The following is a 57178-nucleotide window of genomic DNA, read 5'->3' as shown; positions in this document are numbered from 1 at the left end:
AGCACCCGCGTGGTGTCCGCGATCGACTCACGCACCCCCACCTGTGCCAGGTTGCCGTCGACCAGGAGGGGGTAGCCCCCCAGCTCGGCCACGCCCGTGGTGAACGAGACCTGCGTGCGCAGCGTCGGCTTGTCGGTCAGGATCGCCACCGCCCGAGGGCCCGTGAGCGGCTGGCGCACGTGCCGGTCGTCCCGGAACGCCATCGCCAGCTCCAGGACCTCCTTCTGCTCGGCCGGCGTCAGGTCGTCGTCGCGCAGGAAGTGGCGGGGCATCAGGCGTTCTCCTCAGGGCTGGGCGCGGGGCTGGACTCAGAACTGGACTCGGCGGGGCTGCTGGTCGCGGGGGTCTGCGTGGTGGTCGTGGGGACGGCGTCCTCGCCCGCGGGGTCGTCGACCCGCACGGTGGCGAAGAACCGCGCCGCCTCGCGCGCCTGCTCGGACGTGAGGATCAGCGGCGGGGCGAGCCGCACGACGTCGGGCGCCACCGCGTTGACGATGACCCCCGCCCCGAGGGCGGCGGCGGCCACCTGCGCCGCGACCGGCCGGTGCAGCACGACGGCGAGCAGGAGCCCGCGCCCCCGCACCTCGCGTACCAGCGGGGAGCCCGCGGCCTCGATCTCGGTGCGCAGCAGACGACCCACGGTCTCGACGTTCTCCAGGACGCCGTCGCGCTCGATGACGCCGATCGTGGCCAGCGCGGCCGCGGCGGCGACAGGGTTGCCGCCGAAGGTGGTGCCGTGCTGCCCCCGGCCGAGCAGGGTGGCCGCGCGTTCCCCGTAGGCGATGACCGCACCGACGGGGAACCCTCCGCCGAGGCCCTTGGCGAGCGTGACGACGTCGGGCTGGACGCCCCCGCCGATCTCGGGGTGCTGGTGGGCGAACCAGGCGCCTGTCCGCCCCATGCCCGTCTGCACCTCGTCCAGCACCAGCAGCGCACCGGCCTCGGACGTCAGCCGACGCGCGTGAGCCAGGTAGCCAGCGGGCAGCGGGCGCACGCCCGCCTCCCCCTGGACCGGCTCGACGACGAGTGCCGAGACCGGCCCGCGCTCGGCCACCGCCGCCGCGGAGAACGCCTCGTCCAGAGCCGCCGTGTCACCGAACGGCACGTGCTCCACACCGCCCGGCAGCGGCTCGAACGGCTCCCGGTAGGCGGCCTTGTGCGTGAGCGCCAGCGCCCCCATGGAACGGCCGTGGAAGGCACCCTCCAGCGCCAGCACCCTGCCCCCGGGCTGCACCCGCCGCGTCATCTTGAACGCCGCCTCCAGCGCCTCGGTGCCCGAGCTCGTGAAGAACACCCGCGAGCCCTCCGGCGCCCGTGCCAGGTGCAGCAGCCGCTCCGCGAGGGCCACCTGGGTGGGGGTGGCGAAGAAGTTCGACACGTGGCCGAGCGTCCCGAGCTGGGCGCTGACGGCCGCCGTCAGGGTGGGGTGCGCGTGACCGAGCGCGTTGACCGCGATCCCCGCGAGCAGGTCGAGGTACCGCCTGCCGTCGGCGTCCCACACGTACGCACCCTCGCCGCGCACCAGGACGCGCTGCGGCGGGCCGAACGTGTCCATCACGGCACGGGTGTAGCGCTCGGTCCAGCCGGCGACCGTCAGGTCGCCCGCACCGTGCCCGCCGCCGTCGGGCAGCAGGTCCGAGGGCTCGGTCACAGGACCGCTCCTTCCGTCGTCGTGGTGGCCGTGCTCACGGGCCCGGGAACCGCCGACCCGGCAGCCTCGCCCGGCACGACCATCGTGCCGTTGCCCCGCGTGGTGAAGACCTCGAGCAGCACCGAGTGCGGCTGACGCCCGTCGATCACGGTGGCGGCCGGCACGCCGCCCTCGACGGCGCGCAGGCACGCCTCCATCTTCGGGACCATGCCCGCCTCGAGGGACGGCAGCAGCGCCGCCAGGTCGCCGGCGGTGATCTGCTCCACCAGCGACGACCGGTCGGGCCACGAGGTGTACAGCCCTTCGACGTCGGTCAGCACGATGAGCTTCTTGGCGCCGAGCGCGACCGCGAGCGCCGAGGCCGCGGTGTCGGCGTTGACGTTGAGCACCTGCGTGGGGTCCTCGACGTCGGGCGCGATCGTGGAGACGACGGGGATGCGGCCGGCGTCGAGGATGTCCTGCACCGCGGACGGGTTGACGCCGGTGACGTCACCGACCAGGCCGACGTCGACGGGCTCGCCGTCGACGACGGCCGTGCGCCGGGTGGCACGGAAGAGGCCGCCGTCCTCCCCGGACAGGCCCACGGCGAGCGGGCCGTGGGCGTTGACCAGGCCCACCAGCTCGCGGCCCACCTGGCCGGTGAGCACCATCCGGACGACCTCCATCGCCTCGGGCGTGGTGACGCGCAGGCCGCCGCGGAACTCGCTGGGGATGCCGAGGCGGGCGAGCATCGCGTTGATCTGGGGGCCCCCGCCGTGCACGACGACGGGGCGCAGGCCCACCTGGCGCAGGAACACCATGTCCTGCGCGAAGGCGGCCTTGAGCGCGTCGTCGACCATCGCGTTGCCGCCGTACTTGACGACGACGAGCGCGCCGGAGAACTCCTGCAGCCAGGGCAGGGCCTCGACGAGCACCTCGGCCTTCTGGTCGGGGCGCAGGTCGGTGCGGGTGTCGAACGCGTCGGCGGCGGCGTCCAGCACGCCGTTGTGGTCCGTGCTCATGAGGAGTAGGCGCTGTTCTCGTGGACGTAGTCGTGCGTGAGGTCGTTGGTCCAGAGGGTGACCTGGGCGTCGCCGGCGTGGAGGTCGACGTCGACGGCGACCTCGCGGGCAGAGGCGAGGTCGACGAGCTCGCGGGGCTCGCCCACGCCACCCGCGCGGCAGACCTGGACGCCGTTGATCGTGACGTCCAGCGTGAGCGGGTCGAACGGTGCGACGTCCTCGGGCACCGTGCCGACGGCGGACAGCACCCGGCCCCAGTTGGGGTCGTTGCCGAAGATCGCAGCCTTGAAGAGGTTGGAGCGGGAGACGGCCCGGGCGACCGCGAGGGCGGCGTCCTCGGTGGTGGCGCCCCGCACGGTGACGGCGATGTCGTGGCTGGCGCCCTCGGCGTCGGCGACGAGCTGGCGGGCCAGGTCCGCGCAGGCCGCGGTGACGGCCTCCGTCAGCTCCTCCGGCGTGGGTGTCACCCCCGACGCCCCGCTCGCCATGAGCACGACGGTGTCGTTGGTGGACATGCACCCGTCGGAGTCGACCCGGTCGAACGTCACCGCGGTGGCGGCGCGCAGCACGGCGTCGGCCGTGGCGGCGTCGATCGCGGCGTCGGTGGTGAGGACGCAGAGCATGGTGGCCAGGCCCGGGGCGAGCATGCCTGCTCCCTTGGCCATGCCGCCCACGCTCCAGCCGTCCCCCTCCTGGAGGGTCTGCTTGGCGACGGTGTCGGTGGTCATGATGGCGTGCGCCGCCGCGTCCCCGCCCGTGGCGCTGAGCGCCGCGGTGGCGGCGTCGACCCCGGACAGGAGGGCCGGCATCGGCAGGCGGACGCCGATGAGGCCGGTGCTGCACACCAGGACGTCGCCCGCGCCGACGCCGTCGTCGGCACCCACGCCGGCCGCGGTGAGCGCCGCGGCGACGTGCTCGGCCGTGGCGTGGGTGTCGGCGAAGCCCTCGGGGCCGGTGCAGGCGTTCGCGCCGCCGGAGTTGAGGACGACGGCGCGCGCGACGCCGTCCTTGACCGCCTGCCGCGTCCAGGCGACCGGAGCGGCGTGCACGCGGTTGGAGGTCAGCACGGCGGCGGCCACGTGCTGCGGGCCGTCGTTGACGACGAGCGCGACGTCGGGCCGGCCGGAGGTCTTGAGGCCGGCGGCGACGCCCGCGGCGCGGAAGCCGCGCGGGGTGGTGATCGTGCCGGCGGGCGTGGCGGCACGAGCATCTGCCGGCACAGCCTGCACGGCAGGGCTCGGGGCGTGGTCCGTCACGGGGCGACTCCTTCGGTGGGCAGGCCGGTGGTCTCGTCGAGGCCGAGAGCGAGGTTCATGGACTGGATCGCCCCGCCGGCGGTGCCCTTGACGAGGTTGTCGATCGCGGTGACCGTCACGACGCGGCCCGCGGCGGCGTCGACGACGACCTGGACGAGAGCCGCGTTGGCGCCGAGCGTCATCGCCGTCGACGGCCACTGCCCTTCGGGCAGCAGGTGCACGAACGGCTCGTCGGCGTAGGCGGTCTCCCACGCGGGGCGGACCTCGTCGGGGGCGACACCCGGGGCCAGCCGGGCGGTCACGGTGGCGAGGATGCCGCGCGACATGGGCACGAGCGTGGGCGTGAAGCTGATGGTCGCGTCGCCGCCTCCGGCCACGCCCAGGTTCTGCTGGATCTCGGGGACGTGCCGGTGGGTGCCGCCGACGGCGTACGGGGCGGCCGCTCCCAGCCCCTCGCTCGCCAGCAGGTGCGGCTTGAGCGCGCGCCCGGCGCCGGAGTACCCGTTGGCGAGCACCGCGACGACGTCGGTGGGCTCGACCACGCCGGCGGCGACCCCGGGCTGCAGGCCCAGGGTCACGGCCGTGACGTTGCAGCCGGGTACGGCGATGCGGCTCGCGCCCGCGAGGAGGTCCCGCTGGCGGCCGGTCACGCTCCCGGCGCCGTCGCCGTGGAGGAGCTCGGGCAGCCCGTAGGGCCAGGTGCCGGCGTGCGCGGAGCCGTAGAACCGCTCCCAGGCGTCGGGGCTGACGAGCCGGTGGTCCGCGCCCAGGTCGAGCACCAGGACGTCGTCGGGGAGCTGTGCCGCGATCTCGGCGGAGGCGCCGTGCGGCAGCGCGAGGACGACGACGTCGTGGCCCGCGAGCGCCTCGGGGGTGGTGGGCTCCAGCAGGCGGTGGGCCAGGGAGCGCAGGTGCGGGTGCACGCTGCCGAGCGTGGCGCCGGCGTTGCTGTGCGCCGTGAGCGTGCCGACCTCGAGCCGGGGGTGGCGGGCGGCGAGGCGCAGGAGCTCGCCCCCGGCGTAGCCGGAGGCGCCCGCGACGGCGACGCGGAACGGCTTCGTGCTGGACATATGCATGACTATACATACCCATGCATAGTGACTGCTACGCCGCGCCGCAGGACGAGAGGGTCGGCGCAGCACCACCCAGGCACAGCCTCTAGGACTGCTCCCCCACCAGGTCGAGGTACATCACGCGCAGCCCGACGTACCCGTGCGACGGCGAGCGGAACGCCCCGGGCACGATCCCCACGGTACGGAAGCCCAGCGAGCGCCACAGGTGCACCGCCGCCGCGTTGGTCTCCACCACGGCGTTGAACTGGATGCCGCGATACCCCCGCTCCCGGTGCCACGCCACCACGTGCTCCCCCAGGGCGCGGGCCACGCCGCGGCCGCGCGCCTGCGGGGCCACCATGAACGACGCGGTGCCCACGTGGGCGCCGTTGCCCGGGCGGTTCGGGCCCATCTTCGCCGTCCCGAGCACCTCACCGCCGGCCTCGGCCAGCACCGTCGCACCCGGCGGCCGCTCGAGCCACAGCTCCCGGGCGGCCTCGCTCGTCAGGTCGATCGGGTAGGTGTACGTCTCCCCTTCCCGCACCACCGCCTCGACGATCGGCCACAGGGCCGGCCAGTCGGCCTCGGTCGCGGGGCGGACCGTCAGCGCAGGGGCGCCCGGACGCCGGGCTCCGCCGTCGCCGTCGGGCGTGGTACGGGTGCTGCTGTCGGTGCTCACGCCCGCAGGGTATGCAAGCAGCAGCCGGGACCGCCACGACGCCCGGCGACCGGGATCACCTCCGGACCGCCGCGCGGCTAGTCTCGAGAGCATGCGCGCAGTCCAGGCCCGCACCGCGGGCGGCCCCGACGTCCTGGAGCTCACCGACCTGCCCGACCCCGCCCCCGGGCCGGGCGAGCTGCTGGTGCGGGTGGCCGCCGCCGGCGTGAACTTCATCGACACCTACCGACGCAGCGGCGTCTACCCCGTGGACCATCCGCACGTGGTCGGCGTGGAGGGCGCGGGCGTCGTCGAGGCGCTGGGCGACGGCGTCGAAGGGTTCGCCCCGGGCGACCGGGTCGCCTGGAACGAGGCGCCGGGCAGCTACGCCGAGCTGGCGCTCGTCCCCGCGCACAACGCTGTGCACGTACCCGACGGCCTCGACCTGACCACCGCGGCCGCGCTCCCCCTCCAAGGGATGACCGCGCACTACCTGGTCACCTCCACGTTCGCCGTCGCACCCGGGCACGACGTGCTGCTGACCGCCGGGGCGGGCGGCGTCGGCCTGCTGGCCACCCAGCTCGCCACGGCCCGTGGCGGACGCGTGCTGACCACGGTCTCCACGGCCGAGAAGGCCGCGCTCTCCCGCGCCGCGGGCGCCGCGCACACCATCGACTACTCCGCCATGGACGACCTCGCCACGCAGCTGCCCGCCGTCGTCCGCGACCTGACCGACGGGGCCGGCGTCCACGTGGTGTACGACGGCGTCGGCAGGGCCACGTTCGACGCCTCGCTCGCCAGCCTGCGGCCCCGCGGGACGCTCGTGCTGTTCGGCGGGGCGTCCGGCCAGGTACCGCCGTTCGACCCCCAGCGGCTCAACTCGGGCGGCTCCCTGTACCTGACCCGCCCCACCCTCGCGCACCATACGGCCACCCGGACCGAGCTCGAGCGGCGGGCAGGAGAGATCATGGCGGCCGCCGCCTCCGGCGACCTGGACGTGCGGATCGGTGCGACGTACCCGCTCGCGGAGGCCGCCGAGGCCCACCGGGCCCTGGAGGGCCGAGCGACCACCGGCAAGGTGCTCCTGCTCCCGTGAACACGACCCCGTGAGCTCCGCCCCCGGGTCCGGCGCCGCCGCGGGCGGCTCAGACCGTCGGGCTGGGCCAGGTCGGCCGGGTGACGCCCTGGTCGAAGAACAGGAACTCGTGCACCGAGGACAGCTCGAAGGCACGCAGCATCCTGGCGCGCTCCGCGGGTGACGCCCAGCGCGCCGCCTCGTCGACGAGGGCGCGCGCCCGGGCCGCCGACTCCTGGAACCCCGGGTCGGCGTAGGTGCCGATCCAGGCCCCGTAGGGGTGGGCGGCCAGCCCCTGCGGCCCCACCGCCGCCTGGTCCAGGAGCACCTCGCCCACGTGGGCGTACAGCCAGTAGCAGGGCAGGAGCGCCGCGACCGCCTCGCCGTAGGAGCCGGACGCCGCCTGGTGCAGGTGCCCGGTGTAGGCGGCCGTGACGGGCGAGGGCTCGACGTCGGCCTCCTGGCCGCGGGAGCCCAGCCAGTCGCGGTGCAGCTGGGTCTCGACCTCGACGGCCTGGAGCGCGGAGCGCGCGAAGAACGACTGGGCCGCCGTGTCCGGCGCCAGCTGGGCCGCCCGGGACAGGACGCGCGAGTACTCCCGCAGGTAGGCGGCGTCCTGGGCGAGGTAGAACGTGAAGCTCTCCGCCGGCAGGCTCCCGTCGGCCAGCGCGACGATGAACGGCATGCGCTCGACGGCGTCGCGCCAGGGGGCCACGAGGTCCCAGGCTTCCGTGCAGAAGGTGGTGGTGGGCGTGACGACAGCGCTCATGGCGACATCCCTTCGCGAGTACGAGCTCGAGCAGGTTCGACGGGTCTGATCTCAGCCCTCGGTGCGGGGCACCCCGTGTCGCGCCCGACGCTAGCAGAGGCCAGCGCCACGGTGCGGTCGCTGACGGCAGCGCCGCGAGCATGTATCTTGACGTCGAGATACTCGACATCAAGACAGGAGTTCCCGTGCCCGACTGGTCCCCCACCGCCTACCTGCAGTTCACGGACGAGCGCTCCCGGCCCTTCCACGACCTGCTCTCCCGGGTCCGCACAGAGCCCGCCACGATCGTCGACCTCGGCTGCGGCCCAGGCCACCTCACCACCGTGCTGCGCACCCGGTGGCCCGCCGCTACCGTCGTCGGCCTCGACTCCTCCCCCGCCATGATCGAGCGGGCCCGGGCGCACGAGCCCCAGGACGGCGTCCGCTACGAGCTGGCCGACCTGCGCGACGTCGCCCACCGCCGAGGCCCCGTCACCGGCGCCGACCTCGTCGTCAGCAACGCCGCGCTCCAGTGGGCCCCCGACCACCGCGAGCTCCTCGCGCCCCTGGCCGCCACCGCCGCCCAGACGTTCGCCTTCCAGGTGCCGGGCAACCACGACGCGCCCAGTCACCTCCTGCTCCGCGAGGTCGCCGCACGCAGCCCCTACACCGACGTCGTCGGCCCCGTCCCGCGCCGTGCCACCGCCGACCCCGCCGAGTACCTCGACCTGCTGGCAGCCCCCGGCTGGCAGGTCGACGCCTGGGAGACGACCTACACCCACGTGCTGCACGGTCCCGACCCCGTGCTCCGATGGATCTCCGCCACCGGCGCCCAGCCCGTGCTCCACGCGCTCCAGGCCCACGACCCGGCGTTGCGCGCCCGGTTCGAGGCCGAGTACGGAGCCGCCCTGCGCGAGGCGTACCCCGAACACCCGTGGGGCACCCCCCTGCAGTTCCGGCGCGTCTTCGTCGTCGCGACGCGCACCTGAGCCCGGCGCCGCCGCACGGGGGCAGCAGGCACGGGGCACAGGACACAGGACACAGGGCACGGGGCACGGGGCACGGGGTACGGGGCACGGGGTACGGCCGAGACGCACGAGGGGCCGGGCGCGGCTCGTGCCGCACCCGGCCCCTCCAGGCCTTCTGGCCCGCCCGACCTCATGGGCCGGACGAGCCGCAGCCTCAGCGACCCGTGAGGTCTGCCGCCAGCGGGTCGCCCTCACCGGCGGGCAGCACGCGCAGCCGGCGCGCCGTCGCGGGCGCCCCGCCCGACGACCCACCCGCCCCGGCGGCCAGCTCGCGCAGCGACTGCGGGGTGTCGTGCGTGACACGCACGAACCAGCCAGAGCACGCGTCGAGCTCCCCGCGGGCCACCGCCACCACGACGTCCACGGTGCGCTCCACCGGCGTCCAGTCCGTCCGGCCCTCGTGCATCGCCATCGAAGCCGTCATGTCGGTGGCGACGACACCCGGGGCCACCTCGAACGTCCGCAGCCCCCGGTCGAACCCGGTCGCGTGCAGGTGAGCTCCCAGACGCGCCAGCGCCGTCTTGCTCGCGTTGTAGGCGCTCGCCACCCGCATGTCGTGGCTCGAGGCCCCTGAGGCCAGGTCGACCACCCGGCCGCCACCGCGCGCGAGCATGCCCGGCACCACCGCGTGGGCCAGCAGGAACGGGCCGCGCACGTTGACCTCCATCGTGCGCCACCACTGCTCCGGGTCCGCCTCCCAGGCCGGCACCTCGGCGTCGACGACACCGGCGGCGTTGACCAGCAGGTCCACCCCGCCCAGCTCCGCCTCCGCCTCCGCGACCGCCGCCCGGACCTGGCCCGCGTCGGTGACCTCGGCCGGCAGCACGACCGCCCGCCGGCCGGCGTCGCGCACCCCCGCCGCGACGGCGTCGAGCGCCGTACGGTCCCGCGCCACCAGCGCGACGTCGAGACCCGCCTCGGCGAGCCCCAGGGCCAGCGACCGCCCGATGCCCCGGGAGGCACCCGTGACCAGCGCGGTGCGCGCCGGCGCCACCTCGACCACCTCAGCCACGGAGCACCGCCCCGACGCGCTCCGCCGCCGCGACGACGCCCTCGCGCACGCCGCGGACGTCGTCGGCCGTCAGCGTCCGGTCCGCGGCGCGCAGTCGGACCGAGCACGCCAGCGACTTCTTGCCCTCGCCGACCTGCTCGCCCGTGAAGACGTCGAACAGCGCCACGTCCTCCAGCAGCTCGCCCGCCCCGGCAGCGACCGCCGCGACGACGTCGGCGGCCGGCACACCGGCGTCCACCACGAACGCGAAGTCCTCCTTCGCCGCCGGGAACGCCGAGACCGCGGTGGCCTGCACGGGCTCGCCGCTCGCGGCGGCCACGAGCGCGGACAGGTCCACCTCGAACGCCACGGCACGGGCCGGCAGCCCCAGCCGCTCGACCACCTTGGGGTGCAGCTCGCCGGCGTGACCCACCACCGTGCCGCCCGGGACCACCAGGCGGGCGCACCGGCCCGGGTGCCACGGCATCGTCTCGGTGTCCGCCTCGACCGACACCGCCACTCCCGCGCGCTCGGCCACGAGCCGGGCGACCTCGATCGCGTCGGCCCAGTCGGCGGTGCGGCCAGCGCCCCACCAACCCGCGTGGTCGCGGCGGCCCGTGAGCACGCCCGCCACGTGCCGCGGCTGGGCTGGGACGGCCGCCTCGAGCGCCGCCAGCTCCTCCGCCGAGGGGCGACGGCCCACCGGCAGCTGGGGCGCCACGGGCGCGTCCTCGCCCGGCAGCGTGACCAGGCCCGTCTCGAAGACCGCGACGTCGGGCAGGCCGCGCGCCACGTTGCGGCGCGCGGTCTCCAGCAGCGTCACGAGCAACGAGGTCCGCATGAGCGGGCGGTCGTCCGCCAACGGGTTGGCCAGCCGCACCGCACGGCGGCGCGGATCGCTCTCGGGCAGGCCGAGCGCGTCCAGCTCCGCCTCTCCCACGAACGGGTACGACAAGGTCTCGACCAGACCCGCCTCGGCGAGAGCCCGGGCCACGGAGCGGCGCGTGCGCTGCTCCGCCGTCAGGCCTCGTCCCCCCGGCGCGGCCGGCACCGTCGACGGGATGCGGTCGTAGCCGGCGATCCGCACGACCTCCTCGACCAGCGCCACCCCCTCGGTCAGGTCGGGCCGCCACGTGGGCGGGATGACGAGCACGGAGTCGGCGTCCGGCCCCGGCGAGACACCGGCACCGATCTGCTCCAGGATCTCGACGACCTGCTCGCGCGGGTACTCGACACCGGCCGTGCGCGACGGCAGGCCCAGCGGGAACGTGATCGGGGCCGGACCCTTGGTGGTGTCCAGGTCCCCCACCGCCGGGTCCGCGGTGCCACCGCCGTGCTCCACCAGCAGGTCCACCACACGCTGGGCCGCGACGGCGGGCAGGCGCGGGTCCACGCCGCGCTCGAAACGCTTGGCGGCCTCCGAGGGCAGCTTGTGCCGGCGCGCGGTGCGCGCCACCGTGACGGGGTCGAAGTGCGCCGCCTCCACCAGCACGTCCGTGGTCGCCTCGGTGACCTCGGACGACGCACCACCCATCACGCCGGCCAGGCCGAGCACGCGCGAGCCGCGAGCACCCCCCGGGGAGTCGGTGATGAGCAGGTCCTCCGGGTCGAGCGTGCGCGCGACGTCGTCGAGGGTGGTGAGCCTCTCCCCCGGTGCGGCACGACGCACCACGATCGGCGCGACGACCTGGCCCAGGTCGTAGGCGTGCAGCGGCTGCCCCAGGTCCAGCATCACGTAGTTCGTGACGTCGACGGCGAGCGAGATCGACCGCACGCCCGACCCCTCCAGCCGGCGCTTCATCCACGCCGGCGTCGGTGCGGACGGGTCGATGCCCCGCACGATCCGGGTGACGAACCGGTCGCAGCCGGTCACGCCGTGGATCGGTGCGGCGTCGTCGACCTCCACGGGGAACCCGGCGTCGTTCGGCGACGGCGGCGGGGTGGGCAGGCTCGCGACCAGGCCCGGGTCCGTGAACCGCGCACCGGTGGCGTGCGCGTACTCGCGGGCGACGCCGCGGTAGCTGAACGCGTAGCCGCGGTCGGGCGTCACGTTGATCTCGAGCACCTCGTCGCCCAGGCCCAGGAGCGCGACGGCGTCCTGTCCCGGCGCGAGGTCCGCCTCGGCGAACCCGAGGCGCGGCAGCACGATGATCCCGTCGTGGTCCTCACCCAGGCCCAGCTCCCGCTGGGAGCAGATCATGCCGTCGGACACGTGGCCGTACGTCTTGCGGCTCGCGATCGGGAACGGGCCGGGCAGCACCGCGCCGGGCAGCGCGACGACGACGAGGTCGCCGACGTCGAAGTTCTGCGCGCCGCACACGATGCCCCGCGGCGTGCCGCCCTCGGACGCCGGGACGCCGTCGACGTTGTGCGCGCCGACGTCGACCTGGCACCAGTTGATCGTCTTGCCGTTCTTCTGCGGCTCCGGGACGCGCTCGAGCACCCGGCCCACCACGAGGGGGCCGGTGACGGCGGCACCGTGCACCGCCTCCTCCTCCAGGCCCACGCGCACCAGGTCGGCCGCGAGCTGCTCGGCGGTCAGGCCCTCGGGGAGCTCGACGTGGTCGCCGAGCCACTCCGTGACGACGAGAGGCATCAGATCTCCGTCCCGAACTGGGTGGAGAAGCGCACGTCGCCCTCCACGATGTCGTGCATGTCAGCGATCGCGTGGCGCAGCATGAGCGTGCGCTCGATGCCCATGCCGAACGCGAAGCCCTGGTACTCCTCGGGGTCCACGCCGGCAGCGCGCAGCACGTTGGGGTGCACCATGCCGCAGCCGCCCCACTCGATCCACCCGGCCCCGCCCTTCTTCTGCGGGAACCACAGGTCCATCTCGGCGGACGGCTCCGTGAACGGGAAGAAGCTGGGCCGCAGGCGGGTGCGCGCCTCCGGGCCGAACATGGCCCGGGCGAACGCGTCGAGCGTGCCGACCAGGTTCGCCATCGTCAGGCCCTTGTCGATCGCGAGGCCCTCGACCTGGTGGAACACCGGCGTGTGCGTCGCGTCGAGCGCGTCCGTGCGGAACACCTTGCCGGGGCACGCGACGTACAGGGGCACGCCGCGTGCCAGGAGCGAGCGCGCCTGCACCGGGGACGTGTGGGTGCGCAGCACGAGGTTCTTGCCACCGTCCACGTAGAAGGTGTCCTGCATCTGGCGCGCCGGGTGGTCGGGGCCGAAGTTCAGCGCGTCGAAGTTGAACCACTCGGCCTCGAGCTCGGGGCCGTCGGCGATCTCCCAGCCCATGCCCACGAAGAAGTCGGCGATGCGCTCCTGGATCGTCTCGATCGGGTGGCGCGCGCCGACGGGGCGGCGCCCGGCCGGCAGCGTGACGTCGACCGCCTCCTCGCGCAGCACGCGCTCGTCGCGCTCCGCCTCGAGCTCGGCCTGCCGGGCGGCGATCGCCTGGGCGACACGGCCACGACGCGGCCCCACGTTCTTGCCCGCGGCGGACTTGTCCGGCCCGGGCAGCGCGCCGATCGCGCGGTTGGCGAGCGCGAGGGCGCTGCGGTCGCCGGTGTGCCGGCTGCGCACGGCCTTGAGGGCCTCGAGGTCGGTCGCGGCGGCGACGTCGGCCAGCGCGGCCTCGACGGCGGCGTCGAGCGCGGCGACGTCGAGCGGGGACGGGCCCTCGGGCAAGGGCTCGGCAGGAGCAGACATGGTGCCTTCCGCTGGTCGGGACGGGTGTCGGGGGCCGTCGTGCACGCCCCGAGGGCGCGCGTGGAGGGCCGGGGCCAGTCTAGGTGCCGGACCGCCCGGCCCCGCCCCCCGTCCCACGCCGGTCAGCCTCCCGCCCCGCCCCCGAGGCGCACCGCGGCGACGGACGTGTGCAGCGGACCTCCTGACCGGCCCGCCCCGAGCTCCGACGCCACGACGTGGACGACGCCGACCTCCCACACAGGGCCCCGGTAGACCGCGAGCGCGCGGGCCCACGCCGGGAGCGGGCCGCCGTCGGGCCGGCTGCGCGGGCGGCGGGAACCACCGCGCTGCGGCAGACCGCGCGACGCGGAGGTCCGGGCGAGCGTCAGGTGGGGGCGCCCGCCCGCGCGGTCGTCCGCACGGAAGCCGGCCTCCGCCGCGGCCTGCTCGGCAGCCGCGGCGAGGACGCGCAGCCCGGCCGCACCCTCGGCCACGCCGGCCCACAGGGTGCGCCCGCCGAACGAGCCGCCGCCCCCGAGCGCGACGTCGAACGGGGCGACCTCGGACAGCGCCGGAGCCAGCGCCGCGAGGTAGGCCGGCACCGCGCCGTCGGGCACCTCGCCGTGGAAGGCCAGCGTGAGGTGGCGCTGCTCCTTGGGGACCCACCGCAGCCCCGGTCCCGGGTCCGCGACCGCGGGACCACCGAGGCCGCCGAGGGCCAGGTCCAGGTGGGCGGACGCCTGCGCGGAGGGGTAGACGGCGGTGAAGAGACGCACCCGCCGATCGTGCACCGCCGGGCGTGTGCCGGCGACCTGCCCGGCCGGGCGAGGGCGCTCAGCGCCGACGACGCCGCACGGCCCACGCCACGGCCAGGGCCACCACCGCCAGAGCGGCCTGCCCGCCGAGCACGATGCGCGTCACGTCGACCGCCGGCTCCCACCGGGCGCCCGACTCGTCCAGCACGTACGCCCCCACCGGGCGCGAGCGCTGCAGCAGGCCCAGGCCGCCGCCCGAGCCGTTCGCCCCGCCACCGGTGCCGTCCCCGCCGCCACCGCCACCGCTGCTCCACACGCGCGCGACGGGGACGAGCAACGTCCCGTCCCGCTCGACGGGGGCGCCGAACACGTCGCGGACGGTGGCGCCGTCGGCGATCTTCTGGCTGATGCGCTGGAGGTCAGGAACCGAGGCCATGCCTCGAGACTAGGGTGCGCCGGGCCCGGGGGCCCGTGATCAGCGCTGGGCGCGTCCGGAGGCGTACAGGCACACGGTGGCTGCGGTCGCCAGGTTGAGCGACTCGGCCCTGCCCCGGATCGGCACGCGCACGACGGCGTCGGCGAGCGCGCGGTCGGCCTCGGGCAGGCCCCACGCCTCGTTGCCGAACACCCACGCGGTCGACGCCGCGAGGTCCGGGACGCCGGCTGCCCGCTGCTCGGCGCCCGCCGGACCCGCGACGTCGAGCAGGTCGTCGAGGTCCAGCTCGCCAGCACCGTCGGCGGCCAGCACCGTCAGCCCCCGGGCGTGGACCGCCTCGACGACCTGCTCCAGCGCGACGCCGGACACCACGGGGAGATGGAAGAGCGAGCCGGCCGTGGAGCGCACCACCTTGGGGTTGTGCACGTCGACGCTCTCCCCGGCCAGCACCACCAGGTCGGCCCCCGCGGCGTCGGCCGCGCGGACGACCGTCCCCGCGTTGCCGGGGTCGCGCACCGTGGCGAGCACCGCCACCAGCAGCGACCGTCGGCGCCCGCCGTCCGGGTCCTCGAGGGCGCCCAGCGCCTCCTCGAGCGACAGGACGGTGGAACGGACCACCGCCAGCACGCCCTGGGCGTCCGCGCTCATCGCCTCCAGCACCTCACGGGTGCCGAGGTGCACGCGCACGCCCGCCGACGTCGCCGCCTCGACGATCTCGCCGTACCGCGTCGCCGCCGCGGGCGTCAGGTACACGTCACGCACGTCCGCCGGGGCGAAGCGGACGGCTTCGCGCACACCCTGCGGCCCCTCGACCAGGAACTGGCCGTGCCGCAGACGCGCCGGACGCCCGGACAGCGCCCGCACCTGCTTGACGCGGTCGGCTCGCGGGTTCGCGAGCGTCACGTCGTGCGGTGCGGTGCCCGGCGGCGTGGGAGCCGCCGGGGCCGTCCGGGCGTCCGGGGTGCTCAAGTGGGGCAACTGGCTGTGCCGAGGCTCAGGCAGCGGCCTTGGGGGCGTTGACGTCCTCCGGGAGGGCGCCCTTCGCCACCTCGACGAGCGCGTTGAACGCGGCCACGTCGTTGACCGCCAGCTCGGCGAGCATGCGGCGGTCGACCTCGACACCAGCGGCCTTCAGGCCCTGGATGAGGCGGTTGTAGGTGAGACCCTGCGCGCGGGCCGCAGCGTTGATGCGCTGGATCCACAGCTTGCGGAAGTCACCCTTCTTCGCCTTGCGGTCGCGGTAGGCGTAGACGAGCGAGTGGGTGACCTGCTCCTTCGCCTTGCGGTAGAGGCGCGAGCGCTGGCCGCGGTAGCCGCTGGCGCGCTCGAGGGTCGTACGGCGCTTCTTCTGGGCGTTGACCGCCCGCTTCACGCGTGCCACGTGATGCTCCTTGCAGTGTCGGGTCCGGAAGTGCTCCGCGCGGTCGAGGACGACCGCGCAGGGAGGGTCACTTGCCGAGCAGCTTCTTGATCTTCTTGACGTCGGCGGGCGCGACGACCTGGTCCTGGGCCAGACGGCGCGTGCGGGTGCTCGGCTTGTGCTCGAACAGGTGGCGGGCGTTCGCCTGCTCGCGCATGACCTTGCCGCTCCCGGTGATCCGGAAGCGCTTCTTGGCGCCGGAGTGCGTCTTGTTCTTCGGCATGACTGCCGTCTCTCCTCGTGTCGGTCACCCGCCGCGGGCGGCGGTGACGTGGTGCGGGCCACGGGTTGCCGTGACCCGGTGCGGGTCGTGCTGGTTCAGCCGGTCAGCGCGAGCTGCGCGGGCTGGGCTTGGGGGCCGGCTTCGGCGCCGCGGGCCGGGGCGCCGCGGGCTTGACCGTCTCCGCCGGGGCCGCAGCGCTCGGCTTCGACGTGGCAGGCTTGGCGGCCGTCGGCTTCGCCGCGGGCTTGGCGGCGGCAGGCTTGGCCGACGCGGGCTTCGCGGCGGGCTTGGCCGCCGGCTTCGCCGCGGCGGGAGCCTCCGGGGCCTCGTCGGTCGGGGCGGTCGACGGAGCCTCGGCGGGCGCCTCGGCCTCGACAGCAGGGGCCTCCGCCGCCGGGGCCTGCGCCGTCGGGGTCTCGACGACGGAAGCCTGGGCGGCCGGCGCCTCGGCGACGGCCTGCTCGACGGCAGGAGCCTCGACCTCGGCGGCCTCCGCGGCCTCGGGGGCCGGGGCGTCGGTCGCAGCGGCCTGGGCCTTGCGCTCCGACTTGGTCATCCGCTGCGAGTTGATCTCGGCGGCGCGCTTGCGCTGCTCCACCTTGGCGTCGGCCTTCTTCTTGACCGGGCCGAGCACCATCGTCATGTTGCGGCCGTCCTGCTTCGGCATCGACTCGACGACACCGAGGTCGGAGACCTCCTCGGCCAGCCTCTGCAGCAGGCGCACGCCCATCTCCGGGCGCGACTGCTCGCGGCCGCGGAACATGATCATGACCTTGACCTTGTCGCCGGCCTCGAGGAAGCGGGTGACGTGGCCCTTCTTGGTGGCGTAGTCGTGCGGGTCGATCTTCAGGCGGAAGCGGATCTCCTTGAGGACCGTGTTCGCCTGGTTGCGCCGCGCCTCGCGCGCCTTCATGTCGGACTCGTACTTGAACTTGCCGTAGTCCATGAGCTTGGCGACGGGCGGACGGGCGTCCGGGGCGACCTCGACGAGGTCGAGGTCGGCGTCCTGGGCAAGCTTCAGGGCGACCGCCGTGGCAACTACGCCGACCTGCTCCCCGCCAGGACCGATGAGTCGGACCTCGGGGACGCGGATCCGATCGTTGATGCGAGGCTCGCTGATGGTGATGCTCCTAGGAATCGTCGTGAGACCACCAGGGACGGAGAAAGGCCCCCGCCCTGAGCACCAGGGTGGAGGCCTTCGGTATGCCCGACGAGGGGACGGCAGCAGCCGCACCCGCGAGGGGTGGACGCCGACTCCCCGCGCGGGGTGCCGCCGTCCGACCGGACCCGGCTCCTGTCGGCCCGGATCGAACGTGTCGATCCAGAACCCGTCGGTGCTCGGGTGGGAGGTGATCCACTTGGTGCACCCGGCAGCCCGCGCCCGGCGGCGAGGGTTCGCCGCGAGCAAGACCTACCAGGTCGGTCAGCCGTCAACGGTAGCACGGAACCGCGCCGGTCCGAAGCCGTGCGCCGCCCGAAGCCGCCCCGGCCGGGCGTGACGTCGGCGACACGCCTCCGCGCGGGCGACGTACTGGAATCATTCCAGAAAAGCCCGTACGGTCGTCCTCGTGACCACCACGAACCCGTTCACCACCACGCAGACCGGCACGCCGGTCGCCAGCGACGCCCACTCCATGACCGTGGGTGCCGACGGCGCCACCGTGCTGCACGACCGCTACCTCGTCGAGAAGCTCGCCCAGTTCAACCGCGAGCGGATCCCCGAGCGCATCGTCCACGCCAAGGGCGGCGGCGCGTTCGGCCGCTGGGAGATCACCGGCGACGTCTCGCGCTACACCCGCGCCGCGGCCTTCCAGCCCGGCACCACCGGCGAGGTCGCCCTGCGCTTCTCGTCCGTCGCCGGCGAGCTCGGCTCCCCCGACACCTGGCGCGACGTGCGCGGCTTCGCCCTGCGCTTCTACACGACCGAGGGCAACCTCGACATCGTCGGCAACAACACGCCGGTGTTCTTCATCCGCGACGCCATCAAGTTCCCGGACTTCATCCACTCGCAGAAGCGCCTGCCCTGGTCCGGCCTGCGCGACGCCGACATGCAGTGGGACTTCTGGACGCTGTCGCCCGAGTCGGCCCACCAGGTCACCTACCTCATGGGCGACCGCGGCCTGCCCACGTCGTGGCGCGAGCTCAACGGCTACGGCTCCCACACCTACCAGTGGATCAACTCCGCCGGCGAGCGCTTCTGGGTCAAGTACCACTTCATCTCCCGCCAGGGCGTCAAGAACATCACCAACGAGGAGGCCGAGCGCCTCGCGGGTGCGGACGCGGACTACTACCGCCGCGACCTCTACGAGCACATCGAGGCCGGGGACTTCCCCACCTGGGACATCAAGGTCCAGGTCATGCCGTACGAGGACGCGAAGAGCTACCGCTTCAACCCGTTCGACCTGACCAAGGTGTGGCCGCACGCCGACTACCCGCTGATCGAGGTCGGTCACTTCACCCTCGACCGCAACCCGCGCAACCACTTCGCGGAGATCGAGCAGATCGCGCTCTCGCCGGCCAACCAGGTGCCGGGCACCGACATCTCGCCCGACAAGATGCTCATGGCGCGCGTGTTCTCCTACCCGGACGCCCAGCGCTACCGCGTCGGCACCAACTACCAGTCGATCCCGGTGAACCAGCCGCACGCGGCCCCGGTGCACAACTACTCGCAGGACGGCTCGCAGCGTCACCACTTCAACGAGGTGGGCGTGCCCAACTACACGCCCAACTCGTTCGGCGGCCCGTCCGCCGACCCGACGCGGGCGGCCGAGGGCTCGTGGGCGAACGACGGCGCGCTGGTGCGCACCGCCGCCTCGCTGCACGCCGAGGACGACGACTTCGGCCAGGCCGGCACGCTGTACCGCGAGGTGTTCGACGACGCGGCCAAGGCGCGCTTCCTCGAGACGCTGACCGGTCAGGGCAAGGCCATCACGGTCGAGGCCATCCGCGAGCGCTTCTTCCAGTACTGGACGAACGTCGACAGCGAGCTCGGCGCCAAGCTGCGCACCGAGGTCGCCGTCGGCCCGGCGCCGACGCCCGTCGCCGCCGGCCAGGGCCCGGACGTCGAGCCCGTCGGCATCTGACGAGGCCCTCGCCTCTCCCCGTCCCGCCGGAGGCCGGGTCCCGCACGCGCGGGGCCCGGCCTCCGGCCGTCCGGCCCGTCCGCAGGGCCCGCCACGACACCTAGGATGACCTTCATGAGCACCGCCCCCGAGAACTCCGCCCCCGCCGGCTCCGTGGACCCGGCCGCCGTCGACGAGGTGACGCGCGACATCGCGGACGTCGCCGCCGTCGAGGTCATCACCACCGCCGCCGTCCACCTCATGAGCGCCGCCGCCGTCAAGTGCGGGCTGGCGGAGGACGCCGAGGAGCAGGGGCACCTCGACCTCGACGAGGCGCGCAAGCTCATCAACGCCCTGGCCGCCCTCGTGACCGCCTCGGCGCCCGACATCGGCAACCAGCACGCCCGCTCGCTGCGCGACGGCCTGCGCTCCCTGCAGCTGGCGTTCCGCGAGGCCTCCGTGATCCCGGACGCCCCGGGCGAGGGGCCGGGCGAGAAGTTCACCGGCTCCGTCGTCTGACCTGCTCCTCCCCCACCTTCCGTGAGCGCCTGAGGACCCGATGAGCGACGAGCGCCCTGCGGGTGCGGCACCCGTCCCGCCCTCCTACGCCCCGCCCGGCCACGGCTCGGGCCCCCACGCCGTGCCGGCCGCCGCCCCGCACGCAGCCGTCGCGGAGGCACCGCTCCCCGACGACGGTGCGGCAGCGGTGCGCCGCTCGCGACGCCGTGGCCGCGGGGCCGTGGTGCTGGCCGCGCTGCTCGTGGTCGCCCTGTGCCTGGCGGGCTACCTGTGGGTGGCGGCGGACCGGTGGCGCCAGTCGTCGGACGCCTGGCAGGAGCAGGCGCGCGCCCAGGGCGAGCGGGTCGCCGAGCTGGAGTCCCAGCTCTCGGCCGCGAGCTCCGAGCTCGCCGCGGCGCGGGAGCAGCTGGCCACCGCCACCTCGCGGATCACCGCGCTGGCCGACGAGAAGGCGCAGCTCGGTGACGAGAACGTGGCGTCGCAGCAGTACCTGGACTACCAGCGCCGGGTGAGCGAGGCGGCCGGGGTGGTGGCCAGCGCGCTGGGCCGCTGCACCTCCGGGCAGTCGCAGCTGATCGAGTACCTGCGGACGCCGGAGCGGTACGACCCCGCCGACCTGGAGCAGTTCGGCCAGCAGGTCGACACGCTGTGCGCGCAGGCGACAGCCGCCAACGAGTCCCTGCAGCAGGAGCTGCAGCAGTGAGCCGCGGCCCGGCCGGCAGACCGCCGTCCGCCGTCGGGAACGGCCGGCGTCCCGCGCGCCCCGTCCTCCTCGCCGGGGCGCTGACCGCCGCCGCAACGCTGCTCGTCGGCTGCGGTCCGGTGCCGCCGTTCCCGCCGCTGCCCTCGGAAGGACCGTCCGCGATCGCGGCGAGCGACCTCGTCCCCGGCGACGTCGCCCCCGCTGCCCCGTCCATCGCCCCCTCCGAGGCGGCGCACCTGTCGCCCGACGGCTTCGACGCCGTGCAGCGCATGGCGGTCCGCATCCGCAACGTGGGGTGCGGGGCGCTGTCGACCGGGTCGGGTTTCGCGATCGACGAGCACACCCTCATCACCAACCGGCACGTCGTCGCTGACGCATCCTCCCTCCAGGTCAGCACGTACGACGGCCGTGACCTGGAGGTGGCGGCCGCCAGCACGGCGGGGCTGGCCGACCTCGCGGTGGTCCGCACCGAAGACCCGCTGCCGTCCTTCCCGCGCCTCGGCGACGCCGACCCGGTGCCCGGCCAGCACGTCACCGTGGTCGGCTACCCGGAGGGGCGGGCGCTCACGGTCACCCAGGGAAGCGTCATCGGCGCCACCAACGACCCGCTCAACGCCAACCTCGGGCAGGTCCTGGTCACCGACGCACCCGTGGAGCCAGGCTCGTCAGGGTCGGCGGCCCTCGACGACGACGGCCGGGTGGTCGGGGTCGTCTACGCCAAGACCGACGACGGGATGTCGTTGCTGGTCCCGTTGTCGACGGTGCAGCAGGTGCTCGCCGACACCACCGCCTTCACGCCCGTCGAGCCCTGCGCCTGAGGATTCGCCCGAGGGTTCAGCGGGCGGCGGCGATGCGCAGCTCGAGCGAGTCCACCCGCTCGGCCACGACCTCCGAGGCGCCGAGCCGCGCGTTGACCTGACGCAGCACGGCGTCGAGCCCTGCCCGGTCCAGGCCGGCGTCGATCGACAGGACGACCGCGACCTCGGCCTTGCGGCCCGGCTGTGCGGCCACGCGCACCACGTGCTGCACGGGCTCGGCCGCCAGACGCACCGCCTCGGCCACCTCGGCGTCGACCACCACGCCGTCCTGCTGCGGCACGAGCGCGGGGCGCCACTCCTTGCCCTGGGCGAGCGCCCACACGGCCGGCCGGGGCACCGTCACGGTGACCGGACCGGCGGGGTCGAGCACCAGCAGCGCCCAGTCCTCGCTCACGGCGGACAGCGCGGCACGGGTCGCCTCGACCGGCACGGGTCGGGCGCTCGCCCGCCACGCCTGCATCGCTGCGACGCTCGTGAACACGGGCAGCGCCCGCCGGCCGTCGGGAGCGGCGAGCGCGACCACACCGGCCGACGCCTCCTTGTCGACGTGCATCTCCTGCCCGTCGACCACCACCGTCTCGGCGACGTCGAGCTCGGCGAGCACCGGCACCAGCACCCGCGTGGCTGCGAGCCGGGCCACGACCTCGCGCAGCGCCGCCGCGCCGGTACGGTAGCCGTCGAGCAGGCGGGCCAGCTCGGCGTCGGCCGTGCCGTCGTCCCCGGCGAACTGCGACGTGGGCTGGATGGAGCGCAGGTGGTCGGGCAGCGCCCGGCCGGCCTCAGCCCCCTCGGCGGGCGTGGCGCCGTCGCTCACGCGTCCGCCTCGGGCCGGCCCGCGACGTCGAGCGCCTCCGGCAGCGTGAACGCACCCGAGTACAGTGCCTTGCCCACCACGGCCCCCTCGACACCCTCGGGGACCAGCGCGCGCAGCGCGGCGAGGTCGTCGAGGGTCGCGATGCCGCCCGACGCGACGACGGCAGCCGAGGTGCGGGAGGCGACCTCGCGCAGCAGGTCGACGTTCGGCCCCCGCAGCGTGCCGTCCTTGGTGACGTCGGTGACCACGTAGCGGGAGCAGCCGGCCTCGTCGAGGCGCGTCAGCACCTCCCACAGGTCACCCCCGTCCTTCGTCCACCCGCGCGCGGCGAGCGTGGTGCCACGCACGTCCAGGCCCACGGCCACCTGGTCGCCGTGCTCGGCGATGACGCGTGCCGTCCACTCCGGGTCCTCGAGCGCGGCCGTCCCGATGTTGACGCGCCGGGCGCCGGTGGCCAGGGCGCGCTCGAGCGAGGCGTCGTCGCGGATGCCGCCCGACAGCTCCACCTGCACGTCGAGCTCGCGGACCACCCGCGCGAGCAGGTCGGCGTTGGACCCACGGCCGAACGCCGCGTCGAGGTCCACCAGGTGCACCCACTCGGCGCCGCCGGCCTGCCAGTCGAGCGCCGCGGCGAGCGGGTCGCCGTAGGACGTCTCGGAGCCGGCCTCTCCCTGGACGAGGCGGACGGCCTGGCCGTCGGCGACGTCGACGGCGGGCAGCAGGACGAGGCGGTCGGTCATGGGTTCTCCTGCGGTGGTCGTCGTGGTTCTCCGTGGGGCACGACCACCGGCGGCGCCCCACGGACCGGCAGCCGGGCACGGCCGCCGGTCGGTGCTAGAGGGACCGGACCCAGTTCTCCAGGAGCGTCGCCCCGGCGTCGCCGGACTTCTCCGGGTGGAACTGCGTCGCGGCCAGCGGGCCGTCCTCGACGGCGGCGACGAAGCGCGCTCCGTGCTCGGCGCTGCCGTGGTGCGACCACGTCACGCGCGGCGGGACGAAGCGCGGGTCGGCGGCGTCGTCGTGCCCCTGCGTGAAGGACTGCGCCGCGTAGGAGTGGACGAAGTAGAAGCGCTCGTCCTCGACGCCCGCCAGCAGACGGGTGCCCGCCGGCGCCTCGAGCGTGGACCAGCCCATGTGGGGTACGACAGGGGCGTCGAGCTTCTCGACGACGCCGCGCCACTGGCCCAGGCCGTCCGTCTGGACGCCGTGCTCCACACCCGAGTCGAACATGACCTGCATGCCGACGCAGATGCCCAGCACGGGCCGCCCGCCGGCCAGGCGGCGCTCGACCACCTGGTCGCCGCGGACGGCGCGGATACCGGCCATGCAGGCGGCGAACGCGCCGACGCCCGGGACCACGAGCCCGTCCGCGCCGAGCGCGGCCGTGTGGTCGGCGGTCAGCTCGACGCGGGCGCCGACGCGCTCGAGCGCACGGACGGCCGAGCGGACGTTGCCGAAGCCGTAGTCGAGCACGACGACGGACGGGCGTCCCGCACGTCCCCGGGGCTCGGCCGGGCGCGGGTTCAGCTCGGCCGACGCACCGCCGTCGGGCAGCAGCGGCGGGACCTGCGCGGCCTGGCCCCGCACGTCACCCCCGCGCACGTCGTCTCCCGGCGCCGTCACTTGTTCTTCCGTGCCTTGCGGGCCGCGGCGGTCAGCATCCGCATCGCGCGGAACCGGCCGATGCTGCGCGAAGGGACGACCCCCGGCAGGTCCGCGACCGTGATCTGACCGGTGACGAGATCCTCCAGCGCGTCGGGCGCACCACCGAGGACGAGGCCGGGAGGCAGCTTCCCCTCGGCCTGGCCGTCCTGGTAGCGGAACGCGGTCAGCTGCCCCTCGGTGCGCGTCACGAGCACCAGCGGGACCCCCGAGACGAGCTGGGACACCGCGGCGGCCGCACGCTCGGGCGCCTCGCCCGACGGGTCGCGCAGCACGGCGAGCGCGCCCACCGGGGTCGGCAGGGCGTCGACGTCGAGGTCCGCGAGGGAGCACGCGGCCGCGAGCGCCTCGGCCTCGGCCACCTGGGTGATCAGCACCGCGAGCTCGCGCTCCTTCGGGGCCGTCAGCCCGGAGAGGTCGTCAGGCACCACCACGTCGTCGGGCAGCGTGTCGGCAGGCTCCTGCGCACGGTCGGCGGGCAGGTCGGACTCGGGACGATCGGGCACCCTACAGCGCTCCCTTGGTCGACGGGACGCCCTCGACGCGCGGGTCGTGCGCGACGGCGGCACGCAGCGCGCGTGCCAGGGCCTTGAACTGTGCTTCGACGATGTGGTGGGGGTCGCGGCCCGCGAGCACGCGCACGTGCAGGCAGATGCCCGCGTGGTGCGCGATCGACTCCAGCACGTGCCGCGTCAGCGAGCCCGTGAAGTGGCCCCCGATGAGGTGGTGCTCCTGCCCTGCCGGCTCACCCTCGTGGACCAGGTAGGGGCGCCCCGAGACGTCGACGACGGCCAGCGCCAGCGCCTCGTCCAGCGGCACCGTGGCGTCGCCGAAGCGGGCGATTCCCTGCTTGTCCCCCAGCGCCTGGCGCAGCGCCTGCCCGATGACGATGGCGACGTCCTCGACCGTGTGGTGGGCGTCGATGTGGGTGTCGCCGGTGGCCTTGACGGTCAGGTCGATGAGCGAGTGCTTGCCCAGCGCCGTGAGCATGTGGTCGTAGAACGGCACCGACGTGGAGATGTCGGTGCGCCCCGTGCCGTCGAGGTCGAGCTCGACCAGCACGCTCGACTCGCTGGTCGAGCGCTCGATGCGTGCGGTCCGTGCCGCGGTGGCAGCCATCAGGCCAGGTCTCCCATCACCTCGAGGAGTGCTTCCTTGAACCGTGCCGTCTCCGCGGGCGTGCCGACGGAGACGCGCAGCCAGCCGTCGGGCCCCACCTCGCGGACGAGCACGCCACGGTCCAGCAGACCCTGCCAGACGGCGTGGCGGTCGGCGAACGTGCCGAACAGCGCGAAGTTCGCGTCGGTGTCCGCCACCACGAGCCGCGCCCCGGACGGCCCGGTCTGCGCGCGCAGCCACGTCACGAGCTCGTCCCGCTCGGCGCGCAGGGCGTCGACCTGCGCCAGCAGGGAACCGGTGTGCTGGAGGGCTCCCCGGGCCGCCGCCTGCGTCACGGCCGACAGGTGGTACGGCAGCCGCACCACCCGCAGGGCGTCGACGAGCTCTCGGCTCGCCGCGAGGTAGCCGAGCCGCAGACCGGCGGCGCTGAACGCCTTCGACATCGTGCGGGTCACCGCGAGGTGCGGGTGGTCGGCCAGCAGCTCCAGCGCCGACGGCGTGCCCTCCCGGCGGAACTCGGCGTACGCCTCGTCCACCACGACGACGGCGCCCCGCTGCCCGGCGGGAGCCTGCGGCACCTGCACCCGGGCCGCGGCGTCGAGCACCGCCCGCACCGTGTCCAGCGGCAGCGCGGTGCCCGTCGGGTTGTTGGGGCTCGCGAGCAGGATCACGGCGGGCTGCTCGGCCTCGATCACGGCCACGGCGGCGTCGACGTCGACGGTGAAGTCGGCAGCCCGGCGGCCCGTCACCCAGCGGGTGTGGGTGTCGCGCGCGTACTCCGGGTACATCGAGTACGTCGGCGCGAAGGACACGGCCGTGCGCCCGGGACCGCCGAAGGCCTGCAGCAGGTGCAGCATGACCTCGTTCGAGCCGTTCGCCGCCCACAGCTGCTCCGCCTCGAGCGCGACGCCCGACTCGCGGCCGAGATAGCCGGCCAGGTCCGCGCGCAGGGCGAGGAAGTCCCGGTCCGGGTAGCGGTTGAGCCCGCGCGCCGCCGCGGCGACCTCGGCTGCGATCGTGGCGACGACGTCCTCGGACGGGGCGTAGGGGTTCTCGTTGACGTTGAGCAGCACCGGCACGTCGAGCTGCGGGGCGCCGTACGGCTCCTCGTGCGCCAGCTCGGGGCGCAGGGGCAGACCGGCGGCCGGCTGACGTGCGGGGGCGGGCTGGGTCGTCACGCCGTCAGTCTACGGAAGCGGCGGCGCGGGTCGGCCGGACTTCTCGGGCGGCGGACGTCGCGGACGTCACACGTCCGGGGACGCGCTCCCTCCCCGGTCCTGCCGTCCGCCGGATGTCCCCGTCCAGGTCCTGCGCACGGGCGCGGGGGCGTGCACGCCCCCCGTCAGCCCGCCAGGACGACGTCGGCGCCCTCGACCCTCACCGCGATCTCCGGCAGCGGGTCCACGGCCGGCCCCACCAGCACCGTCGCGTCGCCCAGGGCGAAGCGCGACCCGTGGCACGGGCAGTCGAGCGCGCCGTCGGCGGGCACCACGCGGCAGCCGGCGTGCGTGCACAGGGCGCTGAACAGGTGGACCTCGTCCTCGGCCGGGCGGGTGACCAGGACCCGGTGGCCGTCGAGCTGGGCGGACACGGCACCGCCCACGGGGACGTCCGCGAGCGCCACGACGCGCGTGCCAGGAGCCAGCGCGCCGAGGGCCTGCGCCTCCCCCTGCGGCGTCGGGCGCTCCTCGGCGCAGGCGGCCAGGACGCACGCTCCGGCGACGGCCGCCCCGGTGCCCATGAGCACCTGTCGGCGCGTCGGGCGCGGAGCCGGCGTGGCCGCGACGGAGGCCGGGCCCGTGGTGGCGCGGGCTGCGGCGTCGGCGGGGGTGCTGGGCGTGGCAGGGGCAGCGGGCACTGCAGGGCCGGTAGGGCCGGTAGGGCCGGGCGTGGTCACTCGGGCGTCCTCTCGTCGTCGTCCGACCCCATCATGGCCGGACCCTGCCCCCGGTCCCTACTCCGGGCCGGCTGCGCACCGCCCCGCACCGCCGGCGGCGGGGCGTGGGCGCCGGCCCCTACGATCGCAGGGTGACCGATCCTTACGCCGACCTCGTGTTCGAGCCGATCGAGCCGCCCGACGACGGCCTGCCGCCCGAGCCGGAGGACCTGCCCGCGGACGCGGTGCAGGCTCAGGGCGTCCCCCCGCAGGGGGTCCAGGACCGCCGCGCGGCCCACGACGCGCCCGGCGCCGTGCCGCACGGTGCGGCGAGCCGCGTGCCGGAGGACGCCACCACCCCGGCGGCCGGTGGCGCGCAGGCCACGGCAGCGAGCGTGGACGCGGCCCGGAGAGCCAAGCTCGCGATGCTTCGCGGGCTCATGGACAGCGCCGCGAGCGGCGAGGGCGGGGCCAGCACGCTGCGCGAGGAGGCCGAGGCGGCGCTGCGCGCGCTGGTCGGGCGCGACGAGGCGGCGCTGCGCGAGGACCAGTGGCGGGCGATCGAGGCCCTGGTCGCCTTCCGCCGCCGCGCCCTCGTGGTGCAGCGGACCGGGTGGGGCAAGTCGGCCGTGTACTTCGTGGCCACGTCGCTGCTGCGGGCCCGGGGTGCCGGTCCTACCGTCATCGTCTCGCCGCTGCTGGCCCTCATGCGCGACCAGATCTCCGCGGCGGCCCGGGCAGGCATCCGTGCGGTGACGATCAACTCGTCCAACGTGACCGAGTGGGAGCAGGTGCACGCCCAGATCGCCGCGGGCGAGGTCGACGTGCTGCTGTGCTCCCCCGAGCGGCTCAACAACCCCGCCTTCCGCGACGAGGTGCTGCCGCGGCTGGCCGCCGACGCCGGCCTCGTCGTCGTCGACGAGGCGCACTGCATCTCCGACTGGGGCCACGACTTCCGGCCGGACTACCGCCGCATCCGCACCCTCCTGGCCGACCTGCCCGCCGGCATCCCCGTCCTCGCCACCACGGCCACCGCCAACGAGCGCGTCACCCGTGACGTGGCCGAGCAGCTCGCCGTGCGCTCGGCCACCGCCGCCGAGACCCTCTCCGAGGACGTCCTCGTGCTGCGCGGCGGCCTGGACCGCGAGTCCCTGCACCTGGCCGTGCTCGAGCTGCCCGACCAGCCCACGCGCGTCGCCTGGCTGGCCGAGGCGCTCCAGGACGTCGAGGGATCGGGCATCGTCTACTGCCTCACCGTCTCCGCCGCCGAGCAGGTCGCCGAGCAGCTGCGCACGGCGGGTCTCGCCGTCGCCGCCTACACCGGCCGGACGGACCCGACACAGCGCGAGGCCCTCGAGGAAGACCTCAAGGAGAACCGGGTCAAGGCGCTCGTGGCCACCTCCGCCCTGGGCATGGGGTTCGACAAGCCCGACCTCGCGTTCGTGGTGCACCTGGGTGCCCCCAGCTCCCCGATCGCGTACTACCAGCAGGTGGGCCGCGCCGGCCGCGGGGTCGACGACGCCGTCGTGGTGCTGCTGCCCGGCCAGGAGGACCGGGCCATCTGGGAGTGGTTCGGGTCCCAGGCGTTCCCCGCGGAGGACCAGGTGCGCGCCACGCTCGCCGCCCTGCGGCAGGCGGACGGCGCGCTCTCGACCGCCGCGCTCGAGCCCCTCGTGGACCTCAAGCGCTCACGCCTCGAGACGATGCTCAAGGTGCTCGACGTCGACGGGGCGGTGCGCCGCGTCCAGGGCGGCTGGGTGGCCACGGGCCGGGAGTGGGTCTACGACGCCGAGCGCTACGCCCGCGTGGCGGCGACGCGAGAGGCCGAGCAGCAGGCGATGGTCGACTACGTCGCCACGCCGGGGTGCCGGATGGCGTTCCTGCGCCGCCAGCTCGACGACCCCGAGCTGGCGGTGTCCGCGGGCGAGGCGTGGCGCTGCGGACGGTGCGACCGCTGCGGCGGCGTCGACCTGCCGCAGCCCCCGGACGCGGAGGCGGTGGCCGCCGCCCGGCACGAGATGGACCGGCCCGGGGTGGAGGTCGAGCCCCGCAAGATGTGGCCGTCCGGCCTCGCCGCGCTCGGGCTGGACCTGCGCGGCAGGCTCGGGGCGGACGAGCTGGCCGAGCCGGGCCGGGCGGTCGCGCGGCTCGACGGCCTGGGCTGGTCGGGGCCGCTGCGCGACCTCCTCGCACCCGCGACCCCCGACGGCGAGGTGCCGGTGCCGCTGCGCCGCGCCGCCGCCCGCGTGCTCGACGACTGGGCGGCCCTGCGCGAGCCCGTCGACGAGGCCTCCCGCACCGACAGCGCGGTCGGCCCTGGGGGCGACACCGGGGTCGGCGCCGCGGGAGCACCGGACGGCGCGGCACAGGAGCCGGCAGCTCTGGACGGCGCCGCCGCGCCTGCCCGGGGCACGCTCCTCGTGGAGGGGGTGGTCGCCGTCCGCTCGACCACCCGCCCGCAGCTCACGTACCACCTGGCGAGCGGGCTGGCCGCCTACCTGGGCGTGCCGCTCGTCGGCGCGGTGGGCCCCGTCGCGGGTCAGGAGGCTCCCGGCCGGCACGACGTGAACTCCGCGATGCGCCTGGCCGGCGTGGCTCGCCGGCTCGAGCTCCAGCTCGCCGAGCCGGCGCTGCGCGGGCTGCCGGGCCGCACGCTGCTCCTGGTCGACGACTGGACCGAGTCCGGATGGACGCTCACCGTGGCCGCGAGGCTCTTGCGCCAGGCGGGGGCCGCACGGGTCTTCCCGTTCGTGCTGGGCGTGCGCTGAGCGTCAGAGACCCTCGAGGTGCACTGCCTTGCGCACCGTCATCTCGTCGAGCAGGTCGGGTCCGTAACCGGCTCCACCGCCGCTGCCGCGGCGCGGGTCGGCCGACCCTCCGGGGGCTCCGCCGAACACCGCGTTGACCTTGACGGTGCCCACCTCGAGCGCGTCGGCCGCCCGCAGCGCGTGGTCGAGCCGCGGCGTGAGCACCGTGGCCGCCAACCCGTACGCGGACTGCGAGGCCCGGCGCAGGGCCTCCTCGAAGTCCGCGACGCGAACGACGGGTGCCACGGGTCCGAAGGTCTCGTCGGTGAGCAGGGCCACGCCGTCAGGCACGCGGTCGAGCACCGTGGGCGCGTAGAAGGAGCCCGGCCGCTCCAGCCGGCTGCCGCCGGTGACCACCTGCGCCCCGGCGTCGACAGCGGCGCCCACGTGCGCCTCGACGACGGCGAGCTGCTCGTCGTCGACCATCGGCCCCAGCGTCGTGGCCGGGTCGGCGGGGTCCCCGACGACGAGGGCCTCGGCGCGCCGCGCGAGCTCGGCCACCACGGCGTCCGCCACGTCCTCGACCACGTACACGCGCTCGACGGCGGTGCACAGCTGCCCGGCGTTCGTGAACGCCCCGACGGCGATCTGCTCGGCTGCGAACCGGGGGTCCACGCCGGTGTCGACGAGGATCGGGTCCTTGCCGCCGTTCTCCAGGAGGGCGCGGGCCCCGCGCGCACCGACCGTCGCGGCGATGCGCCGCCCCGCCGCCGTCGACCCCACGTGCGCGACGAGCGCCACGTCGTCGTGCGCGACCAGCGCCTGCCCCGTGGCCGCGTCACCGCTGAGGACCGTCAGCACCCCGGGCGGCAACGCCTGGGCCACCAGCTCGGCCATCCGGACACCGGGTGCGTCGCTGCGCTCGGACGGCTTGTGCACCACCGTGTTGCCGGTGACGAGCGCTGCGGCCAGCAGACCCGCTGCCGCGGGGTACGGGTCGTTCCACGGGGTGATCACCGCGACCACGCCGCGCGGCTCCCGGCGCACCACGTCCAGCGCCAGCGGGTCGCCGGCCAGCGTGCGCCCAGCGCGGCCCAGCCCGGCGACGGCGGCCTCCTCCAGGAGGTCGGCCGCCACGGCGGCCGAGGCCCGCGACTCGGCCAGCAGACGTCCCGTGGTGGCGCACAGGAGCGAGCCCAGCTCGTCGACCGCGCCGCGCAGCGCGGCCGCCGCCTCCCGCAGCATCCCGGCACGCACCGCCGGGGCCGTGGCACGCCACCCGGGGAACGCCTCCCGAGCGCGCCGCACGGCCTCGTCCACCTCGGCGGAGCCCGCGCAGACGACCTCTCGCCCGGGCTGCCCGGTCACCGGGTCCAGCCGCTCGAGCCGGCGCGCGGTGTCACGGGTGGGGGACGGGGCGGTCGTGGTCATCGAGGCCTCCAGGTGTGGGCGGACCCGGCCGCCACGGGGAACAGCACCAGCGGGAGCGCGGGTGACGTGCAGACCGAGCCTCCGGCAGCGGGCACCCGCTCGCCATCGCTGTGCCCCGGGCACCACGGTTGCGAGCGCCGCCGGCCTCCAGGAGAACGGCAGGATGAGCGCAGCGAGCACGCCGGCACCGGACGGCCGCACCGGGGCCGCCGGAGGCACCTCCCGAGACGTCAGCGAGGGCCGCGCCGCGACGGCGGGGCACGCCACGCACAGGGACAGCACGCACGAGGACGACCGTGTCACCGTGGTGGTGATGAGCCGGGACCGCCGCGCTGACCTGGCGGCGAGCATGCCGCGCCACCGAGCACCGGTGGTCTACGTCGACAACGGCTCCTCGGACGGCAGCCCGGAGACCGTCGGCGGGGTACGGCCCGACGCCCGGGTGGTGCGCCTGCCGGCGAACGTCGGCGCCCCGGCACGAACCGTGGGGGTGCGCGCGGCCGGCACCCCTTACGTGGCGTTCGCCGACGACGACTCGTGGTGGGCCCCCGGTGCGCTGCGGACTGCCGCCGAGCTGCTCGACGCCCACCCGCAGGTCGCCGTGGTGCAGGCGCGCATCCTGGTCGGGCCCGAGGAGCGCGAGGACCCGCTGACGGCGCAGCTGCGCGCCTCGCCGCTCGCGGCCGACGGGCTGCCCGGGCCGCGGCTGCTCGGGTTCGTCGCCTGCGGCGCCGTGGTGCGGCGCACCGACTTCCTGGCCGCGGGCGGGTTCGACCCGGCGGTCCCCTTCCCCGGCGAGGAGGAGGTGCTGACCCTCCGGCTCGCCGCCTCGGGGCGGGCCCTGGTGTACGCCGACCACCTCGTCGCGCACCACCACCCCTCGCCGTCGCGCCACTCCCCGGCTGCCCGGCGCCGGGCCGTCGCCCGCTCGGCGCTCACCAGCGCCCTGCTCCTGCGCCCCTGGCGTGTGGTCGCGGCCCGGTCCGTCGTCTCCGTCCGGGCCGGCGGCGTCAGGCACCTGCGGGCAGCGCTGCCGACGGCGCGGCAGGCGCTCTCGGCGCTGCGCCGGCGTCGTCGTCTGCCCGCCGGCGTGGAGCAGGACCTGCGGCTCGTCGGTCAGGGCTGATCGGAGCGGGCACGCCGCGTCGCCAGCCGGGCCGGTGCGCTCCTGGGCCGGGACACCCGGTACCCGTCCTGCGACACGGCGCCCGGCACACTATTCGCGCGCGGCGAACCACTCCTCGCGCAGCACACCGCAGACCACCGAGTCGTAGCGCACCCCGTCCACCACACGGGCGTCCCGGAACCGGCCCTCCTCCACAAACCCCAGCGCCCGCGCCACCGACAGCATCGGCACGTTGCCCGACCAGGTCGCGAGGTCCAGACGCACCCAGTCCGTGCGTGCGAACAGGAACGACGTCCACAGCGCCAGCGCCTCGCGGCCGACACCCCGGCCCCGGACCGCCGGGTCGTACAGCACGATGCCCGTCCGCGCCCAGCCCGTCGCCTCCGACTCCCAGTACCAGGACACGACGCCGAGCAGCCGGCCCTCCCGGTCCGCCACCACGGCCCGCGAGGGCGGCAGGCCCTCCCCGCCGTCGGGCACCTGCGTGGCGATCCGCCGCGCGTACGCCGCCGCCTCCTCCTCCGACGGCCGCGGAAGGTAGGGCGCGTCCCACCGGTGCCAGTCGTGGTGCGGACGCAACCACTCCCGCACGAGCGGCTCGTCCTGCGGCAGCCCCGTGCGCAGCACGCAGCGATCCCCCACCAGCGGCAGCCTCGCCGCCCGCTCCCCCGACAGCACGCCTACTGGAACCGGCCCCGGACCGCCTCGCCGTGCGCCGGCAGGTCCTCGTCGGTCGCCACGGCCACGATCCGGTCGGCGAGGTCACCGAGCGCGTCACGCGTGTACTCGACGACCTGCACCGACTTGAGGAACGAGAGCACCCCGAGCGCGCTCGCGTAACGCGCGGTGCCCCCGGTGGGCAGCACGTGGTTCGACCCCGCCATGTAGTCCCCCAGCGACACCGGCGACCACGGCCCGACGAAGATCGCGCCGGCGTTGCGCACCCGGTCTGCGAGCGCCGCTGCGTCCACCGTCTGGATCTCCAGGTGCTCGGCGCCGTAGGCGTCCACCACCGCCAGCCCCTGCTCCAGGTCCTCCACCAGCACCACCGCCGACTGCGGGCCGGACAACGCCTGGAGCACGCGGCCCGCGTGCTTCGTGGCCTCTGCGAGGTCGACCAGGCGCGCCTCGACCGCGACGGCGAGCTCGACCGACGGCGTCACCAGCACGGACGCCGCCATCGGGTCGTGCTCGGCCTGGCTGATCAGGTCGAGGGCGACGTGGCCCGGGTCGGCCGTGGCGTCGGCCAGGACGGCGATCTCCGTGGGGCCCGCCTCGGCGTCGATCCCCACCACCCCGCGGACCAGGCGCTTCGCCGCGGCCACGTACACGTTGCCCGGGCCAGTGACCACGTCCACCGGCTCGCACAGCACCGCGCCGTCCTGCGGCTCCGAGCCGTCCGCACCGTAGGCGAACATGGCCACGGCCTGAGCCCCACCGACGGCGTACACCTCGCCCACGCCGAGCAGCGCGCACGCCGCCAGGATCGTCGGGTGCGGCAGGCCACCGTGGTCACGCTGCGGCGGCGAGGCCAGGGCGATGCCCTCCACACCGGCCGCCTGGGCGGCGACCACGTTCATGATGACGCTCGAGGGGTAGACGGCCAGGCCGCCCGGTGCGTACAGGCCCACGCGCTGGACGGGCACGTAGCGCTGGCGCACCACCGCACCGGGCGCCAGCTCCGTCGCGTGCTCGGCGGGAACCTGCGCGGCGTGCACCGCCCGCACCCGGCGGATCGCTTCCTCCAGCCCCTCGCGCACCCGCGCGTCGAGCCCGGCCAGGGCGTCCTCGAGCGCCTCGGCCGGGACGCGCAGCGCGCCCGGGCGCACCCCGTCGAACCGCTCGGCGACGTCACGCAGCGCTGCCGCGCCGCGGCGACGCACGTCAGCCACGATCGGCTCGACGGCGGCGAGCGCCTCGTCGACGCCGACCTCGGCCCGCGGGAGCACGTCCAGCAGGTCCTTGCGCGAGAGGGTCTGGCCGCGGAGATCGATGCGCTGGATCACCCGGCCAGTCTAGGCGTCCGGGACCGGGGCCGAGGCGGAGACAATGGACCCATGAGCACCCCTGACAGCACGCCCGAGGTCCCCGTCCGCGACGAGACGATCCGCCTCGGGCAGTTCCTCAAGCTGGCCGACCTCGCCGAGTCGGGCAGCCACGCCCGCGACCTGGTCGCCGACGGCGAGGTCAGCGTCAACGGCGTGGTCGAGACGCGTCGTGGCCGCCAGCTCGTCAAGGGAGACGTGGTCACCGTGACGCACCCCCAGGGCGCGGCCTCCGCCGTCGTCGGCTGACCGCCGCGGGCCCGGCAGCCCCGTGCCGCCGTGCCGCCGCCGGCCCGGTGCGCGGCACGGCGTCGTCAGGCCATGTAGTCGCTCGCGAGGACCCGGTCGGCTGTCAGGCGGAGCACCACCCGGGCGGGGTCCGGCTCGAGCGGGTGGTAACGGCGGGCGTGACGCGCCACCGCGTCCGCCACGACCTCGGCGTCGTCGACGACGTCGACGGTGCCTTCGATGGTCAGCCAGCGCCCCCCTGCCACCTGGCACAGGGCCGCCCGGGGCGCGCGCCCGTCCGGCGCCCGACGACGCGCGTTCGCCGCCTTGGCCGAGCCCCGCTCCGTGGTGATCAGCGCCGTGCCCGTCGCCGCGTCCCACATGAACGCGACCGGTGTCACGTGCGGGGAGCCGTCAGCACGCAGCGTGGTCAGCGTGGCCAGGTGCCGCTCGGTGACGAACACCAGCTGCTCCGGGTTGAGGCGGAGCATCAGAACCCGTCCACCATGAGTCGCGGGACGCCCTCGTGCGAGCTCCCCCGCGACGCGTCCCGCAGCGCCCGCAGCACCCGCAGCTCGTGCGGCACCACCGGCTCGGGCAGCGCCACGAAGGGGAACCAGCGCAGGTCGGCGGCCTTGGCGGACTCCAGCAGGGTGGGCGTGCCCGCCCAGCGGTGGGCCTCGAAGAAGACGTCGACGCGCTGCTCCAGCGCCGGCCCTCCGGGCTGCCCCCGGTGCATCACCGTCACGGGGCGCAGGTCGGGCTCGTCCACCTCCACGCCCAGCTCCTCGCGGGCCTCGCGCACTGCCGCCTGCACCACCGACTCCCCCGGCTCCACGTGCCCGGCGGCGGCCGCCGCCCAGTGACCGTCGCGGTAGCCGGTGCCGCGGCGCAGCTGGAGGAGCACCTGGCCTTCGCGGCGCAGGTAGACGTAGGCGGCCGGCACCACCCGGAACCGGTGGTCGGCCGAACCGTCGTCCCAGCCCGCCGCACCGGCACCGCCACCGGGGTGCACGGGGCCGCCGCTCAGCCCAGGCACGCGGGCCCCAGCAGCGCCTTGAGGTCGCCGAAGAGCGCCGGCGACTTCTCGACCCGCAGCGTGTCCGCCGCCCGCACCACGGTGCGCTTGCCCGGCTCGGAGATCGAGACGTGCACCTCGGCCGACCCCGGGTGGCTGGCCAGGACCTCGCGCAGCCGCACCATCACCGGCTCGACGCAGCGGGTGTGCGGCACGGTGACCTGCACGGGGGCGTCGGCGACGGCCGAGGTGTCGGGGAGCGAGACCTCCATCGCCTGGAGCGAGAGCTGGTCGTCCCGACGGCGGATGCGACCACGCACCGCCACCACCTGGTCCTCGGCGAGCGCCGTGGAATATGCCAGGTACGTCTCGCCGAAGAACATCACCTCGACCGAGCCCTCGAGGTCCTCGATCGTGACAGCGGCCCACGGGTTGCCGTTCTTGCTCATCTTGCGCTGCAACGACGTGATGAGACCCGCCACCGTGACCGTCGAGTTCTCCGGCCTGCCCTCGTCCGTGACGAGCGAGGCGATCGAGGTGTCCGACGAGCGTGCCAGCACGTGCTCCAGCCCCGACAACGGGTGGTCGGAGACGTACAGGCCGAGCATCTCGCGCTCGAACGCGAGCTTCTGCTTCTTCTCCCAGTCCGGCAGGTCGGGCACCTCGACGGCGAAGGAGACTCCGTCGTCACCCTCGTCGCCGAAGCCGGCGAACAGGTCGAACTGGCCCTCGGCCTCCTTGCGCTTGACGGCGATCACCGAGTCCACCGCCTGCTCGTGCACCACCAGCAGCGCCCGGCGCGTGTGGCCGAGCGAGTCGAACGCGCCCGCCTTGATCAGCGACTCGATGGTGCGCTTGTTGCACACCACGGCGGGCACCTTGTCGAGGAAGTCGGTGAAGGAGGTGAACGCGCCCTTCTCCTCCCGAGCGGCCACGATCGCGTCCACGACGTTGGCACCGACGTTGCGCACACCCGTCAGGCCGAAGCGGATGTCCTTGCCCACGGCGGTGAACTTCGCTGCCGAGTCGTTGACGTCGGGCGGCAGCACCGTGATGTGCATGCGGCGGCACTCGTTGAGGTAGAGCGCCATCTTGTCCTTGTCGTCCCGCACCGACTGCAGGAGCCCGGCCATGTACTCGGCCGGGTAGTTGGCCTTGAGGAAGGCCGTCCAGTAGGAGACGAGGCCGTAGCCCGCGGAGTGCGCCTTGTTGAACGCGTAGCCGGCGAACGGCACCAGGGTGTCCCACACCGCCTGGATCGCGGCGTCGGAGTAGCCGCGCTCGCGCATGCCCGCCTGGAAGGGCACGAACTCCTTGTCGAGGATCTCCTTCTTCTTCTTGCCCATCGCGCGGCGCAGCAGGTCGGCCTGTCCGAGCGAGTAGCCGGCGAGCACCTGCGCGGCCTTCTGCACCTGCTCCTGGTACACGATCAGGCCGTAGGTGGTGTCGAGCACCTCGGCCAGCGGCTCCGCCAGCTCGGGGTGGATCGGCGTGATCTCCTGGAGCCCGTTCTTGCGCAGCGCGTAGTTCGTGTGGGAGTTCATGCCCATCGGGCCCGGGCGGTACAGGGCGATGACGGCGGAGATGTCCTCGAAGTTGTCGGGGCGCATCTGGCGCAGCAGGGCACGCATGGGGCCGCCGTCGAGCTGGAAGACGCCGAGCGTGTCCCCGCGGCCCAGCAGCTCGTAGGTCGCGCGGTCGTCGAGCTCGACCTTCTCGATCTCGACCGGCTCCTTGCCGTTCATCACGATGTTCTCGAGCGCGTCGTCGAGGATCGTCAGGTTGCGCAGCCCCAGGAAGTCCATCTTGATCAGGCCGAGGCCCTCGGACGTCGGGTAGTCGAACTGCGTGATGACCGCGCCGTCCTGCGGGCGCTTCATGATCGGGATGATGTCGATCAGCGGCTCGCTGGACATGATCACACCGGCGGCGTGCACGCCCCACTGGCGCTTCAGCCCCTCGATGCCCCGGGCCAGCTCGACGACGCGCTGCGCCTCGGGGTCGGTGTCGTGCACCTGCCGGAACTCGGCGGCCTCGGCGTAGCGCGGGTGCTGCGGGTCGAAGATGCCCGAGAGCGGGATGTCCTTGCCCATGACGGCGGGTGGCATCGCCTTGGTGAGCTTCTCCCCCATCGCGAAGGGGAAGCCCAGCAGGCGGGCGGAGTCCTTGATCGCCTGCTTGGCCTTGATGGTGCCGTAGGTGACGATCTGCGCGACGCGGTCGTCGCCGTACTTCTCCGTGACGTACTTGATGGCCTCCCCGCGCCGGCGCTCGTCGAAGTCGACGTCGACGTCGGGCATCGACACGCGCTCGGGGTTGAGGAACCGCTCGAAGATCAGGCCGTGCTCGAGCGGGTCGAGCTCGGTGATGCCCATCAGGTACGACACCATGGAGCCGGCGGCCGAGCCTCGGCCCGGCCCCACCCGGATGCCCTGCGCCTTGGACCAGTTGATGAAGTCGGCGACCACGAGGAAGTACCCCGGGAAGCCCATCTGGATGATGACGTCCGTCTCGTACTTGGCCTGCTGGCGCACCGCCTCGGACGCCCCCTGCGGGTAGCGCCGCTCGATGCCGCGCTCGACCTCCTTGACGAACCACGAGATCTCGTTCTCGCCGTCGGGGACGGGGAACTTGGGCATGTAGTTCGCCTTGGTGTCGAACGACACCTCGCACTGCTCGGCGATGAGCAGCGTGTTCCTGATGGCGTCGGGCAGCTCGGAGAACAACCGCGCCATCTCGGCCGACGACTTGACGTAGTACCCGGTGCCGTCGAACTTGAAGCGGTTCGGGTCGTCGAGCGTCGAGCCGGAGTTGATCGCCAGCAGGGCCTCCTGCGACGTCGAGTCCTCCTCCTTGACGTAGTGGAGGTCGTTCGTCGCCACCAGCGGGGCGCCGATCTCCTGCGCCAGGCGCAGCAGGTCCTTGGTGACGCGGGTCTCGATCTCGAGCCCGTGGTCCATCAGCTCGATGTAGAACGAGTCCTTGCCGAAGATGTCCTGCAGCTCGCCGGCCGCCCGCACCGCCTCGTCCCACTGCCCGAGGCGCAGGCGGGTCTGGATCTCGCCCGACGGGCAGCCGGACGTGGCGATGAGGCCGGGGCTGTACCGCTGCAGCAGCTCGCGGTCCATGCGGGGCCACTTGCCCATCTGCCCCTCGAGCGAGGCGAGCGACGACGCCCGGAAGAGGTTGTGCATGCCGTCGTTGTCCTTGGCCCACAGCGTCATGTGGGTGTAGGCGCCGCGCGCCGAGACGTCGTCGGACTCCTGCCCCTGCTGGCCGTAGCGGACGCGCTTCTGGTCGAACCGGCTGGTGCCGGGGGTCACGTACGCCTCGACGCCGATGATCGGCTTGATGCCCTTGGCGGTGGCCTTCGACCAGAACTCGAACGCCCCGAAGAGGTAGCCGTGGTCGGTGATCGCGACGGCCTTCTGCCCCTGCCGCTCCACCTCGTCGATCAGGTCCCCGATGCGCGCCGCGCCGTCGAGCATGGAGAACTCGGTGTGCACGTGCAGGTGGACGAAATCCTCAGGCGCTACGGGCATGGGGCCGAGTCTAGGAGGCACCCTCCGACACTCCGGCCTCCCCCGCCGAGTCGATCCTCACACGCGACAGGCGGGACCTCAGGTGTCGCGCGACAGCACCTTCGCCGCGTCGCGGTGGTCGATCCCGGCGTCCAGGTACACCGGCCCGTCGACGGTGTAGCCGAGGCGCTCGTAGAACCCGACGGCCTGCACCTGGGCGCTCAGCAGCACCCGCACGCGCCCGTCGCGGGCGTGCTCGGCCAGGGCGACGTCCTCCAGCGCGCGCATCAGCGCGGCGCCCGCACCCGTGCCGCGTGCCGACGCCGCCACCGCGACCCGGCCCACGTGCACCTCGCCCGGGTGCGCCGGGTCCGTCAGGAGGCGGGCCGTCCCGACGACGTCGCCGCCCCGGCGCGCGACCACGTGCGTCGTCGTCGGGGCGTGGTCGGCGTCGTCGAGCTCCTCCTCGAGCGGCACCCCCTGCTCGTCGACGAAGACCGCCAGGCGCACGGCGAACGCCTGCTCGAGCTGCTCCGGCGTGACGACCCGCTCGACCACGACCTCACCGGCGCCCGGCTCCGCGCCGTCCGCCGCGATCACCGGTACGCCCCGCGCACGACGTCGAGGGCGTGCGCCAGGTCGTCCGGGTACTGCGAGGACACCTCGACCCAGCTCCCGGTCAGCGGGTGCTCGAACCCCAGGCGCACCGCGTGCAGCCACTGACGGGTCAACCCCACCTTCGACGCCAGCACCGGGTCGGCCCCGTACGTCAGGTCGCCCACCAGGGGGTGGCGCAGTGCCGAGAAGTGCACGCGGATCTGGTGCGTGCGCCCGGTCTCCAGGTGCACCTCCACCAGCGAGGCGGCCGGCAGCATCTCGAGCACCTCGTAGTGCGTCACCGACGGCTTGCCGTCGGCCACCACGGCGAACCGCCAGTCGGAGCTCGGGTGCCGCCCGATGGGCGCGTCGATCGTCCCCACCGTGGGCTCGGGGTGCCCCTGGGCCAGCGCGTGGTAGACCTTCTCGACCGTGCGCTCCTTGAACGCACGCTTGAGCCCCGAGTAGGCGGCCTCGCTCTTGGCCACGACCATGAGGCCCGACGTCCCGGCGTCGAGACGGTGCACGATGCCCTGCCGCTCGGCCGCGCCGGAGGTGGCCACCCGGTAGCCCGCCGCGGCGAGGGCGCCGACCACCGTGGGACCCGTCCAGCCCGGCGACGGGTGGGCCGCCACGCCCACGGGCTTGTCGACCACGACGAGATCGTCGTCCTCGTGCACCACCGCCATGCCCGGCACGGGCTCGGCATCCACCACCGGGGCCGCGGCCGCGGGGTCGGGGACGTCGACCTCGAGCCAGCCGCCGGCCGGCAGGCGGTCGGACTTGCCGACCTCGCGCCCGTCCAGCCGCACCGCGCCGGAGGCCGCCAGCTCGGCGGCCTGGGTGCGCGAGTAGCCCAGCATGCGGGCCAGGGCGGCGTCGACCCGCTCGCCGGCCAGCCCGTCCGGGACCGGCAGCGTGCGCAGCATCAGTCCTCGCCCCGCTGCGCCTGCGTCCGCTCCGGCGCCGCTCCCGAGACCTCGCGCCCCGCACCGTCACCGGGCTCCACGGTCGCGGCCTCGCCGTCGGTGCCCTCGCCAGGCTCCTCCTTCTCGCCAGGACCCTGACCCTCGCGCCGGCCGTCCACCCCGATCCCGCGCACCGACAGCACCACCATCAGCACCGCCGCGACGACGATGGCGATGTCGGCCACGTTCCCGACGAAGAACCCGGCGTAGTCGATGAAGTCCACCACGTGGCCCCGGGCGAACCCGGGCTCGCGCGCGAGCCGGTCCACGAGGTTGCCCACGGCACCGCCCAGCAGCAGGCCCAGCGCCACGGCCCAGCCGCGCGAGCCGAGCCGGCGGATGGTGCGCACGATCGCCACGACCACACCGATGACCACGAGCGTCAGCACCCAGGTGTAGCCCGTGGCGATCGAGAGCGCGGCCCCGGGGTTGTAGATCAGCCGCAGCGACAGCAGGTCGCCGACCAGCGGCACGGGCGCGTCGCCCAGGGTCAGCGCAGCCGTCGCCCACCACTTGGTGAGCTGGTCGGCCGCCAGGACGACGGCGGCCAGCAGGGCGGTCGCCACGACCAGGCGGCGCGAGGCGGGCCGAGGGCCTTCCGGCGAGGGCTGCGAGGGGACGGGCGTGGCGTCGGTGTCGTGAGGCATCGCGGGCCAGTCTAGGGCGCGCGCAGACCGTGGGCCGTGCCGCCTCGCCCGTCCCGCCGGCGCCGGCTCCGCGCCGTCCGCCGTCGAGCGTGCCGCGTCAGCGGCGCTCTTCGCGCGCCTTGGCCTCGACCGACAGCGTCGCGCGCGGGAACGCCTGCAGGCGCGCCTTGCCGATCGGCAGGCCGCTGGCCTCGCAGGTCGCGTACGTGCCGTTCTTGATCCGCTCGATCGCGTGCTTCGTCTGCTCCAGCAGGTCGCGCAGGTTGTTCACCAGCGTCAGCTCCTGCTCTCGTTCGAGAGCGCTCGAGCCGTAGTCGGCCTGGTCGTCCCCCGCACCGTCGCCCGAGTTGCGCAGCAGCTCGCTCAGCTCACGGTCGGCCGCGACCAGCTCTGCCTCGAGCCGGTCCCGGTCGTCGAGCAGCCCCGCCGCCAGCTCCTCGATCTCGGCCAGAGTCCACGGCTCCTCCCCCTCCCGCACGGGGAAGGAGGCCACGTCCCGCGCGAGGTGGGGGAACGTCTCCTTGAGCGCGGACCGCGCGGGCGTCGGAAGCTTGCTCATCGAATCCCCTTCAGGTCGAGGTCACCGAAGCGTAAAGGCGCAGACCGGCCCGCACAACTTTCGCCACGCCGAGGTGTGGCAAAAGTTGTGCGGGCCGGTCCGGACCGGTGCCGGGCGCGGAGCCCGGCGTCAGATCTGCGGCGTCGACGCCTGCTGCGCGTTGTTGCGCGGCGGGAGGGCCGAGCCACGCGCGTCGAGGTCCCCGAGCAGGTTCTGCAGGAAGCTCTTCAGGCGCGTGCGGTAGTCGCGCTCGAACAGGCGCAGCTCGTCGATCTTGCGCTCCAGGAGCGAGCGCTCCTGCTCGAGCTGCGAGAGCGTGCGGTGGCTGGTCTCCTCCGCCTCGCGCACGATCCGCGAGCCCTCGGCCTTGGCCTCCGCGATGAGGCGGTCACCCTCCTCCTGGCCCGAGCGCACGTAGTCGTCGTGCAGCTTCTGGGCCAGCTGGAGCATGCCGGTGGCCGACTCGGGCTCCGCCCCACCGGGCTTGGGGCCTGCCGACGGCGGCGCCACGGGGGCGGCGACCGGGGCGGGCGCCGCGGCCGCGGCCGCGTCGGAGCGGGACAGCTCCGCGACCCGGCGCTCGGCGGCGGCGAGCTTCGACCGCAGGTCGTCGTTCTCCTCCTGGACGGCGGTGAGCGTTCGGACGACCTCGTCGAGGAAGTCGTCGACCTCCTCCACGTCGTAGCCCTCGCGGAACTTCGTCGCCGCGAACTTCTTGTTCAGGATGTCCTCTGCCGTCAGCAGTGCCATCGTGTCACCTCACCGTTCAGATTTCCGGTCCGTCGAACGACCACGGTAGCTGACGAGCCCCGGAGGGGCAGCGCGGCCGCGCCGTAGACACCAATCCTGCACACCCGGCGCCGGGCGTCCGTGACGCACCCGTCACGGACGCCCCGGCATCACAGGCTCGAGAAGATCCGCGACGCCACGAGCACCGCGAAGAACAGCAGCATGAACGCCAGGTCGAGGCCCACGTTGCCGATGCGCAGCGGAGGGATCACCCGGCGCAGGGCCCGCAGCGGCGGGTCGGTGACGGTGTACACGCCCTCCGCCAGCAGCAGCACCACGCCGCGCGGCCGCCAGTCACGGGCGAAGAACTGGACCCAGTCGAGCACCATGCGCACGACGAGGCACATCAGGTAGAGCCACAGCAGCAGCCCGATCAGGTTGAAGACGGCGCTCACCTCGCGGCCCCCGCGGGACGGCGAGCGGAGCGATCGGTGTCGTGGGGTGAGTTCACGGCACCAACCTACGCGAAACCTGCCGCACGGCCTGGGACGACGCCGACGGCGGGCACCCCTGAGGGGTACCCGCCGTGGGCAGGCGTGCGTCGGGTGGGCGGGAGAGCGTCCCGCCGGCTCAGCTCTGGTTGTAGAAGTGGCCGGGGCCCTTGGCGTCCGGACCCTCGACGTCCTCCTCGCCCGTCACCTCGACGTGCTCGGGGGACAGCAGGAACACCTTGTTGGTGACGCGCTCGATCGAGCCGTGCAGGCCGAAGATCAGACCGGCCGAGAAGTCGACGAGACGCTTGGCGTCGGCGTCGTCCATGTCGGACAGGTTCATGATGACCGGCGTGCCGCCACGGAACGCCTCACCGATGAGGCGGGCGTCGTTGTAGGAGCGCGGGTGGATCGTCGTGATCCGGCGCAGGTCCGTGGTCGGCGCGACCTCCCTCAGGGTCGGGCGCCGCAGCGGCGTCACCTCGGCCTGGTAGTCGTCGCGGTCACGCACCGGTGCCTCCAGCTCGTCGTCGTACTCGTCGACGTACTCGTCCTCCCGGCCCTGGTCGTCGGCCAGACCCAGGTACAGCATCGTCTTGCGAAGCGCTCCGGCCATCGCTCCCACTCCGTTCGTCGCCTGCGGTTCAGTCCTTGACGTTAGCCATCACCGCACGCTATGAGGCGCACGACACGCCGGAGTGTCGTGCGCCGTGTCGGCTCGCTCACACCAGGACGACGACCCCCGCCTGCCTCCCGGTGGTGGTTCCGGCGGCCGTGGCACGCCGGTGGGAGAACAGGTCGGCGTCCTCGAGGGTGCACCGCGCGACGTGCGTCGTGAGCTCCGGGAGCACGCCGCCCGCGGCGAGCTGAGCGAGCACCGCGGCGGGCAGGTCGAGCGCCGGGGTGCCCTGGCGCGTCGTCGAGCGCGCCTGCGGGACGACGGCTCCCACCTCGTCGCGCATGGCGGCGGGAACCTCGTAGCAGCGGCCGCACACGGCCGGCCCGACGGCAGCGCGCAGGTCCTCCGTCGTCGCCCCCGCGGCGAGCAGCGCCTCGACGACGCGGTGCACGACCCCGAGCCCGACCCCGGCACGCCCGGCGTGCGCCACCCCCACCACCCGGGCGACCGGGTCGGCCAGGAGGACAGGGACGCAGTCGGCGACCAGCACGCCCAGGCCGAGGCCCTCGGTCGAGGTCACGGCGGCGTCGGCCTCCCCGGCTGCCAGCGGCGGGGCGTCCGACGCCCACTCCGCGCGCTCGGCGTCCCCGAGGACGAGCACCCGGTCGCCGTGCACCTGGGCCACGAAGGCCACAGGGGCGCCGAGCCACTCCCCGACGCGCGCCCGGTTCTCGCGGACCCGGACCGGGTCGTCCCCCGTGCTCGGGCCGAGGTCGAGCGACGACCACGGCGCCGGGGAGACACCGCCGTGCCGGGTGGTGAATCCCGCCACGACGCCGTCGCCGAGCTCCACCCGCAGCAGTCCCGCGCCGAAGCCGTCCGGCAGGAGCGCCTCCTGGGACCACCCCGGCACGTCCACCGCGGGTACGCCCTCGGCGACGCCGGGGGCCGTCACTTGAGGAAGTCGGGCACGTCGAGCTCCTCCTTGGGAGGCTGCGCGTCCCAGATGCGCGGCACCTCGACGGGGCGCTCCACGGTCACCCCCTCGGCCTCCTCCGTCACGGCCGTCACAGGCCGCGCGGCCGGCGCGGGCTGCAGGCTGACGGGCACGTCGTCGGGGTCCGCCGGGATCGGGCGGGGCATCGTGTGCGCCCCGGTGACCGGCTGCTGCGGCAGCGGCGTGGTGACAGGGCTGGGCTCGGCCACCGAGACCTGGCCCGTGGCCGACGTCGTCACCGCCGGCTTGGCGGGCTGGCCGGCGATCTGCCCCAGACCGCGGCCGTCCTTGCGCGCCTGCGGCATGCCGCCGTCGAAGCCCGCGGCGATGACGGTGACGCGCACCTCGTCGCCCAGGGCGTCGTCGATGACGGTGCCGAAGATGATGTTCGCCTCGGGGTGGGCGGCCTCCTGCACCAGGCGGGCAGCCTCGTGGACCTCGAACAGGCCGAGGTCGCTGCCGCCCTGGATGGAGAGCAGCACGCCGTGGGCACCGTCGATCGAGGCCTCCAGGAGGGGGCTGGAGATCGCGAGCTCGGCGGCCTGGACCGCCCGGTCCTCGCCGCGCGCCGAGCCGATGCCCATGAGCGCGGAGCCCGCACCCTGCATGACGGACTTGACGTCGGCGAAGTCGAGGTTGATCAGGCCCGGGGTGGTGATGAGATCCGTGATGCCCTGGACGCCCGAGTGCAGCACCTGGTCGGCCGAGTGGAACGCGGCGATCGCGGAGACGTTGCGGTCCGACATCTGCAGGAGCCGGTCGTTGGGGATGACGATGAGGGTGTCGACCTCCTCGCGCAGCGCCTCGATGCCGTGCTCGGCCTGCACCGAGCGACGGCGGCCCTCGAACGTGAAGGGACGGGTCACGACCCCGACGGTCAGCGCCCCGAGCGAGCGGGCGATACGGGCCACGACGGGCGCGCCGCCGGTGCCGGTGCCGCCGCCCTCGCCGGCGGTGACGAAGACCATGTCGGCCCCGCGCAGGACCTCCTCGATCTCCTCCGCGTGGTCCTCGGCCGCCTTGCGGCCCACCTCGGGGTCGGCGCCGGCGCCGAGGCCACGGGTCAGGTCGCGGCCGACGTCGAGCTTGACGTCGGCGTCCGACATCAGCAGCGCCTGCGCGTCGGTGTTGACGGCGATGAACTCGACGCCCTTGAGCCCGACCTCGATCATGCGGTTCACGGCGTTCACGCCGCCACCGCCGATGCCCACCACCTTGATCACTGCCAGGTAGTTCTGCGGAGTTGCCACGTCGATGCCTCTCGGGTCGATCCTGTTCCCCGACGCCCAGCCCGGGAACCCTAAGGTTCTACTTGAGGGTCAGAGTTATGTCAGGTCTTGCTGCTGCCCCTGACGGTATGCGGCCATGCCGGGCACGGACGGGATGACGCCCGGCGTGTCGCACCCGGCTCACCGTGTCCGGTCACCACGGTCACCACGGTCACCGCGTCACCGGCAGGTCGGGCGAGCTCACGTCGTACGTCCCGGCCTCCGGGTCCGCCTGGCGCAGCCGCTCCACCACGACCACCTTGTACGCCATGCGTGAGTCGTCGCCCCAGCGCACCTCCTGGCCCGACGCCAGCCGGGTGCGCACGTCGTCACGGGTCTCGGCCCCCACCTCGGTCACCTCGGCCGCCAGGTGCGACGGCAGACCGGCTACCACGTGCAGGGCCGCCTGCAGCACCGGGGCGTCGTCCTCCCCCAGCGGCACGTGCACCAACGGCATGCCCTCGGGCGGCTCCGGCAGACCACCCACCTGCACGCCCTCCAGGTCGACGAGCACGAACCCGCCCTCCACCGGGACGGCCGCAGCCGGCTCCCGCGACACGAGGGCGACCGTCAGGCCGTCCGGCCACGCCCGGGCGACGCGCACGTCCTTGACACCGCCGACACCCAGCACCTCGTCGCGCAGCCGCACCGTGTCCAGCCGGGGCAGCGGCACGCCCGCCTGCCGGGCGACGACCTCCTGCACCTGCGCGACGTCGACCGTGGTCCCCTGCCCCGTGACCGTGACCTCCTGCGGGTCGAGCGCCATCACCGGCGAGAAGAAGGCGACCCAGCCCAGCCCGCCCGCCACAGCCAGCGTCGCCGTCCAGATACCCGCCGCCCGCCACATCCGGTGCCTGCGCATCGCCGACTTCTCCGCCAGCCGCCGCGACATCGCCGTCGACACCGTGGGACGGCCCGGCCGCGCGTCGCGGCCCTCCACCCGAGGGACAGCCTCCGTCCGCGGCGCCGAGGCCCGTGACCCCGCGGCCTTCGTGCCCCCACCGCTCTTGGCCGTGGCCGGGCGGGGAGCCTGCGCGGAGGCCCCCTTCGCGGTGCCCGTCAGCGTGCCCTTCGACGTGCCCTTCGCGCCCCCCTTCGAGGCACCCTTCGACTGCGGCCGCGCAGGAGCGGCAGGCATCGCGTGGGCAGACACGGTGCGCCCCGAGCCCGGCGTCGCGGGCTTGGACGCGGGCTTCGAAGGCACACGGGGGCGGGCGGGTGGACGCACGCTCTCATCCTCCCGCGCGGGTCGCCGGATCGGACGCAGGCAGCGCCGCGCGCCCGCCGGTCCGCACAGCCCCTCGCACCACGACTCTCCTACCGGGCGACGTCGTCGCCGGCACGGGTGGCCAGGTCCGCCAGGACCACGGGCCCCAGCTCCGTCACGTCACCGGCCCCCACGGTCAGCACCAGGTCCCCTGCACGAGCGAGGCCCGCGACCACGTGAGCGGCCTGCACCCGGTCCTCCACCGCCCGCACGCCGCCCCCGGTACCCGTGACGGGCAGCAGGTCCGTGATGGTCGCGGCGCTCACCGCGGGGTCCACGTCCTCCCGCGCCCGGTACACGCCCGTCACCACGACCTCGTCGGCGAGCGCGAGGGCAGCCGCGAAGCGGTCGGCGAAGATGCGCGTGCGCGAGTAGAGGTGCGGCTGGAACAGCACGAGCAGGCGCCCGCCGCCGGCCACCGGTCGCGCGGCGCGCAGCAGCGCCTCGATCTCCGTCGGGTGGTGCGCGTAGTCGTCGACCACCCGCACCCCGGCGGCCTCGCCCCGCGGCTCGAACCGCCGGCCCGTGCCGACGAACGCCGCCGCTCCCTCGACGGCGGCCCGCGGCTCCAGCCCCAGCAGCACCGCGGTGACCACCGCCGCGGTCGCGTTCAGCACGTTGTGCGCCCCAGGGACCGCCAGGCGCAGGGCGAGCGGCTCCTGCCCGAGCGGACCGCCCGAGAGCGTCGCGCTGGCCCCGTCCGCCACGGAGACGACGTCACGCACCACGACGTCGGCCTCCCCCGCCCCGTAGGTGACGACGGAACCGCCCCCGGCCCGGTGGGCCGCCGCGAGCGCGGCGGCGCCCGCGTCGTCGGCGCACGCCACCAGCGTGCCGCCCGCGCGCACCCGTCCCGCGAAGTCCACGAAGGCCTGGTCGAACGCCTCGCGCGAGCCGTAGTGGTCCAGGTGGTCGGGCTCCACGTTCGTCACGACGGCGATCGTGGGCGCGTAGTTGAGGAACGAGCCGTCCGACTCGTCCGCCTCCGCCACCAGCACGTCCGACGCGCCGAGGTGCCCGCCCGGGATCGCGGCGTGACCTCCCGGCGCCTGCGGGTCGCGCAGCAGCACCGTGCCGCCGATCGCGAAGGACGGGTCCGTGCCGCCCGCGCGCAGCACCGTGGCGATCATCGCCGACGTCGTCGTCTTGCCGTGAGCCCCCGCGACGGCCACCGCGCGGCGCCCCAGCATGAGGGAGGCCAGCGCCTGCGAACGGTGCAGCACCCGCACGCCCGCGGCGCGGGCGGCGGCCAGCTCGGGGTTGGACTCGCGGACGGCCGACGACACGACGAGCGTGTCGACCAGCGGCCGCCCGGCAGCGACCACGTGCCCGGCGTCGTGACCGACCCACACGCGCACGCCGTCAGCACGCAGCGCGGCCAGCGCCGCGCCGTCGGCCGCGTCCGAGCCCTGGACCTCGACACCGCGCGCCGCCAGCAGCCGGGCCACCACGCTCATGCCCGCTCCCCCCACCCCGACCAGGTGGACGCGCCCGAGCTCCTCGACCGGCAGCGGGTCGCCCGCCCCCGCGGTCACCGGTCCTCCCCGGCGGCAGCCTCCGGCGCGGCGGCGGAACCCTGCGGGTCGGCCACCGCCGCCTCCACCAGGTCGGCGACCCGCGCCGCGGCGTCACGCACGCCGGTGGCGCGCGCCGCAGCCGCCATCGACGCCAGACGCTGCTCGTCGCGCAGGAGCGCCGGCACGTGCTGAGCCACCCACGCCGAGGTCAGGTCCGCGTCGTCGACGAGCATCCCGCCGCCAGCCCGCACCAGCGGCGCCGCGTTGAGCCGCTGCTCGCCGTTGCCCACGGGCAGCGGGACGTACACCGCCGGCACACCCAGCGCGGCCAGCTCGCACACCGTGCCCGCCCCCGAGCGGGCCACGACCAGGTCGGCGACGGCCAGTGCCTGGTCCATCTCCGAGAGATACTCGCGCACCTGGTAGCGGCCGGTCTCGTGCGTGCCCGACAGCCGGGCCACCGCCTCCCGGACCGGACCGTCCTTGCCCCTGCCCGTCAGGTGCAGCACCTGGGCCCCGGACTCCAGCAGCGCTGCCGCCGCACCCGCCACCGCCGTGTTGACGCTCAGCGCCCCCGAGGAGCCACCCGTGACCAGCACGGTCGGCCGGGTCGGGTCCAGCCCCAGGGCGTCCGCCGCGCGCACGCGCGTGGCGGCGCCGTCGTCCTCGCGCCGCGAGACCAGCTCGGCGATCTCCCGCCGCAGCGGCAGGCCCGTCACCACACCGCCGCGCAGCGGCGTGCCCGCGAACGTCAGCCCCACCCGGGCCGCCCAGCGGGCCCCCAGCCGGTTGGCCAGCCCCGGCCGCGCGTTCTGCTCGTGGATCACCACGGGCACGCCCCGGCGGCGCGCGGCCAGGTAGGCCGGCGTCGACACGTAGCCCCCGAACCCGACGACCGCCTGCGCGTCGATCTCCTCGATGGCGGCCTCCGCCACCCGCACCGCAGACGCCAGCTTGCCCGGCAGCGTCAGCAGGTCCACCGAAGGACGACGCGGCAGCGGCACGCGCGGCACCGGCCGCAGCGTGTACCCGCGCGCAGGGACCAGATCGGCCTCGAGGCCGCTCGTCGTCCCCAGCACGAGCACCTGGGCAGAGGGCTCACGGGCACGGAGCTCGTCCGCGACGGCGAGCAGAGGATTGACGTGGCCGGCGGTTCCCCCGCCGGCGAGCACGACGGACCGGACGTGGCTGTCACTCACACCCGCGACCCTACCGGGGTCGGAGGACCCTCAGCGACGCCCCCGGCCCCGCCCCACCACGGCCAACGACCGGCGCACCGCCGACCCCCGCGCCGCCAGCGCCTGCTCCGCCCCGGGCTCCGTCCGCGCGAAGCTGATCACCATCCCCAGCGCCGCCATCGTGGTCACCAGCGCCGACCCGCCCGCCGACACCAGCGGCAGCGGCACGCCGATCACGGGCAGCACTCCGATCACCACGCCGATGTTCAGGAACGCCTGGCCCACCACCCAGCAGCCCACGGCCGCCGTCGTCACCTTGACGAACGGGTCGGGGTGGCGGCGCACCACCCGGCTCATCGCCACGCCCAGCACCACGAACAGCATCAGCACCATCAGCGTGCCGAACAGGCCCAGCTCCTCGCCGATGATCGCGTAGACGAAGTCGTTGTGCGCCTCGGGCAGGTACTTCCACTTCTCCCGGCTCGCCCCCAGCCCGACGCCGAACAGCCCGCCCGTGCCGAGGCCGTACATGCCGTGCAGCGCCTGGTAGCAGGTCCCCTGGACGTCGGTGCACTCGCCGTAGGCGGCGCTGATCCTGTTGAGCCGGTTGCCGCCGTGCGAGGCGCTGAACAGGAACAGGTACAGCACCACGGTCGCCGCGCTCCCGCCGAGGACCGCCAGCATCTTGGCCGGCGCCCCCGCCACCCAGAACGCCCCCGCCACCAGGGCGGCCACGATCATGGCCGTGCCCAGGTCCCTGCCCCCGAGGACGAGCACCAGCAGCAGGCCCGCCCCCGGCACCGCGGGGAGGAACGCGTGCTTCCAGGACCCGAGGAGATGGTGCTTGCGGCCCAGCACCGTGCCCAGCCACACGGCCAGCACCAGCTTGCCGACCTCCGCCGGCTGCATGGTGAAGCTGCCGAAGCCGATCCAGCCCGTGTTGCCGCCCTTGGACAGCGCGAAGGCAGGCACGAAGGTCAACGACTGCAGCGCCACCGCCACGAAGAGCCCCGGCCACGCCAGCGCCTTGTAGACGCGCACCGGCAGACGCGTGGCCACCAGCATCACCGGCAGGCCCAGCAGCACGAACTGGCCCTGGCGCAGGAACTCCGCGTACGGCGACTCGCCGTCGGCGATCGACGTCACCGTCGAGCTCGAGAGCACCATGACCAGACCGAACACCAGGAGCAGCCCCGAGGCGCCCACCAGCAGGTAGTAGCTGGTCACCGAGGAGTTCCACTGGCCCAGCCAGGGGCGCTGCCCCCCACGGTCCGTGCGCGGGGCGCGGGGACCCGTCGTCACCGCCATGCTCTGCCTCTCGCCTCCGGGGCCCGCCCGCGGACGCCGGTGCGAGACACCCTCACCGGCGGCCGGGCACGAGCTCGTGCACCGCGGCGGCGAACGCCTCGCCCCGCTGCGCGTACGAGCGGAACTGGTCCTGCGACGCGCCGGCCGGGGCCAGGAGCACCGTGTCGCCAGGCCGGGCCAGCGCACGGGCCGCCGCCACCGCACGGCGCATCACCGTCCCAGTCTCACCTGGGTCCACCCGCTCGACCGGGATCTCGGGCGCGTGTCGGGCCAGCGCACCGGCGAAGGGCTCCGCGTCGGCGCCGATCAGCACCGCCGCCCGCAGCCTGTCGGCCCGGGACGCGACCAGCTCGTCGAACGTCGCCCCCTTGGCGAGCCCGCCCGCGACCCACACGACCGATCCCGGCGGGTAGGCGGCCAGCGAGGCCGCGGCCGCGTGCGCGTTCGTGGCCTTGGAGTCGTCGACGTACGCGACGCCGTCCACCAGGCCCACCCGCTCGATGCGGTGACCGCCCGGCACGAACGACCGCAGCCCGTCCCGCACCGCCCGGGCCGGCACACCGTGCGCACGTGCGAGGGCCGCCGCCGCCAGGGCGTCGGCCACCACGTGCGCCGGGACCTGCGCCGCTGCCGGTGCGGCGTCCCCGGAGACCGGCTCGTCACCGTCCGCACCCGGCGGGACGTCAGACGTGCCGTGCGCGCCGGGGGCCAGGTGCGCCAGGTCGGCCAGCGTCCCGAGCTCGGCCGCGAAAGAGCGGCGGTCGCGGGCGTCGGCTGGCGCGTGGAACGCGCGGTCCACCAGCACGTCCTCCACCAGGCCGAGCATCCCCGGCCCCGGGGCGCCCAGGGTGAACCCCACCGCGCGAGCGCCGTCGGCCACGTCGGCCTCGCGGACCAGGTGCTCGGTGCGCGCGTCGGCCGCGTTGTAGACGCAGGCGACCTGCGCCCGCTCGTAGACGCGCCCCTTGTCCGCCGCGTACGCCTCGGGAGAGCCGTGCCAGTCCAGGTGGTCGTCCGCGACGTTGAGCACCGCACCCGCCTCGACGGCCACGGTGTGCGTGAAGTGCAGCTGGAAGCTCGACAGCTCGACCGCCAGCACGTCGAGCGCGGGGTCCAGAGCCGCCTCCACCAGCGGGGTGCCCACGTTCCCGACCGCACGCGTGCGCAGCCCGGCCGAGGTGAGGATCGAGGCGAGCATCTCCACGGTGGTCGTCTTGCCGTTCGTGCCCGTCACCGCGAGCCAGGGCGCCGGCCCGCCGCCGCCGAGACGGTCGGCGCGCAGCCGCCACGCCAGCTCGACCTCGCTCCACACCGGCACGCCGGCCTCGAGCGCCGCCGCGAGCAGCGGCGACGCCGGTCGCCACCCCGGGGAGGCGACCACCAGGTCGGCGTCGCGCACCAGGGCGGCGACGGCGTGCGGGTCCTCCGGCGTGCGCACGTCCGCGTCGTCGGCGCCACCGTCGACGGTCGTGACCGACGTGACACGGCCGGCGAGCGCGGCGACCACGGCACGCCCGGTCACCCCCAGGCCCGCCACCACGACGCGCGCCCGGTCCAGCGGCACCGCCGTCTCGACGGCCCCGTGCGGCTCGAGAGCCACTACGACACCACCCACTCGGCGTAGAAGATGCCCATGCCGAGCGCGGCGAACAGCCCCGCGATGAGCCAGAAGCGGATCACGATCGTGACCTCGCCCCAGCCGGACAGCTCGAAGTGGTGGTGCAGCGGTGCCATCTTGAACACCCGGCGCCGGGTCATCTTGAAGAAGCCGATCTGGATGACGTCGCTCATCACGATGATGACGAACATGCCGCCGATGATCGCGGCCAGGATCTCCGTGCGGGACAGGATCGACAGCGCCGCCACGGCGCCGCCGAGCGCGAGCGAGCCCGTGTCGCCCATGAAGATCTTGGCGGGGCTGGCGTTCCACCACAGGAACCCGATCAGCGCGCCCGCGATGGCCGCCGAGACGATCGCGAGGTCCTGCGGGTCGCGCACCTCGTAGCACCGGGGACCCGCCACGGCCAGGCGCTGGCAGGACTGGTTGAGCTGCCAGATGCCCACGAGGACGTACGCGCCGAACACCGCGATGGACACACCCGTGGCCAGGCCGTCGAGACCGTCGGTCAGGTTGACGGCGTTGGACCATGCGGTGATGAGGAAGTTCGCCCAGATGACGAAGAGGATCAGGCCGACCGTCGCCCCCGCGAACGCCAGGTCCAGGTTCGTGTCCCGCAGGAACGAGATCGACGTCGAGGCCGGGGTGCGGGCGTTGCGGTTGGGGAACTGCAGCGCCAGCACCGAGAAGGTGATGCCGACGAAGCCCTGCCCGATGATCTTGGCGCGCGGGGTCAGCCCCAGCGACCGCTGCTTGCGGATCTTGGTGAAGTCGTCGAGGAACCCGACGACGCCGAGACCCACCATGAGGTACAGCGCCAGCAGCGCCGAGGCGCTGGGCAGCCGCTCGGCCACCAGCATGGAGGCGGCGAAGCCCACCACGGCGGCCCCGATGATGACGACCCCGCCCATCGTGGGCGTGCCGCGCTTGGTGAAGTGCGCCGTCGGGCCGTCCTGGCGCACGAACTGACCATAGTTGCGGTGCACGAGGAACCGGATGAACAGCGGCGTGCCGAAGAGCGCCACGACCAGCGAGACGCCCGAGGCGACGAGGATGGCGATCACCGCGCACCCTCCGTGGTGGCCGTGCCCTCGCCGGCGGCGGCCGCGCCGCCCAGCTCACCGGCGGCGGCCGCGCCGCCCAGCTCACCGGCGGCGGCCGCGCCGCCCAGCTCACCGGCGGCGAGCTCGTCTCCCAGGCGCCACAGGCCCGAGCCGTTGGACGCCTTGACGAGGACGACGTCCCCGGGGCGCAGCTGCTCGGCCAGGACCTCGCGCGCAGCCTCGACGTCGGGCACGAACACGCTCTCCTCGCCCCAGGAGCCCTCCTGCATGGCCCCCTCGTGGATGTGGTACGCGCCGTCTCCGACCACGACGAGCAGCTTGACGTTCAGACGCACCACGAGCCGCCCGATCGCGTCGTGGGCGACACGGGCCGACTCGCCCAGCTCGCGCATCTCGCCCAGCACCGCCACCGAGCGCCGCGTGCGGCCCGCCATGACGGCGAGCGAGCGCAGCGCTGCGCGCATCGAGTCCGGGTTGGCGTTGTAGGAGTCGTCGACGACGGTGATCCCGTCGGGCCGCTCCGTGACCGCCATCCGGTGCGGGCTCACCGGCGTGGCGGCGGCCAGCCGCTGCGCCGCGACCGCAGGGTCGAGCCCCACGAGGATCGCCGACGTCGCCGCGGCCAGCGCGTTGGTCACGTGGTGCTCGCCCACCAGGCGCAGCGACACGGGCACGCGCACGTCCTCGGCAGTCTCGCCGGCGGCCAGCACCGAGCCGCGCACGCGCAGCGTGAACGAGGCACGCCCCGCCACGTCGATCGTCACGTCCTCGGCGCGCACGTCGGCGGCCGGGATGGTCCCGAACGTGACCACGCGGTTGCCCGCGTCGGTCGCCTTCGCAGCCATCGCGGCCACCCGCAGGTCGTCGGCGTTGAGGACCGCCACCCCGCCGGGGCGCAGCCCCGTGACCATCTCGGACTTCGCCTCGGCGATCGCCTCGACGCTGCCGAAGTGGCCCAGGTGCGCCTGCCCGACAGCGAGCACGGCGCCCACCTGCGGCGGCGCGACGCTCGTCAGGTAGGCGATGTTGCCCACGTGGTCCGCACCCATCTCGAGGACCAGCGTGCGCGTCTGCGGCGTCACCCGCAGCACCGTCAGCGGCAGGCCCACCTCGTTGTTGAACGAGCCGGTGGGGACCACCGCCTCGCCGTCGCCCTCGTGCCCCGCCAGGAGCTGGCCGAGCAGGTCCTTGGTGGTGGTCTTGCCCACCGACCCCGTCACCGCCAGGACCCGCAGCCCCGGGTTGGCCGCACGAGCGCGCTCCAGCACGAACCGGGCAAGGTCGCCGAGGGCCGCCTGCACGTCCTCGACGACGACGGTCGGCACAGGGGTCTCGGGGGTGCCGACCTCGCGGGACGCGAGCACCAGCGCGGCACCCGCCTCGACGGCGGCGGCCGCGAAGTCGTGCCCGTCGACGCGCTCGCCCGGCAGGGCCACGAACAGCGCACCCGGCTCGACGAGGCGGGAGTCGACGACCACCGGCCCGCCGACCCGCACCCCGGGGTCGGCGGCGAGCCGTCCCCCCGTCGCCTGGGCGACCTCGGTTGCGGTCAGCTCGATCATGCGGTGGTGGTCCCTTCGGTGGTCGTGTTCTCGGTGGTGGCGGCGGGGGCGCCCGGTCCTGCGCCCGCGTCGGCGTCGGCCAGCGCGCGCCGCGCCTCGACGCGGTCGTCGAGCTCGACGTCGACCCCCGCCACGTCCTGGATCGTCTCGTGCCCGCGGCCCGCGACGAGCACCGTGTCGCCCGGTGACGCCTCGCGGACGGCTCGCCTGATCGCCTCGGAGCGCGGGGCGACCTCGACGACTTCCACGGTGCGGCCGCTCTCGGCCGCCGCCGCCCTCGCGGCCTGCGCGCCGGCCAGCACCGCGGCCCGGACGACGGCCGGGTCCTCTCCGTGCGGGTCGTCGTCGGTGACCAGCACGACGTCGGCCCCGGCCACGGCCGCCGCGCCCATCGCCGGCCGCTTGCCCTTGTCGCGGTCGCCCGTCGCGCCGAACACGACCACGAGCCGGCCGTCCGTCGTCGGGCGCAGCGCCGCCAGCGCGAGCTCGAGCGCCTCCGTGTTGTGGGCGAAGTCCACCACGACGCGCGGCGAGCGCGCGTCACCGGCCCCGACGACCTCCATCCGCCCGGGCACGACCGCGGCCAGCCCGCCCACGGCGTCGAGCGCCTCGGCGACGTCCTGCACGTGCGCGCCGCCCTCGAGCACCATCACCACGGCGAGCGCGGCGTTGGCGACGTTGAACGCCCCCGGCAGCGAGGTCGAGGTGCGCAGCGTGCGCCCGTCACGGTGCGTCAGCGTGAACGCCGAGCCCGTGCCGTGCGGCGCGACCTGTGTCACCACCCAGTCGGCCTCGGCCCCGCCCGGCACCGTGCGCACCGTGGCCACCGGCACCTGCGCGGACGCCGCCATCCGCTCGCCCCACGCGTCGTCCACCACGACGACGCCGCGACGCGAGTGCTCCGGCGTGAACAGCAGCGCCTTCGTCTCGAAGTACGCCTGCAGGTCGCCGTGGAAGTCCAGGTGGTCCTGGCTGAGGTTCGTGAAGCCCGCGACGCCGAACTGCACGCCGTCGACGCGGTGGAGCGCGAGCGCGTGGGAGGAGACCTCCATCGCCAGCGTGCGGACCTCGTCCTCGCGCATGGCCGCCAGGAGCGCCTGGAGATCGGCGGCCTCCGGCGTCGTCAGGCGCGAGGGCAGCACCCGGTCGCCCGAGCGCATCTCGACCGTGCCGATGAGGCCGCTGCGCCAGCCCAGGGCGCGCAGCAGGTGGTCCAGCTGGTAGGTCGTGGTGGTCTTGCCGTTCGTGCCCGTGACGCCGAACGTCATCAGGTGCTCGGCCGGGCTGCCGTAGACCCACGCGGCCACCGGCCCCAGCACCGCGCGCGGGTCGGGGGCGACCAGCACCGGCACGCCGGCACCGGGCGGCACGGCGGACCCGTCCGCCAGCAGCGCGGCCCCCTCGGCGTCCGTCAGCACGGCCCGCGCGCCGCGCGCCACGGCGTCGGCGGCGAAGCGCGCCCCGTGGGCGTGCGCGCCCGGGAGCGCCACGAACAGGTCGCCGTCGGTCACCAGACGGTTGTCGGAGGCCACGGAGGAGACGGTCACGGTCTCGAGCGGCGAGGAGCCCTCGCCCTGCGCGGCCGGCCCGGCCGTCTCGAGCCCGAACGTCAGGGCCAGGTCCCGCACCTTGCGGGGCGTGGCGCCCGCGGGTCGGATGCGGTCGAGCGGGGTTGTCACGAGGTAGACCCTAGCGGGTGAGACCGACCCTCCCGCCGGTCGCTCACCACTCCAGCGGCAGGGGCTCGCCCGCCGGGCTGCTCGGGGGCACCCCCTCCTTCTGGAGGGCGAAGCCCATGACGTCGCGGAAGACCGGCGCCGCCACGACCCCACCGAAGATCGACGTCTTGGGGCTCTTGAGGAAGACCGAGACCGTGAACCGCGGGTCGTCCGCCGGCGCCACGCCGATGAACGACGCCATGTACGTCACACCGCCGCCCTCGAAGATCTGGGCCGTGCCCGTCTTGCCGGCGACCCGGTACCCGGGCACCTGCGCGCCCACGGCGGTGCCCTCCTCGCTGGTGACCTCCTCCATCATGTGCAGCAGCGACGCGGCCGTCTCCTCCGAGACGACGCGCGTGCCCTCCGGGCGCTCGACCGGCTCCAGCTCGCCGTCAGCGGTCCGCGTGCCCTTGAGCAGCGTCGGTTGCAGGCGCACACCGCCGTTGCCG

At 74.8% G+C, this 57178-nt stretch carries 56 protein-coding genes and 1 riboswitch (2 of these 57 running past the window's edge); of the genes, 9 read left to right on the top strand and 47 right to left on the bottom strand.

Translation table 11 applies throughout. The features are described from left to right. The 6 genes from argF to DNL40_RS03800 all read right to left on the bottom strand — a co-directional run. Positions 1-272, bottom strand: partial view of an ornithine carbamoyltransferase gene (gene argF, locus DNL40_RS03825; RefSeq protein ID WP_111249843.1) — the 5' end (the start) only. It extends 661 nt beyond the left edge of the window; only the first 272 of its 933 coding nucleotides appear in the window; its start codon is at positions 270-272; its stop codon lies beyond the left edge, outside the window. Further along, a complete protein-coding gene (locus DNL40_RS03820; RefSeq protein WP_425450755.1) occupies positions 272-1630 on the bottom strand; it encodes an acetylornithine transaminase in 1359 nt (452 codons plus the stop codon). Before DNL40_RS03820 ends, argF begins: the two co-directional genes overlap by 1 nt. Positions 1631-1647: 17 nt before the next feature. Then, the gene (gene argB / locus DNL40_RS03815; RefSeq protein ID WP_111249841.1) at positions 1648-2652 is read right to left on the bottom strand and encodes an acetylglutamate kinase; all 1005 of its coding nucleotides are present in this window, start codon (positions 2650-2652) and stop codon (positions 1648-1650) included. Next, entirely contained in the window at positions 2649-3872 is a 1224-nt protein-coding gene (argJ, locus tag DNL40_RS03810) for a bifunctional glutamate N-acetyltransferase/amino-acid acetyltransferase ArgJ (RefSeq protein ID WP_111249942.1), read from the bottom strand. The genes argB and argJ overlap by 4 nt, the downstream gene beginning before the upstream one ends. 32 nt (positions 3873-3904) lie before the next feature. Beyond that, complete coding sequence (gene argC, locus DNL40_RS03805; RefSeq protein ID WP_425450747.1) at positions 3905-4978, bottom strand: N-acetyl-gamma-glutamyl-phosphate reductase; 1074 nt, start codon at positions 4976-4978, stop codon at positions 3905-3907. Positions 4979-5066: 88 nt separating this feature from the next. Next, positions 5067-5639 carry a GNAT family N-acetyltransferase gene (locus DNL40_RS03800; protein ID WP_342766630.1) on the bottom strand — a complete coding sequence of 191 codons (573 nt, stop codon included), beginning with the start codon at positions 5637-5639 and terminating at the stop codon, positions 5067-5069. A gap of 91 nt (positions 5640-5730) precedes the next feature. On the opposite strand from DNL40_RS03800, the gene DNL40_RS03795 reads away from it, so the two are divergent. Continuing rightward, a complete protein-coding gene (locus DNL40_RS03795) occupies positions 5731-6714 on the top strand; it encodes a quinone oxidoreductase family protein (protein WP_111249838.1) in 984 nt (327 codons plus the stop codon). A 49-nt stretch (positions 6715-6763) separates the two neighbouring features. On the opposite strand, the gene DNL40_RS03790 is transcribed toward DNL40_RS03795, so the two are convergent. Continuing rightward, positions 6764-7462, bottom strand: coding sequence for a TenA family protein (locus DNL40_RS03790; protein WP_111249837.1), 699 nt, complete (start codon positions 7460-7462; stop codon positions 6764-6766). Next, positions 7453-7548: riboswitch (TPP riboswitch) on the bottom strand. It overlaps the preceding gene by 10 nt. Positions 7549-7647: 99 nt before the next feature. On the opposite strand from DNL40_RS03790, the gene DNL40_RS03785 reads away from it, so the two are divergent. After that, positions 7648-8430, top strand: coding sequence for a methyltransferase domain-containing protein (locus tag DNL40_RS03785; protein ID WP_111249836.1), 783 nt, complete (start codon positions 7648-7650; stop codon positions 8428-8430). Positions 8431-8623: 193 nt separating this feature from the next. Here the strand turns inward: DNL40_RS03785 and DNL40_RS03780 are convergent, their stop codons facing one another. The 9 genes from DNL40_RS03780 to infC form a co-directional block, all read right to left on the bottom strand. Further along, the gene (locus DNL40_RS03780; protein WP_111249835.1) at positions 8624-9481 is read right to left on the bottom strand and encodes an SDR family NAD(P)-dependent oxidoreductase; all 858 of its coding nucleotides are present in this window, start codon (positions 9479-9481) and stop codon (positions 8624-8626) included. Next, positions 9474-12056: a phenylalanine--tRNA ligase subunit beta gene (pheT, locus tag DNL40_RS03775; RefSeq protein ID WP_111249834.1), complete on the bottom strand. Its 2583-nt coding sequence runs from the start codon at positions 12054-12056 to the stop codon at positions 9474-9476. Before pheT ends, DNL40_RS03780 begins: the two co-directional genes overlap by 8 nt. Further along, a complete protein-coding gene (pheS, locus tag DNL40_RS03770; RefSeq protein WP_111249833.1) occupies positions 12056-13117 on the bottom strand; it encodes a phenylalanine--tRNA ligase subunit alpha in 1062 nt (353 codons plus the stop codon). The genes pheT and pheS overlap by 1 nt, the downstream gene beginning before the upstream one ends. Before the next feature lie 122 nt (positions 13118-13239). Beyond that, on the bottom strand, positions 13240-13872 hold the full coding sequence (gene thpR, locus DNL40_RS03765) for an RNA 2',3'-cyclic phosphodiesterase (protein WP_111249832.1): 633 nt from the start codon (positions 13870-13872) through the stop codon (positions 13240-13242). Between the two features lie 58 nt (positions 13873-13930). Next, positions 13931-14287: a sporulation protein gene (locus tag DNL40_RS03760; RefSeq protein ID WP_111249831.1), complete on the bottom strand. Its 357-nt coding sequence runs from the start codon at positions 14285-14287 to the stop codon at positions 13931-13933. A 39-nt stretch (positions 14288-14326) separates the two neighbouring features. Further along, entirely contained in the window at positions 14327-15256 is a 930-nt protein-coding gene (locus DNL40_RS03755) for a TrmH family RNA methyltransferase (protein WP_111249830.1), read from the bottom strand. Positions 15257-15281: 25 nt separating this feature from the next. Next, complete coding sequence (gene rplT / locus DNL40_RS03750) at positions 15282-15668, bottom strand: 50S ribosomal protein L20 (RefSeq protein ID WP_111249829.1); 387 nt, start codon at positions 15666-15668, stop codon at positions 15282-15284. Between the two features lie 67 nt (positions 15669-15735). Beyond that, positions 15736-15930, bottom strand: coding sequence for a 50S ribosomal protein L35 (rpmI, locus tag DNL40_RS03745; RefSeq protein WP_111249828.1), 195 nt, complete (start codon positions 15928-15930; stop codon positions 15736-15738). A gap of 103 nt (positions 15931-16033) precedes the next feature. After that, entirely contained in the window at positions 16034-16999 is a 966-nt protein-coding gene (gene infC / locus DNL40_RS03740; RefSeq protein WP_245885643.1) for a translation initiation factor IF-3, read from the bottom strand. A gap of 499 nt (positions 17000-17498) precedes the next feature. Here infC and DNL40_RS03735 point away from each other — a divergent pair, with 499 nt between their 5' ends. The 4 genes from DNL40_RS03735 to DNL40_RS03720 all read left to right on the top strand — a co-directional run bounded on the left by DNL40_RS03735 (position 17499) and on the right by DNL40_RS03720 (position 21032). Then, entirely contained in the window at positions 17499-19013 is a 1515-nt protein-coding gene (locus tag DNL40_RS03735; protein WP_281268416.1) for a catalase, read from the top strand. Between the two features lie 114 nt (positions 19014-19127). Continuing rightward, a complete protein-coding gene (locus DNL40_RS03730) occupies positions 19128-19511 on the top strand; it encodes a DUF1844 domain-containing protein (protein WP_111249939.1) in 384 nt (127 codons plus the stop codon). A gap of 40 nt (positions 19512-19551) precedes the next feature. After that, on the top strand, positions 19552-20214 hold the full coding sequence (locus tag DNL40_RS03725; RefSeq protein ID WP_245885612.1) for a hypothetical protein: 663 nt from the start codon (positions 19552-19554) through the stop codon (positions 20212-20214). After that, complete coding sequence (locus DNL40_RS03720; protein WP_111249827.1) at positions 20211-21032, top strand: S1C family serine protease; 822 nt, start codon at positions 20211-20213, stop codon at positions 21030-21032. Before DNL40_RS03725 ends, DNL40_RS03720 begins: the two co-directional genes overlap by 4 nt. A gap of 16 nt (positions 21033-21048) precedes the next feature. On the opposite strand, the gene DNL40_RS03715 is transcribed toward DNL40_RS03720, so the two are convergent. The 7 genes from DNL40_RS03715 to DNL40_RS03685 form a co-directional block, all read right to left on the bottom strand. Next, positions 21049-21786: an SseB family protein gene (locus DNL40_RS03715; RefSeq protein ID WP_111249937.1), complete on the bottom strand. Its 738-nt coding sequence runs from the start codon at positions 21784-21786 to the stop codon at positions 21049-21051. Between the two features lie 56 nt (positions 21787-21842). Beyond that, positions 21843-22586 carry a bifunctional 1-(5-phosphoribosyl)-5-((5-phosphoribosylamino)methylideneamino)imidazole-4-carboxamide isomerase/phosphoribosylanthranilate isomerase PriA gene (gene priA, locus DNL40_RS03710; protein ID WP_111249826.1) on the bottom strand — a complete coding sequence of 248 codons (744 nt, stop codon included), beginning with the start codon at positions 22584-22586 and terminating at the stop codon, positions 21843-21845. 94 nt (positions 22587-22680) lie between these two features. Then, complete coding sequence (gene hisH, locus DNL40_RS03705; RefSeq protein ID WP_179950927.1) at positions 22681-23373, bottom strand: imidazole glycerol phosphate synthase subunit HisH; 693 nt, start codon at positions 23371-23373, stop codon at positions 22681-22683. A gap of 92 nt (positions 23374-23465) precedes the next feature. Continuing rightward, complete coding sequence (locus DNL40_RS03700; protein ID WP_111249825.1) at positions 23466-24014, bottom strand: hypothetical protein; 549 nt, start codon at positions 24012-24014, stop codon at positions 23466-23468. Between the two features lies 1 nt (position 24015). Next, the gene (gene hisB, locus DNL40_RS03695) at positions 24016-24627 is read right to left on the bottom strand and encodes an imidazoleglycerol-phosphate dehydratase HisB (protein ID WP_111249824.1); all 612 of its coding nucleotides are present in this window, start codon (positions 24625-24627) and stop codon (positions 24016-24018) included. Next, positions 24627-25805 carry a histidinol-phosphate transaminase gene (locus DNL40_RS03690; protein WP_111249823.1) on the bottom strand — a complete coding sequence of 393 codons (1179 nt, stop codon included), beginning with the start codon at positions 25803-25805 and terminating at the stop codon, positions 24627-24629. The genes hisB and DNL40_RS03690 overlap by 1 nt, the downstream gene beginning before the upstream one ends. Positions 25806-25969: 164 nt before the next feature. Then, entirely contained in the window at positions 25970-26485 is a 516-nt protein-coding gene (locus tag DNL40_RS03685) for a QcrA and Rieske domain-containing protein (protein WP_245885611.1), read from the bottom strand. A gap of 443 nt (positions 26486-26928) precedes the next feature. On the opposite strand from DNL40_RS03685, the gene DNL40_RS03680 reads away from it, so the two are divergent. Then, a complete protein-coding gene (locus DNL40_RS03680) occupies positions 26929-29271 on the top strand; it encodes a RecQ family ATP-dependent DNA helicase (RefSeq protein WP_111249934.1) in 2343 nt (780 codons plus the stop codon). A 3-nt stretch (positions 29272-29274) separates the two neighbouring features. Here DNL40_RS03680 and DNL40_RS03675 read toward each other — a convergent pair whose 3' ends face one another. Then, positions 29275-30681 (bottom strand): aldehyde dehydrogenase family protein, encoded by a 1407-nt coding sequence (locus DNL40_RS03675; protein ID WP_111249822.1) that lies wholly within the window; start codon positions 30679-30681, stop codon positions 29275-29277. A 163-nt stretch (positions 30682-30844) separates the two neighbouring features. Between DNL40_RS03675 and DNL40_RS16885 the strand changes: the two genes are divergently transcribed. Then, on the top strand, positions 30845-31807 hold the full coding sequence (locus DNL40_RS16885) for a glycosyltransferase family 2 protein (RefSeq protein WP_218925981.1): 963 nt from the start codon (positions 30845-30847) through the stop codon (positions 31805-31807). 90 nt (positions 31808-31897) lie between these two features. On the opposite strand, the gene DNL40_RS03665 is transcribed toward DNL40_RS16885, so the two are convergent. Both DNL40_RS03665 and hisD read right to left on the bottom strand, forming a co-directional pair. After that, positions 31898-32434 carry a GNAT family N-acetyltransferase gene (locus tag DNL40_RS03665; RefSeq protein ID WP_111249932.1) on the bottom strand — a complete coding sequence of 179 codons (537 nt, stop codon included), beginning with the start codon at positions 32432-32434 and terminating at the stop codon, positions 31898-31900. Between the two features lie 53 nt (positions 32435-32487). After that, complete coding sequence (hisD, locus tag DNL40_RS03660) at positions 32488-33813, bottom strand: histidinol dehydrogenase (protein WP_111249821.1); 1326 nt, start codon at positions 33811-33813, stop codon at positions 32488-32490. 51 nt (positions 33814-33864) lie between these two features. On the opposite strand from hisD, the gene DNL40_RS03655 reads away from it, so the two are divergent. Then, positions 33865-34101, top strand: coding sequence for an RNA-binding S4 domain-containing protein (locus tag DNL40_RS03655; protein WP_111249820.1), 237 nt, complete (start codon positions 33865-33867; stop codon positions 34099-34101). Positions 34102-34166: 65 nt separating this feature from the next. On the opposite strand, the gene DNL40_RS03650 is transcribed toward DNL40_RS03655, so the two are convergent. The 21 genes from DNL40_RS03650 to DNL40_RS03550 form a co-directional block, all read right to left on the bottom strand. Next, entirely contained in the window at positions 34167-34571 is a 405-nt protein-coding gene (locus DNL40_RS03650) for a pyridoxamine 5'-phosphate oxidase family protein (protein WP_111249819.1), read from the bottom strand. Next, a complete protein-coding gene (locus DNL40_RS03645; protein WP_425450754.1) occupies positions 34571-35110 on the bottom strand; it encodes an NUDIX hydrolase in 540 nt (179 codons plus the stop codon). Before DNL40_RS03645 ends, DNL40_RS03650 begins: the two co-directional genes overlap by 1 nt. Continuing rightward, the gene (gene dnaE, locus DNL40_RS03640; RefSeq protein ID WP_111249818.1) at positions 35107-38640 is read right to left on the bottom strand and encodes a DNA polymerase III subunit alpha; all 3534 of its coding nucleotides are present in this window, start codon (positions 38638-38640) and stop codon (positions 35107-35109) included. The genes DNL40_RS03645 and dnaE overlap by 4 nt, the downstream gene beginning before the upstream one ends. Before the next feature lie 78 nt (positions 38641-38718). After that, a complete protein-coding gene (locus DNL40_RS03635) occupies positions 38719-39219 on the bottom strand; it encodes a GNAT family N-acetyltransferase (protein ID WP_245885609.1) in 501 nt (166 codons plus the stop codon). Next, a complete protein-coding gene (locus tag DNL40_RS03630; RefSeq protein ID WP_179950909.1) occupies positions 39216-40145 on the bottom strand; it encodes an RluA family pseudouridine synthase in 930 nt (309 codons plus the stop codon). The genes DNL40_RS03635 and DNL40_RS03630 overlap by 4 nt, the downstream gene beginning before the upstream one ends. Next, complete coding sequence (lspA, locus tag DNL40_RS03625; protein ID WP_111249816.1) at positions 40145-40831, bottom strand: signal peptidase II; 687 nt, start codon at positions 40829-40831, stop codon at positions 40145-40147. Before lspA ends, DNL40_RS03630 begins: the two co-directional genes overlap by 1 nt. A 97-nt stretch (positions 40832-40928) precedes the next feature. After that, complete coding sequence (locus DNL40_RS03620) at positions 40929-41390, bottom strand: TraR/DksA family transcriptional regulator (RefSeq protein ID WP_111249815.1); 462 nt, start codon at positions 41388-41390, stop codon at positions 40929-40931. Positions 41391-41519: 129 nt separating this feature from the next. Beyond that, positions 41520-42140, bottom strand: coding sequence for a DivIVA domain-containing protein (locus tag DNL40_RS03615; RefSeq protein ID WP_111249814.1), 621 nt, complete (start codon positions 42138-42140; stop codon positions 41520-41522). A 149-nt stretch (positions 42141-42289) separates the two neighbouring features. After that, positions 42290-42574 (bottom strand): YggT family protein, encoded by a 285-nt coding sequence (locus tag DNL40_RS03610; RefSeq protein ID WP_111249813.1) that lies wholly within the window; start codon positions 42572-42574, stop codon positions 42290-42292. Positions 42575-42749: 175 nt separating this feature from the next. Further along, a complete protein-coding gene (locus DNL40_RS03605) occupies positions 42750-43226 on the bottom strand; it encodes a cell division protein SepF (protein WP_111249812.1) in 477 nt (158 codons plus the stop codon). Between the two features lie 106 nt (positions 43227-43332). After that, positions 43333-44184: a peptidoglycan editing factor PgeF gene (pgeF, locus tag DNL40_RS03600; RefSeq protein WP_245885607.1), complete on the bottom strand. Its 852-nt coding sequence runs from the start codon at positions 44182-44184 to the stop codon at positions 43333-43335. Then, on the bottom strand, positions 44181-45476 hold the full coding sequence (ftsZ, locus tag DNL40_RS03595) for a cell division protein FtsZ (RefSeq protein WP_111249811.1): 1296 nt from the start codon (positions 45474-45476) through the stop codon (positions 44181-44183). Before ftsZ ends, pgeF begins: the two co-directional genes overlap by 4 nt. 190 nt (positions 45477-45666) lie before the next feature. After that, entirely contained in the window at positions 45667-46356 is a 690-nt protein-coding gene (locus DNL40_RS03590; protein WP_245885605.1) for a cell division protein FtsQ/DivIB, read from the bottom strand. Positions 46357-46811: 455 nt separating this feature from the next. Next, a complete protein-coding gene (gene murC, locus DNL40_RS03585; RefSeq protein ID WP_425450746.1) occupies positions 46812-48296 on the bottom strand; it encodes a UDP-N-acetylmuramate--L-alanine ligase in 1485 nt (494 codons plus the stop codon). Then, positions 48293-49477: an undecaprenyldiphospho-muramoylpentapeptide beta-N-acetylglucosaminyltransferase gene (gene murG, locus DNL40_RS03580; RefSeq protein ID WP_111249810.1), complete on the bottom strand. Its 1185-nt coding sequence runs from the start codon at positions 49475-49477 to the stop codon at positions 48293-48295. The genes murC and murG overlap by 4 nt, the downstream gene beginning before the upstream one ends. A 30-nt stretch (positions 49478-49507) precedes the next feature. Then, positions 49508-50764, bottom strand: a complete 1257-nt coding sequence (locus DNL40_RS03575) for an FtsW/RodA/SpoVE family cell cycle protein (protein WP_111249809.1) — start codon at positions 50762-50764, stop codon at positions 49508-49510. 52 nt (positions 50765-50816) lie between these two features. Continuing rightward, positions 50817-52364: a Mur ligase family protein gene (locus tag DNL40_RS03570; RefSeq protein WP_111249808.1), complete on the bottom strand. Its 1548-nt coding sequence runs from the start codon at positions 52362-52364 to the stop codon at positions 50817-50819. Beyond that, complete coding sequence (mraY, locus tag DNL40_RS03565) at positions 52364-53446, bottom strand: phospho-N-acetylmuramoyl-pentapeptide-transferase (RefSeq protein WP_111249807.1); 1083 nt, start codon at positions 53444-53446, stop codon at positions 52364-52366. Before mraY ends, DNL40_RS03570 begins: the two co-directional genes overlap by 1 nt. Continuing rightward, the gene (locus DNL40_RS03560) at positions 53443-55008 is read right to left on the bottom strand and encodes a UDP-N-acetylmuramoyl-tripeptide--D-alanyl-D-alanine ligase (protein ID WP_111249806.1); all 1566 of its coding nucleotides are present in this window, start codon (positions 55006-55008) and stop codon (positions 53443-53445) included. Before DNL40_RS03560 ends, mraY begins: the two co-directional genes overlap by 4 nt. Continuing rightward, positions 55005-56687, bottom strand: coding sequence for a UDP-N-acetylmuramoyl-L-alanyl-D-glutamate--2,6-diaminopimelate ligase (locus DNL40_RS03555; protein WP_111249805.1), 1683 nt, complete (start codon positions 56685-56687; stop codon positions 55005-55007). Before DNL40_RS03555 ends, DNL40_RS03560 begins: the two co-directional genes overlap by 4 nt. Positions 56688-56730: 43 nt before the next feature. After that, on the bottom strand, positions 56731-57178 hold the 3' end of the coding sequence (locus DNL40_RS03550) for a peptidoglycan D,D-transpeptidase FtsI family protein (protein ID WP_245885604.1). 1343 nt of this gene lie beyond the right edge of the window; only the last 448 of its 1791 coding nucleotides appear in the window; its start codon lies beyond the right edge, outside the window — the gene reads right to left on this strand; its stop codon occupies positions 56731-56733.

The organism is Xylanimonas oleitrophica, from assembly GCF_003244315.1.
Taxonomy (GTDB): Bacteria; Actinomycetota; Actinomycetes; order Actinomycetales; family Cellulomonadaceae; genus Xylanimonas_A; species Xylanimonas_A oleitrophica.
This window is presented reverse-complemented; position numbering and strand designations above follow the sequence as displayed.

Bases quoted from the DNA above. Each gene is read 5' to 3' on its own strand.
- DNL40_RS03620 (WP_111249815.1), bottom strand. From the start codon at position 41,390: ATGAGCAAGCTTCCGACGCCCGCGCGGTCCGCGCTCAAGGAGACGTTC.
- DNL40_RS03680 (WP_111249934.1), top strand. From the start codon at position 26,929: ATGCTTCGCGGGCTCATGGACAGCGCCGCGAGCGGCGAGGGCGGGGCC.
- rpmI (WP_111249828.1), bottom strand. From the start codon at position 15,930: ATGCCGAAGAACAAGACGCACTCCGGCGCCAAGAAGCGCTTCCGGATC.
- DNL40_RS03575 (WP_111249809.1), bottom strand. From the start codon at position 50,764: ATGGCGGTGACGACGGGTCCCCGCGCCCCGCGCACGGACCGTGGGGGG.
- argB (WP_111249841.1), bottom strand. From the start codon at position 2,652: ATGAGCACGGACCACAACGGCGTGCTGGACGCCGCCGCCGACGCGTTC.
- argC (WP_425450747.1), bottom strand. From the start codon at position 4,978: ATGTCCAGCACGAAGCCGTTCCGCGTCGCCGTCGCGGGCGCCTCCGGC.
- DNL40_RS03655 (WP_111249820.1), top strand. From the start codon at position 33,865: ATGAGCACCCCTGACAGCACGCCCGAGGTCCCCGTCCGCGACGAGACG.
- DNL40_RS03790 (WP_111249837.1), bottom strand. From the start codon at position 7,462: ATGAGCGCTGTCGTCACGCCCACCACCACCTTCTGCACGGAAGCCTGG.
- lspA (WP_111249816.1), bottom strand. From the start codon at position 40,831: ATGCCTCACGACACCGACGCCACGCCCGTCCCCTCGCAGCCCTCGCCG.
- DNL40_RS03795 (WP_111249838.1), top strand. From the start codon at position 5,731: ATGCGCGCAGTCCAGGCCCGCACCGCGGGCGGCCCCGACGTCCTGGAG.
- DNL40_RS03560 (WP_111249806.1), bottom strand. From the start codon at position 55,008: ATGATCGAGCTGACCGCAACCGAGGTCGCCCAGGCGACGGGGGGACGG.
- hisB (WP_111249824.1), bottom strand. From the start codon at position 24,627: ATGGCTGCCACCGCGGCACGGACCGCACGCATCGAGCGCTCGACCAGC.
- DNL40_RS03590 (WP_245885605.1), bottom strand. From the start codon at position 46,356: ATGCGCAGGCACCGGATGTGGCGGGCGGCGGGTATCTGGACGGCGACG.
- dnaE (WP_111249818.1), bottom strand. From the start codon at position 38,640: ATGCCCGTAGCGCCTGAGGATTTCGTCCACCTGCACGTGCACACCGAG.
- DNL40_RS03650 (WP_111249819.1), bottom strand. From the start codon at position 34,571: ATGCTCCGCCTCAACCCGGAGCAGCTGGTGTTCGTCACCGAGCGGCAC.
- DNL40_RS03630 (WP_179950909.1), bottom strand. From the start codon at position 40,145: ATGCTGCGCACGCTGCCGGTCCCGGACGGGCTGGCCGGCGAGCGGGTC.
- DNL40_RS03675 (WP_111249822.1), bottom strand. From the start codon at position 30,681: ATGACCACGACCGCCCCGTCCCCCACCCGTGACACCGCGCGCCGGCTC.
- priA (WP_111249826.1), bottom strand. From the start codon at position 22,586: ATGACCGACCGCCTCGTCCTGCTGCCCGCCGTCGACGTCGCCGACGGC.
- pheT (WP_111249834.1), bottom strand. From the start codon at position 12,056: ATGCCTCTCGTCGTCACGGAGTGGCTCGGCGACCACGTCGAGCTCCCC.
- DNL40_RS03725 (WP_245885612.1), top strand. From the start codon at position 19,552: ATGAGCGACGAGCGCCCTGCGGGTGCGGCACCCGTCCCGCCCTCCTAC.
- DNL40_RS03730 (WP_111249939.1), top strand. From the start codon at position 19,128: ATGAGCACCGCCCCCGAGAACTCCGCCCCCGCCGGCTCCGTGGACCCG.
- DNL40_RS03605 (WP_111249812.1), bottom strand. From the start codon at position 43,226: ATGGCCGGAGCGCTTCGCAAGACGATGCTGTACCTGGGTCTGGCCGAC.
- DNL40_RS16885 (WP_218925981.1), top strand. From the start codon at position 30,845: ATGAGCGCAGCGAGCACGCCGGCACCGGACGGCCGCACCGGGGCCGCC.
- DNL40_RS03760 (WP_111249831.1), bottom strand. From the start codon at position 14,287: ATGGCCTCGGTTCCTGACCTCCAGCGCATCAGCCAGAAGATCGCCGAC.
- DNL40_RS03615 (WP_111249814.1), bottom strand. From the start codon at position 42,140: ATGGCACTGCTGACGGCAGAGGACATCCTGAACAAGAAGTTCGCGGCG.
- pheS (WP_111249833.1), bottom strand. From the start codon at position 13,117: ATGTCTGCTCCTGCCGAGCCCTTGCCCGAGGGCCCGTCCCCGCTCGAC.